The organism is Amycolatopsis sp. (assembly GCF_036008905.1).
In the GTDB taxonomy this organism is placed as follows: domain Bacteria; phylum Actinomycetota; class Actinomycetes; order Mycobacteriales; family Pseudonocardiaceae; genus Amycolatopsis.
In genome coordinates, this window is sequence record NZ_DASYMU010000040.1 from 56,525 (window position 1) to 113,626 (window position 57,102).

The 57,102-nt window shown below is 67.2% G+C and carries 53 protein-coding genes and 2 tRNA genes (2 of these 55 only partly in view); 20 read left to right on the forward strand and 35 right to left on the reverse strand.

Annotated elements, in window-relative coordinates; genetic code table 11:
- The 10 genes from glgX (VGP60_RS07665) to VGP60_RS07710 form a co-directional block, all read right to left on the reverse strand.
- A protein-coding gene (glgX, locus tag VGP60_RS07665; protein WP_327547178.1) for a glycogen debranching protein GlgX crosses the window boundary here: on the reverse strand, nt 1-708 show its beginning. 1,425 nt of this gene lie to the left of the window's left edge; 708 of the gene's 2,133 nt are visible here — the first part of the coding sequence; it begins with the start codon at nt 706-708; its stop codon lies off the left edge, out of view.
- A 220-nt stretch (nt 709-928) separates the two neighbouring features.
- A complete protein-coding gene (gene treZ, locus VGP60_RS07670) occupies nt 929-2,638 on the reverse strand; it encodes a malto-oligosyltrehalose trehalohydrolase (RefSeq protein WP_327547179.1) in 1,710 nt (569 codons plus the stop codon).
- Nucleotides 2,635-4,926 (reverse strand): malto-oligosyltrehalose synthase, encoded by a 2,292-nt coding sequence (gene treY / locus VGP60_RS07675; protein WP_327547180.1) that lies wholly within the window; start codon nt 4,924-4,926, stop codon nt 2,635-2,637. Before treY ends, treZ begins: the two co-directional genes overlap by 4 nt.
- On the reverse strand, nt 4,923-7,052 hold the full coding sequence (glgX, locus tag VGP60_RS07680) for a glycogen debranching protein GlgX (RefSeq protein ID WP_327547181.1): 2,130 nt from the start codon (nt 7,050-7,052) through the stop codon (nt 4,923-4,925). The genes treY and glgX (VGP60_RS07680) overlap by 4 nt, the downstream gene beginning before the upstream one ends.
- Nucleotides 7,053-7,137: 85 nt before the next feature.
- Complete coding sequence (gene malQ / locus VGP60_RS07685) at nt 7,138-9,090, reverse strand: 4-alpha-glucanotransferase (protein WP_327547182.1); 1,953 nt, start codon at nt 9,088-9,090, stop codon at nt 7,138-7,140.
- 171 nt (nt 9,091-9,261) lie between these two features.
- A complete protein-coding gene (locus tag VGP60_RS07690) occupies nt 9,262-10,305 on the reverse strand; it encodes a C40 family peptidase (RefSeq protein ID WP_327547183.1) in 1,044 nt (347 codons plus the stop codon).
- A 413-nt stretch (nt 10,306-10,718) separates the two neighbouring features.
- A complete protein-coding gene (locus VGP60_RS07695; RefSeq protein ID WP_327547184.1) occupies nt 10,719-11,732 on the reverse strand; it encodes a LacI family DNA-binding transcriptional regulator in 1,014 nt (337 codons plus the stop codon).
- Nucleotides 11,733-11,790: 58 nt separating this feature from the next.
- Nucleotides 11,791-12,372 (reverse strand): DUF305 domain-containing protein, encoded by a 582-nt coding sequence (locus VGP60_RS07700; protein WP_327547185.1) that lies wholly within the window; start codon nt 12,370-12,372, stop codon nt 11,791-11,793.
- Entirely contained in the window at nt 12,369-13,226 is an 858-nt protein-coding gene (locus VGP60_RS07705; RefSeq protein WP_327547186.1) for a DUF1996 domain-containing protein, read from the reverse strand. Before VGP60_RS07705 ends, VGP60_RS07700 begins: the two co-directional genes overlap by 4 nt.
- A gap of 479 nt (nt 13,227-13,705) precedes the next feature.
- Nucleotides 13,706-14,611 carry a serine/threonine dehydratase gene (locus tag VGP60_RS07710; protein WP_327547187.1) on the reverse strand — a complete coding sequence of 302 codons (906 nt, stop codon included), beginning with the start codon at nt 14,609-14,611 and terminating at the stop codon, nt 13,706-13,708.
- Nucleotides 14,612-14,691: 80 nt separating this feature from the next.
- On the opposite strand from VGP60_RS07710, the gene VGP60_RS07715 reads away from it, so the two are divergent.
- From VGP60_RS07715 to VGP60_RS07725, 3 genes are read left to right on the forward strand one after another with little or no spacing between them, the layout of a single operon-like run.
- A complete protein-coding gene (locus VGP60_RS07715) occupies nt 14,692-15,603 on the forward strand; it encodes a LysR family transcriptional regulator (RefSeq protein ID WP_327547188.1) in 912 nt (303 codons plus the stop codon).
- 10 nt (nt 15,604-15,613) lie between these two features.
- On the forward strand, nt 15,614-16,411 hold the full coding sequence (locus VGP60_RS07720) for a thymidylate synthase (RefSeq protein ID WP_327547189.1): 798 nt from the start codon (nt 15,614-15,616) through the stop codon (nt 16,409-16,411).
- Entirely contained in the window at nt 16,411-16,896 is a 486-nt protein-coding gene (locus VGP60_RS07725) for a dihydrofolate reductase (protein WP_327547190.1), read from the forward strand. The genes VGP60_RS07720 and VGP60_RS07725 overlap by 1 nt, the downstream gene beginning before the upstream one ends.
- Nucleotides 16,897-16,929: 33 nt before the next feature.
- Here the strand turns inward: VGP60_RS07725 and prcB are convergent, their stop codons facing one another.
- Together prcB and VGP60_RS07735 are read right to left on the reverse strand one after the other, a co-directional pair.
- Nucleotides 16,930-17,781, reverse strand: a complete 852-nt coding sequence (gene prcB, locus VGP60_RS07730; RefSeq protein WP_327547191.1) for a proteasome subunit beta — start codon at nt 17,779-17,781, stop codon at nt 16,930-16,932.
- 183 nt (nt 17,782-17,964) lie between these two features.
- Nucleotides 17,965-18,681 (reverse strand): helix-turn-helix domain-containing protein, encoded by a 717-nt coding sequence (locus VGP60_RS07735; protein WP_327547192.1) that lies wholly within the window; start codon nt 18,679-18,681, stop codon nt 17,965-17,967.
- An 84-nt stretch (nt 18,682-18,765) separates the two neighbouring features.
- Between VGP60_RS07735 and VGP60_RS07740 the strand changes: the two genes are divergently transcribed.
- The 4 genes from VGP60_RS07740 to VGP60_RS07755 all read left to right on the forward strand — a co-directional run bounded on the left by VGP60_RS07740 (nt 18,766) and on the right by VGP60_RS07755 (nt 23,078).
- Complete coding sequence (locus tag VGP60_RS07740) at nt 18,766-19,593, forward strand: NAD(P)H-binding protein (RefSeq protein ID WP_327547193.1); 828 nt, start codon at nt 18,766-18,768, stop codon at nt 19,591-19,593.
- 73 nt (nt 19,594-19,666) lie between these two features.
- On the forward strand, nt 19,667-19,864 hold the full coding sequence (locus tag VGP60_RS07745) for a hypothetical protein (protein WP_327547194.1): 198 nt from the start codon (nt 19,667-19,669) through the stop codon (nt 19,862-19,864).
- 65 nt (nt 19,865-19,929) lie between these two features.
- A complete protein-coding gene (locus VGP60_RS07750) occupies nt 19,930-20,811 on the forward strand; it encodes a helix-turn-helix transcriptional regulator (protein WP_327547195.1) in 882 nt (293 codons plus the stop codon).
- Nucleotides 20,812-20,969: 158 nt separating this feature from the next.
- Nucleotides 20,970-23,078, forward strand: a complete 2,109-nt coding sequence (locus VGP60_RS07755) for an ATP-binding protein (RefSeq protein ID WP_327547196.1) — start codon at nt 20,970-20,972, stop codon at nt 23,076-23,078.
- Here VGP60_RS07755 and VGP60_RS07760 read toward each other — a convergent pair.
- Genes VGP60_RS07760 through VGP60_RS07770 form a run of 3 tightly spaced genes read right to left on the reverse strand, consistent with a single transcriptional unit; the run spans nt 22,994 to nt 25,645 of the window.
- Nucleotides 22,994-23,290: a hypothetical protein gene (locus VGP60_RS07760; RefSeq protein WP_327547197.1), complete on the reverse strand. Its 297-nt coding sequence runs from the start codon at nt 23,288-23,290 to the stop codon at nt 22,994-22,996. The two genes, VGP60_RS07755 and VGP60_RS07760, sit on opposite strands and share 85 nt — an antisense overlap.
- Nucleotides 23,287-24,483, reverse strand: a complete 1,197-nt coding sequence (locus tag VGP60_RS07765) for a hypothetical protein (protein ID WP_327547198.1) — start codon at nt 24,481-24,483, stop codon at nt 23,287-23,289. Before VGP60_RS07765 ends, VGP60_RS07760 begins: the two co-directional genes overlap by 4 nt.
- Nucleotides 24,476-25,645 carry a nucleotide sugar dehydrogenase gene (locus VGP60_RS07770; protein ID WP_327547199.1) on the reverse strand — a complete coding sequence of 390 codons (1,170 nt, stop codon included), beginning with the start codon at nt 25,643-25,645 and terminating at the stop codon, nt 24,476-24,478. Before VGP60_RS07770 ends, VGP60_RS07765 begins: the two co-directional genes overlap by 8 nt.
- A gap of 270 nt (nt 25,646-25,915) precedes the next feature.
- Here VGP60_RS07770 and VGP60_RS07775 point away from each other — a divergent pair, with 270 nt between their 5' ends.
- Nucleotides 25,916-28,939: an AfsR/SARP family transcriptional regulator gene (locus VGP60_RS07775; RefSeq protein ID WP_327547200.1), complete on the forward strand. Its 3,024-nt coding sequence runs from the start codon at nt 25,916-25,918 to the stop codon at nt 28,937-28,939.
- Between the two features lie 497 nt (nt 28,940-29,436).
- Nucleotides 29,437-29,784: a hypothetical protein gene (locus VGP60_RS07780; protein WP_327547201.1), complete on the forward strand. Its 348-nt coding sequence runs from the start codon at nt 29,437-29,439 to the stop codon at nt 29,782-29,784.
- 2 nt (nt 29,785-29,786) lie between these two features.
- Here the strand turns inward: VGP60_RS07780 and VGP60_RS07785 are convergent, their stop codons facing one another.
- Entirely contained in the window at nt 29,787-30,326 is a 540-nt protein-coding gene (locus VGP60_RS07785; protein WP_327547202.1) for a M15 family metallopeptidase, read from the reverse strand.
- Between the two features lie 98 nt (nt 30,327-30,424).
- Nucleotides 30,425-31,528 carry an NAD(P)/FAD-dependent oxidoreductase gene (locus VGP60_RS07790; RefSeq protein WP_327547203.1) on the reverse strand — a complete coding sequence of 368 codons (1,104 nt, stop codon included), beginning with the start codon at nt 31,526-31,528 and terminating at the stop codon, nt 30,425-30,427.
- A gap of 244 nt (nt 31,529-31,772) precedes the next feature.
- Here VGP60_RS07790 and VGP60_RS07795 point away from each other — a divergent pair, with 244 nt between their 5' ends.
- Nucleotides 31,773-32,165, forward strand: a complete 393-nt coding sequence (locus VGP60_RS07795) for a hypothetical protein (protein ID WP_327547204.1) — start codon at nt 31,773-31,775, stop codon at nt 32,163-32,165.
- Nucleotides 32,166-32,282: 117 nt separating this feature from the next.
- On the opposite strand, the gene VGP60_RS07800 is transcribed toward VGP60_RS07795, so the two are convergent.
- From VGP60_RS07800 to VGP60_RS07820, 5 genes are all read right to left on the reverse strand, one after another.
- Entirely contained in the window at nt 32,283-33,149 is an 867-nt protein-coding gene (locus tag VGP60_RS07800; RefSeq protein WP_327547205.1) for a nucleotidyl transferase AbiEii/AbiGii toxin family protein, read from the reverse strand.
- Between the two features lie 41 nt (nt 33,150-33,190).
- Nucleotides 33,191-33,787, reverse strand: a complete 597-nt coding sequence (locus tag VGP60_RS07805; protein WP_327547206.1) for a type IV toxin-antitoxin system AbiEi family antitoxin domain-containing protein — start codon at nt 33,785-33,787, stop codon at nt 33,191-33,193.
- Between the two features lie 119 nt (nt 33,788-33,906).
- Nucleotides 33,907-35,031 carry a DEAD/DEAH box helicase gene (locus tag VGP60_RS07810; protein WP_327547207.1) on the reverse strand — a complete coding sequence of 375 codons (1,125 nt, stop codon included), beginning with the start codon at nt 35,029-35,031 and terminating at the stop codon, nt 33,907-33,909.
- Entirely contained in the window at nt 35,028-36,203 is a 1,176-nt protein-coding gene (locus VGP60_RS07815) for a TOTE conflict system archaeo-eukaryotic primase domain-containing protein (RefSeq protein ID WP_414640303.1), read from the reverse strand. Before VGP60_RS07815 ends, VGP60_RS07810 begins: the two co-directional genes overlap by 4 nt.
- Nucleotides 36,204-36,534: 331 nt before the next feature.
- Nucleotides 36,535-36,607: transfer RNA gene (locus VGP60_RS07820), tRNA-Lys, on the reverse strand.
- A gap of 197 nt (nt 36,608-36,804) precedes the next feature.
- Here VGP60_RS07820 and VGP60_RS07825 point away from each other — a divergent pair.
- Complete coding sequence (locus VGP60_RS07825) at nt 36,805-38,022, forward strand: L,D-transpeptidase (protein ID WP_327547209.1); 1,218 nt, start codon at nt 36,805-36,807, stop codon at nt 38,020-38,022.
- Between the two features lie 201 nt (nt 38,023-38,223).
- On the opposite strand, the gene VGP60_RS07830 is transcribed toward VGP60_RS07825, so the two are convergent.
- Nucleotides 38,224-38,299: transfer RNA gene (locus tag VGP60_RS07830), tRNA-His, on the reverse strand.
- Nucleotides 38,300-38,372: 73 nt separating this feature from the next.
- The gene (gene orn / locus VGP60_RS07835) at nt 38,373-38,981 is read right to left on the reverse strand and encodes an oligoribonuclease (protein WP_327547210.1); all 609 of its coding nucleotides are present in this window, start codon (nt 38,979-38,981) and stop codon (nt 38,373-38,375) included.
- A 157-nt stretch (nt 38,982-39,138) separates the two neighbouring features.
- On the opposite strand from orn, the gene VGP60_RS07840 reads away from it, so the two are divergent.
- Nucleotides 39,139-39,516, forward strand: a complete 378-nt coding sequence (locus VGP60_RS07840) for a DUF3224 domain-containing protein (protein WP_327547211.1) — start codon at nt 39,139-39,141, stop codon at nt 39,514-39,516.
- A 41-nt stretch (nt 39,517-39,557) separates the two neighbouring features.
- On the opposite strand, the gene VGP60_RS07845 is transcribed toward VGP60_RS07840, so the two are convergent.
- The 3 genes from VGP60_RS07845 to VGP60_RS07855 form a co-directional block, all read right to left on the reverse strand.
- Nucleotides 39,558-40,538 (reverse strand): S1C family serine protease, encoded by a 981-nt coding sequence (locus VGP60_RS07845; protein ID WP_327547212.1) that lies wholly within the window; start codon nt 40,536-40,538, stop codon nt 39,558-39,560.
- A gap of 77 nt (nt 40,539-40,615) precedes the next feature.
- Nucleotides 40,616-41,938, reverse strand: coding sequence for a M20 family metallopeptidase (locus VGP60_RS07850; protein WP_327547213.1), 1,323 nt, complete (start codon nt 41,936-41,938; stop codon nt 40,616-40,618).
- A complete protein-coding gene (locus tag VGP60_RS07855; protein ID WP_327547214.1) occupies nt 41,935-42,729 on the reverse strand; it encodes a class I SAM-dependent methyltransferase in 795 nt (264 codons plus the stop codon). Before VGP60_RS07855 ends, VGP60_RS07850 begins: the two co-directional genes overlap by 4 nt.
- A 116-nt stretch (nt 42,730-42,845) precedes the next feature.
- Between VGP60_RS07855 and VGP60_RS07860 the strand changes: the two genes are divergently transcribed.
- From VGP60_RS07860 to VGP60_RS07870, 3 genes are all read left to right on the forward strand, one after another.
- Nucleotides 42,846-43,784, forward strand: coding sequence for a DNA-3-methyladenine glycosylase 2 family protein (locus VGP60_RS07860; protein ID WP_327547215.1), 939 nt, complete (start codon nt 42,846-42,848; stop codon nt 43,782-43,784).
- Nucleotides 43,785-43,848: 64 nt separating this feature from the next.
- The gene (locus VGP60_RS07865) at nt 43,849-44,544 is read left to right on the forward strand and encodes a M50 family metallopeptidase (protein ID WP_327547232.1); all 696 of its coding nucleotides are present in this window, start codon (nt 43,849-43,851) and stop codon (nt 44,542-44,544) included.
- Between the two features lie 55 nt (nt 44,545-44,599).
- On the forward strand, nt 44,600-45,832 hold the full coding sequence (locus VGP60_RS07870; RefSeq protein WP_327547216.1) for an aldehyde dehydrogenase family protein: 1,233 nt from the start codon (nt 44,600-44,602) through the stop codon (nt 45,830-45,832).
- A 79-nt stretch (nt 45,833-45,911) separates the two neighbouring features.
- On the opposite strand, the gene VGP60_RS07875 is transcribed toward VGP60_RS07870, so the two are convergent.
- Nucleotides 45,912-46,520, reverse strand: a complete 609-nt coding sequence (locus VGP60_RS07875) for a hypothetical protein (RefSeq protein WP_327547217.1) — start codon at nt 46,518-46,520, stop codon at nt 45,912-45,914.
- Between the two features lie 313 nt (nt 46,521-46,833).
- Between VGP60_RS07875 and VGP60_RS07880 the strand changes: the two genes are divergently transcribed.
- Nucleotides 46,834-47,595 (forward strand): M15 family metallopeptidase, encoded by a 762-nt coding sequence (locus VGP60_RS07880; RefSeq protein WP_327547218.1) that lies wholly within the window; start codon nt 46,834-46,836, stop codon nt 47,593-47,595.
- Nucleotides 47,596-47,633: 38 nt separating this feature from the next.
- Here VGP60_RS07880 and VGP60_RS07885 read toward each other — a convergent pair whose 3' ends face one another.
- The 4 genes from VGP60_RS07885 to ccrA form a co-directional block, all read right to left on the reverse strand.
- Nucleotides 47,634-48,710, reverse strand: coding sequence for an adenylate/guanylate cyclase domain-containing protein (locus VGP60_RS07885; protein WP_327547219.1), 1,077 nt, complete (start codon nt 48,708-48,710; stop codon nt 47,634-47,636).
- Nucleotides 48,711-48,714: 4 nt separating this feature from the next.
- Nucleotides 48,715-49,164, reverse strand: coding sequence for a universal stress protein (locus VGP60_RS07890; protein ID WP_327547220.1), 450 nt, complete (start codon nt 49,162-49,164; stop codon nt 48,715-48,717).
- Nucleotides 49,165-49,241: 77 nt separating this feature from the next.
- Nucleotides 49,242-50,444: a chromosome segregation protein gene (locus tag VGP60_RS07895; RefSeq protein ID WP_414640307.1), complete on the reverse strand. Its 1,203-nt coding sequence runs from the start codon at nt 50,442-50,444 to the stop codon at nt 49,242-49,244.
- Nucleotides 50,445-50,572: 128 nt separating this feature from the next.
- The gene (gene ccrA, locus VGP60_RS07900) at nt 50,573-51,919 is read right to left on the reverse strand and encodes a crotonyl-CoA carboxylase/reductase (protein WP_327547222.1); all 1,347 of its coding nucleotides are present in this window, start codon (nt 51,917-51,919) and stop codon (nt 50,573-50,575) included.
- A 221-nt stretch (nt 51,920-52,140) separates the two neighbouring features.
- On the opposite strand from ccrA, the gene VGP60_RS07905 reads away from it, so the two are divergent.
- Both VGP60_RS07905 and VGP60_RS07910 read left to right on the forward strand, forming a co-directional pair.
- Nucleotides 52,141-52,509, forward strand: coding sequence for an SPW repeat protein (locus tag VGP60_RS07905; protein WP_327547223.1), 369 nt, complete (start codon nt 52,141-52,143; stop codon nt 52,507-52,509).
- On the forward strand, nt 52,478-53,092 hold the full coding sequence (locus VGP60_RS07910) for a helix-turn-helix domain-containing protein (protein WP_327547224.1): 615 nt from the start codon (nt 52,478-52,480) through the stop codon (nt 53,090-53,092). The genes VGP60_RS07905 and VGP60_RS07910 overlap by 32 nt, the downstream gene beginning before the upstream one ends.
- Before the next feature lie 3 nt (nt 53,093-53,095).
- On the opposite strand, the gene VGP60_RS07915 is transcribed toward VGP60_RS07910, so the two are convergent.
- Both VGP60_RS07915 and mce read right to left on the reverse strand, forming a co-directional pair.
- The gene (locus VGP60_RS07915; RefSeq protein ID WP_327547225.1) at nt 53,096-53,863 is read right to left on the reverse strand and encodes a maleylpyruvate isomerase family mycothiol-dependent enzyme; all 768 of its coding nucleotides are present in this window, start codon (nt 53,861-53,863) and stop codon (nt 53,096-53,098) included.
- A 150-nt stretch (nt 53,864-54,013) separates the two neighbouring features.
- Nucleotides 54,014-54,454 (reverse strand): methylmalonyl-CoA epimerase, encoded by a 441-nt coding sequence (mce, locus tag VGP60_RS07920; protein WP_327547226.1) that lies wholly within the window; start codon nt 54,452-54,454, stop codon nt 54,014-54,016.
- A gap of 129 nt (nt 54,455-54,583) precedes the next feature.
- Between mce and VGP60_RS07925 the strand changes: the two genes are divergently transcribed.
- Entirely contained in the window at nt 54,584-55,771 is a 1,188-nt protein-coding gene (locus tag VGP60_RS07925) for an acetyl-CoA C-acetyltransferase (protein ID WP_327547227.1), read from the forward strand.
- A complete protein-coding gene (meaB, locus tag VGP60_RS07930; protein ID WP_327547228.1) occupies nt 55,772-56,737 on the forward strand; it encodes a methylmalonyl Co-A mutase-associated GTPase MeaB in 966 nt (321 codons plus the stop codon).
- Between the two features lie 80 nt (nt 56,738-56,817).
- Here the strand turns inward: meaB and VGP60_RS07935 are convergent.
- Nucleotides 56,818-57,102, reverse strand: part of the annotated coding region (locus tag VGP60_RS07935) for a sodium:solute symporter family transporter (protein WP_414640304.1) (this coding region is incomplete at its 5' end). The annotated region continues 214 nt past the right edge of the window; 285 of its 499 annotated nt are in view.

The following is a 57,102-nucleotide window of genomic DNA, read 5'->3' on the forward strand; positions in this document are numbered from 1 at the left end:
GTAGCCCAGCGGCGAGTAACCCCAGTAGTTGTGGCGCCCCGCCGCGATCAGCGATGGCTCGTCGGCGTACGACTGCACGGGCAGCAGCTCGACGCCGGTCACGCCGAGCCGTACGAGATGCTCTATCGACGCCGGATGCGCGATGCCGAGGTACGTCCCGCGCAGATGCTCCGGGATATCCTGGTTCCGCTGGGTGAAGCCCTTCACGTGTAGTTCGTAGAAGACCGACTCCTCGAACGGCGTCTCCGGCTTGATCCCGGTGTCCGGCCCGCCGGGAGAACTGACGACCGAGAGCGGGACACTGCCGAGCGAGTCCGTCGGCGACTCCGGCCCGCTCGGATCACCCATATAGCCCACCGCGGCGTCCATGTCGGTGAGCCGCCCGGTGATGCGCCGGGCGTACGGGTCGACGAGGAGCTTCGCCGGGTTACAGCGCAGCCCGCGCTCCGGGTAATACGGTCCGTGCACGCGATAGCCGTAACGCTGACCCGGAGTGACTCCCGGGACCAGGCCGTGCCACACGCCGAACGTCCGCTCGATCAGCTCGATGCGCTGCTCGGAGCCGTCTTCGCTGATCAGGCATACCTCGACACGGTCGGCCACCGCGGAAGTCACGGCGAACCGGACGCCGCCGGCCTCGGAGTGCGCGCCCAGTGGGAACGGTCGGCCGGCGAGTACTCGGGTGTCGGACGCTGGTCGGGTAGCCATGATGTAGATCTTTCCAGGGATCACCGACGATTACCGCCTCCCTTCGGTTCGTCTGGTCCGTTTCATGAACTTTCCGGTGAACCTCGGCCCGCCCGCCCGAGTGCAGTCTGCGCACACCCAAGCGCGATCTGCGCACACCCAAGTGCAAACCACGACAGTGCCGCGTCGCGGATTGCACTTGGGTGTGCGTGGGTTGCACGCGGGTGTGCGCAGAGTGCGCTTAGGCGAGGAGGGTGAAGGACTCGGCGGGGAGGTTGGCCGAGGTGGGGGTGAGGGTGGGGGCGGACGAGGTGAGGAGGACGGTGTGGGGAGCGTCCAGCGGGATGGTGACGGGAGAGGCGCTGAGGTTGCAGAGCAGGCGCAGGGGGCCGCGGTGCAGGGCGAGCCACGAGTCGTCGGGAGCGGAGCGGACGTCGAATCGGTCCAGGGCGGGGGCTGACAGCTCGGGGCGGGTGCGGCGCAGGGCGATCAGCGCGCGGTAGAGGTCGAGCATCGAGCGGTGCGTGGGCTCCAAGAGTTCGGACCAGTCGAGGCGCGAGCGTTCCACCGTCGCCGGGTCCATCGGGTCGGGCACGTCCGCCTCGCCCCAGCCGTGCCGCCCGAACTCGCGACGACGTCCGGTGCGGACGGCGTTGGCCAGTTCCGGATCCGGGAAGGAGGCGAAGAACTGCCACGGCGTGCTCGCCGCCCATTCCTCACCCATGAACACCATCGGGGTGTACGGCGAGCAGAACACGATCGCCGCGCCGCACGCGAGCAGCCCTGGCGACACCGTCGCCGTCAGCCTGTCGCCGGTGGCGCGGTTGCCGACCTGGTCGTGGTTCTGCAGGTACGCCAGGAACCGGTGCCCGGGGACGCGATGCGTGTCGACCGGACGGCCATGGGTACGCCCGCGGAACGAAGACCACGTGCCCGCGTGGAAAAACGCCTCCCGCAGGGTGCGAGCCAACGCGCCCGGAGCGGCGAAATCCTTGTAATAGCCGGTTTTCTCGCCTGTCAGGGCCACATGCAGGACGTGGTGGAGGTCGTCGCACCACTGCGCGCCGAGGCCGTAGCCGCCGCCCTCGCGGGCCGTGATCAGCTTCGGGTCGTTGAGGTCGGACTCCGCGATCAGCGTCAGCGGGCGGCGCACGGCGACCGACAGCGCTTCGACGTCCACCGCCAGTTCCTCCAGCAGGTGCACCGCGCGCCGGTCGACGAGCGCGTGGACGGCGTCGAGCCGCAGCGCGTCGACGTGGAAGTCCCGCAGCCAGCCGAGCGCGTTGTCGATCACGTACCGGCGGACCTCGTCCGAGCCGGAGCCGTCGAGGTTCAGCCCCGGGCCCCAGTCGTTCTGCCCGGCGAAATACGGCCCGAACTTGTCGAGGTACGCGCCGGACGGGCCGAGGTGGTTGTAGACGACGTCGAGCACGACCCCCAGACCCCGCGCGTGGCAGGCGTCGACGAGCCGCTTGAACCCGTCGGGCCCGCCGTACGGCTCGTGGACCGCGCCCCACAGGACCCCGTCGTAGCCCCAGCCGTCGGTGCCGTCGAATGAGTTGACCGGCAGGATCTCCACGAGCGAAATACCCAGATCCACCAGGTGGTCGAGCTTCTCGATCGCCGCGTCGAACGTCCCGCCCGCCGTGAACGTGCCGATGTGCAGCTCGTAGATGACGCTGCCCGGCAACGCCCGCCCGGTCCACGACTGGTCCGTCCACGCAAACGCGGAGTGGTCGTAGCCGCGCGACGCTTCGTGAACGCCGTGGGGCTGCCACGCCGAGCGCGGATCGGGGTACGCCTTCTCGTCGTCACCGAGCAGGAACGCGTAGTCGCTCCCCTCGACGTCGGCGCGCCACCAGCCGCCTTCGCCGCGGGTCATTTCGTGGTCGACGCCGTCGACCCGCACCCGGACACGGTCCTGCTCCGGGGCCCAAACGGTGAAGCTCATCGGTCTCCTCGCACGAGCAGGGCGACGGGGTAGCGGTCCAGAAGTCCTGCCAGCGCGGGCAATCCCGTGTCGACAGCGCGGTCGGTGAGCACGTCGACCCAGGTGCCGGGGCCGGCGGGCAGCGGGAGGACGGTGTCACGCCAGCCGCCCTCCGCCGCGAGTTTCACGGGCAGCCGCGTGGCGACGACGACGAGGTCCGCGCCGCGGGTGAACGCGATCGCGTGGTCGGCCGCGAGCCCTTCGGCGTGCAGCGCGCGATAGCCGTCGAACAGCTCAGGCCGCTCGCGACGCAACTTCAAAGCCTTGTGCACCAACAAAAGCTTCGCCGCGCCGACGTCGTCGACCTCGGGGAGCTCGCCGGAAACGACACGGCCAAGGATCTCCCGGCGCACCGAGTAGTCCACGGCCCGGCGGTTGTCCGGGTCGACCAGCGACAGGTCCCACAGCTCGGTGCCCTGATAGACGTCCGGTACCCCGGGTGAGGTGAGCTGGATCAGCTTCTGCCCCAGCGAGTTGGACCAGCCCGGCCCCTTCACCCGCTCGACGAACTCCGCGATCTCCGCCGAAAGTTCTTCGTCCCCAAGGACTTCACCGGGCCACGCGTCGACAGCGCGCTCGAACTCTTCGTCGTGGTCGACCCAGGTCGTGCGGACCTTGGCTTCCTTGGACGCCTTGCCCAGGTACTCGCTCATCCGCTCGGCCGTGATCGGCCACGCGCCCACCAGCGTCTGCCACGCCAGCAGGTTCAGCGACGGCTCGTCGATCCCGCGCCGCGCCGACCAGCGGCTGAGCGCCTCGGAGAACTCCTCGGGCAGCTCGGAAAGCACGGCCAGCCGGGCGCGGACGTCCTCGGAACGCTTGGTGTCGTGTGTGGTCAACGTCGTCATCGTCGACGGCCAGCCCGCCTCGCGCTTGGCGGCGAGCTCGTGGAATTCGCCGACGCCGATCCCGAACCGGTCCGGCGAGCCGCCGACCTCGTTGAGCCCGGCGAACCGGCTGTACCGGTAGAACGCCGTGTCCTCGGTGCCCTTCGCGACGACCATGCCGGAGGTCTGCTGGATCCGGGTGGCGAGTTCGCTGCTCGGCGCACCGCGGACCTGGCTGTCCAGCGCGTCGAGCGCCGACGCCAGCTCCGGTCGTGACGTGCGCACCCGCGCGATCGCCGCCGCCCAGTTCGCGCTGCCTTCCGGCAGATACGACCGGTAGACGTCGAACGCGATCATGACCTCGGCGACGGTCGCGCGCGCTGCGTCTTCCTCGACGCCGGTGAGCAGCGCGGCGATCCGGCGCACCTCGGCGACCAGGATCGTGTCGGTCACCAGGCGTCGCGTCTCGTCCTCGACGGCGTGGAAATCCGTTGCCACCCCGAGCTTTTCGGACAGCTCGGTGTACGCCTGCTCGGCAGAGGCGTCGACGAACACCCCGCCGATCTCGCGCAGCGCGTCGTAGCCAGTGGTGCCATCGACCGGCCAGCTCACGGGCAGGTCTTCACCCGGGTGCAGGATCTTCTCGACGACCAGCCACGCCTCAGGCGCGGCCTCGCGCAGCCGTCGCATGTACGCCCCGGGATCGGCGAGGCCGTCCGGATGGTCGACGCGCAGGCCGGTGACGTCACCCGCGAGCACCCAGCGCAGCACCTCGCCGTGCGTGGCGTCGAAGACCTCGGGATCCTCGACACACGCGGCGGCGAGCGTGGTGATGTCGAAGAACCGCCGGTAGTTCAGCTCGGCGTTGCCGCGGCGCCAGTCGACCAGCTCGTAATGCTGCCGATCATGCACTTCCCGCGGCGAACCTTCGCCGGTCTTGGGCGCGATCGGGAAGCGGTGGTCGTAGTAGACCAGCTCTTTGCCCTCGACGGTCAGTTCCGCCACGGCGTCGTCGCCGCCGAGCACCGGCAGCAGGATCCGCTCACGTGACCAGTCGATGTCGAAGTACTTGGCGTACCTCGATTTCCGGCCGTGCTTGAGCAGATGCCACCACCACGGGTTGGCCTTCGGGACCTCCACCGAAAGGTGGTTGGGCACGATGTCGACGACCAGCCCGAGACCGGCTTCGCGCAGCGTCTCGGACAACGCCTGGCGCGCTTCCTCCCCGCCCAGCGCCGGGCGGGCCCGGCTCGGGTCGACGACGTCGTAGCCGTGCGTGGAGCCCGGCGCCGCGTCGAGCACGGGCGAGGTGTACATCGCGCCGACACCGAGCTTTTGCAGGTAGTCGACGAGCTCAGCGGCGTCGGCGAAGGTGAATTCAGGGCGCAGCTGTAGCCGATAGGTGGAGCTGGGGACGGTCATTCCTCACCGTTCCCGACGCGCTGGAGCACGACCAATGAGCGTGCGACGACGTTCAGCTTCGATCCTCCCGCGATGCTTTCCTCACCTGGCTCCGCGGCCACTTCGGCCGTCGCGGTGTCGACCACGACCGCCCACTCGGAGCCGTAACCGTTGGCGGGCAGGGTCATTTCGATGTCTTCGTAGTGCGCGTTGAAGGCCATCAGGAACGAGTCGTCGACCACGGGCATGCCGCGCGGGTCGAGGTCGGGGATGCCCTCGCCGTTGAGGAAGACGATGACGGCCTTGCCGAAGGCGTCGTCCCAGTTCTGCTCGGTCATCTCCTCGCCGGAGGTGGTGAACCACGCGATGTCGCGCAGTTCTTCACCCTTGCCGATCGGCTTCCCGGCGAAGAACCGGCGGCGCCGGAAGACCGGGTGCCGCTTGCGCAGGTCGGTCAGCGCGGCGGTGAAGGCGATGAGGCCCTTGTTCTCCTCGGCGAGTTTCCAGTCGATCCAGGACAGTTCGTTGTCCTGGCAGTAGGCGTTGTTGTTGCCGTTCTGGGTGCGGCCGAGTTCGTCGCCGTGCAGGATCATCGGCACGCCTTGGGACAGCAGGAGTGACGCCATCAGGTTGCGGCGCTGGCGTTTGCGCAGCGCGGTGACCTCGATCGCGTCGCTCGGGCCTTCGACGCCGCAGTTCCACGACCGGTTGTCGTCGGCACCGTCGCGGCCGTCTTCGCCGTTCGCCTCATTGTGCTTTTCGTTGTACGACACCAGATCGTTGAGCGTGAAGCCGTCGTGCGCGGTGACGAAGTTGATCGACGCGTACGGGCGGCGGCCGTCGTCCTGGTAAAGGTCCGACGAGCCGGTGATCCTCGACGCGAACTCGCCGAGCGTCGCCGGCTTACCGCGCCAGAAGTCGCGCACGGTGTCGCGGTACTGCCCGTTCCACTCGGTCCACAGCGGCGGGAAGTTGCCGACCTGGTACCCACCGGGGCCGACGTCCCACGGCTCCGCGATCAGCTTCACCTGGCTCACCACCGGGTCCTGCTGCACGAGCTCGAAGAACGTCGACAGCCTGTCGACGTCGTAGAACTCACGGGCCAGTGCGGCGGCGAGGTCGAAGCGGAAACCGTCGACGCGCATCTCGGTGACCCAGTAGCGCAGGGAATCCATGATCAGCTGCAGCGTGTGCGGGCCGCGCACGTTCATCGAGTTGCCGGTGCCGGTGTAGTCCATGTAGTACTTCGGCTCGTCCTCGACCAGCCGGTAGTACGCCTCGTTGTCGATGCCGCGCATGGACAGCGTCGGGCCGAGGTGGTTGCCCTCGGCGGTGTGGTTGTAGACCACGTCGAGGATGACCTCGATGTTCGCCTCGTGGAAGGCGCGCACCATGCCCTTGAACTCCTGGACCTGGCCGCCCTTCTCCGGCATCGCCGAATATTCGTTGTGGGGCGCGAAGAACCCGATCGTGTTGTAGCCCCAGTAGTTCCGGAGGCCCTTCTCGGTCAGGCCGTGGTCGGTGACGAACTGGTGCACCGGCATCAGCTCGATCGCGGTCACACCGAGGTTCGTCAGGTGGTCGATGATCACCGGATGCGCGAGGCCGGCGTAGGTGCCGCGAAGCCGCTCAGGGATCTCGGGGTGGTTCATCGTCATGCCCTTGACGTGGGCTTCGTAGATGACGGTCTCGTTGTACGGCGTCTTAGGGTGCCGGTCGTTGGCCCAGTCGAAGAACGGGCTCACCACGAGCGAGTGGGGCACGTGCGCGGCGGAGTCGGCGTCATTGCGCTCGTCCGGCTTGTCGAACTTGTAGCCGAACAACGACTCGTCCCAGTCCACGCCGTGCGAGACGGCCTTGGCGTACGGGTCGATCAGCAGCTTGTTCGGGTTGCACCGCTGGCCCTTCTCGGGGTCGTACGGGCCGTGCACGCGGAAGCCGTAGCGCTGGCCGGCACCGCTGCCGAGCAGGTAGCCGTGGTGCACGAAACCGTCGACCTCGGGCAGCCGGGCCCTGGTCTCCTTGCCGTCTTCGTCGAACAGGCACAGCTCGACGTAGTCGGCTACCTCCGAGAACAGCGTGAAATTCGTTCCGACACCGTCATAGGTGGCGCCGAGCGGGTAGGGCGTTCCTGGCCAGAGCCGCACGTGTTCTCCTCAGGCGTCACTCGACCGCGACAGCGGCCGGGGGCGATGAAGTACCCAAAGGTAGTGCCGGGCAAATCAGTCCGCGCTATGACCTAGGTCGCTCGGCGCGGCGAGCCGCTTTCAGTGGAGCCACCACGGTTCGAACGTGCTGGTCGGCGAACAGTTCGTCGATGGTGGCAGGCAACGGGATTCGCCAGTTCGGGTACTGGTCGATCGTGCCCGGCAGGTTGGGTTGACGGCGTTCGCCGAGCACGTCGGCCGGTGAGGTCAGGACGAGCCGGGACGACGCCGACGCGAGCAGCGTGTGGAGTGCCACGACGAGGTCGTCGGCCGGGATGCCTTCCCGCATCAGGAAGTCGATCAGCGCCTCACGTTCGGCCTTCGCCGACGCGTACTCCTTGTCCGCCGGGCCGTCGAGAAGTCCCAGCTCGGCGCGGACGCGCACATGTTCACCCTGGAGCCAGCCGGTCACCGTCGGCAGGTCGTGGGTGGAGATACTCGCCATCGACCGCGGCTCCCACTCCTGCGGCGGGACGAACGGCTGACCGGGCGCGTCCCAATCGCGCTGGAACCACAGCACCGCCGAGCTGAGCAGGCCGCGCTCGTGCATGGTCTTGGTGACCTCGTCCTCGACCGTGCCGAGGTCCTCGCCGACGACGACCGCGCCGGCCCGGTGCGCTTCCAGCGTCAGGACGCCGAGCATCGCTTCGGCGTCGTAGTGGACGTAGGTGCCGCGGTGCGCGGGTTCGCCTGGTGGGATCCACCAGAGGCGCCACATCCCGGCCACGTGGTCGACGCGGATGCCATCGGCGTGGGCGAGCACACCGCGCACGACGTCACGGAAGGGCGCGTAGCCCAGCTCGGCGAGCCGGTCGGGGCGCCACGGCGGCAGGTTCCAGTCCTGGCCTTGCTGGTTGAAGGCGTCCGGGGGAGCGCCGACGGTGACGCGCGGGGCGAAGGCGTCGCGCAGCGCCCAGGTGTCGGCGCCGCCGGGATGGACGCCGACAGGCAGGTCGTGCACGACACCGACGGCCATGCCCGCTTCGCGCGCGGTGTCCCGGACGTCGTCGAGCTGGGCACGGCAGAGCAGCTGGAGCCAGCCGTGGAACGCGACGCGGCCGGCCAGTTCGGTACGGGCTTTGGCGACTTCTTCGCTGCCGGAGTCGCGCAAGGCGTCCGGCCATTCGCGCCAGTCGGCGCCGTGGACCTCGGCGAGCGCGCAGTAGGTGGCGAAGCCGCGTAGCGCCGCGTCGAGCTCGACGGGCTCCCGGTGGTGCGGCCAGAGGAGTTCGAGTGCGGCGAGCTTGGCGTCCCAGACGGCGTCGTAGTCGATCAGCTCGGTGTCTTGGGCGGGCTGGAGGGCCCGGACTTGTTCGCGGGTCTGCTCGTCGGCGTTCTCGAAGGCTTTCGTCGCGGAAACGCGCAGGTAGAGCGGGTTCGCGAAGCGACGGCTCGACGGTGAGTACGGCGACCGCTCGACCGGGTGGGTCGGGCTGATCGCCTGCACCGGGTTGACCAGCAGCACGCCGACGTCGAGCTCGGACGCGGAGCGGCGGGCCATGGTGGCGAGGTCGCCGAAGTCGCCCATGCCCCAGGACTCGGCGGAGCGCAGGGCGTAGAGCTGGAGCATCCAGCCCCAGGCCGGCGGCACCTCGGGCAGCCGGTGCGGCACGACGGCGAGCGTGACGTCCTGGTCGGCGGTGACCACGCGGTGCCAGCCGAGCGGCAGGTCCGCCGGGAGCGTGCTGCCGACGTCGAGACGCGTTCCGTCCTCGAGGTGGACGACGGCCGCAGTGCCGACGTCGTGCGCGGTGCCTTCGCGCAGCACCAGCGTCGGCGGGAGCACCGCGTTCGCCCGCCGTTCGCGGATGGCGGCGAGTTCCCGCCGGATCGCTTCAGGACTGGAGGCGTCGACCTCGAACTGGGCAAGGATCGCGATGACGACGTCGTCATCGACAACGACCTCGCGCTGATCCGAGTTCTCGTAGCGGGTCGCGACACCGTAGGCGCCGGCAAGGTCGATGAGCTCCTGATCCACGCGCACAGCATCGCCGCCACCGCCCGCCCGCGCCACACCGGCCCGCCCCCGCCACCCGAAGGACGCAGTCGCCGAAGGGTGCGACAGATCGCCATCTGTCGACAGATGGCGAAATAAAAAGCCGGGGCGGCATCGCGTAGCGACACCGCCCCGGCCGGGGTCATGCGTGACTCAAGAAGGGCGACGTGCCCCGCTGTAGTCGTTCTGCAACGGCGAGATCTTGACGACGTCACCCGAGGTGGGTGCGTGCACCATCTTGCCGTCGCCGAGATAGATGCCCACGTGATGCACCGGCGAGCCGTAGAACACCAGGTCGCCCGGCTGCAGTGCGGACCTGGACACCGCAGCGCCGAAACCGGCCTGCGCGCCACTCGTCCGCGGGAGCGTGACGCCGCCTCGGGCATACGCCCAGAGCGTCAGTCCGGAGCAGTCGAAGCTGTTCGGCCCTTCGTTGCCGTAGACGTACGGCTTGCCGAGCTTGCTCAGTGCCGCGTCGATCGCGGTCTGGGCTGCCGCGCCGGGGGCCCTGAGGCCCGGGGCGCTGCCACCCTTGTCGGACTGGAGAGCCTTGTCCGCGGCGCTCAGCCTGCCCGCCTGGGCTTCGAGTTCCTTGATCTGCTTGTCGAGTGCGCTCTTCTGCGCCTCGACGTCGCTCTTCAGCTTCGCCGCCGCATCGCGCGCTTCCGTCGAGCGCGTCTGCGCGTCGGCCGCCGTCTTGGCGGCCTGCGCCGCCTGGTCGACGGCACCGGTGAAGTTGCTGAGCGCCCGGTTGCGGTCGGTCGCCAGTACGTCCAGCGCGGTCGCCCGCTCGAGGAAGTCCTGGCTGGAGCTACCGGCCAGCAACGCGGAAAGCTTGTTCATCTGGACACCACTGGTGAACGTCGCGCTGGCGAACTTGTCGACGTCGACCCGGAAGTTGCCTTCGTCGACCGACGCCTTGGCGCCGGCGTCCTTGGCCGCGTTCAGGTCCTGGGTGGCCTTGTCCAGGTCTGCCTGCTTGGCGGTGAGCCCGTCTTTGGCGCTGAGGAACTGCTCGTTGATCTTCTCGGCCTGAGTCGAGAGTTCGCGGTACTTCGCCAGTGCGTCGGACGAAGTCGGGGGGACTTGGAGGACTGGGGCTGCGGTGGCTGGGGACTGGGCAACGCTCATCACCGCGATCACGGCTGAAGCTGCCAATACACCTGACACCACGCGCTTGAGTGAATGCGACCGCACGTCGCGCGTGTCTCCTTTACGCTTCGGCCGCCGACCGGCCGCGCGTCGAGCACAGCTTTACCGCATCAGCATTGACACGCGGTGGGTTCCGGTGCAGCTCCCCGACAAAGCTGTCACGGCGGCGATCTCGCGTAGCCGACGTTTGATACGTCTGCTTCCGCCGCGAGATCTCGGCTAGGTTACGAAAGCCTGGCCGCCGCGTCCAGTGTCTCGGACGCTAAAAGTTGTTAAAACTCTCCGTAGTACCCAAAAACTCCGTTGGACCAGCAGTGCAGCAGAATTTGTGACCGGTGTCACATTTTCCCTGTGTGTCGACTACTGCGTGTGGGAAGCACGCCTTTGTTCACTGACTTGGGTGTCATGCTTTGGAACCCGCCCGATCTGCCGCGATGGAGGTCCACAGTGGACCCCGGCTACGCGGACCGGCGGACGACGAGGGTCGGTTCGAAAACCACCGTGGTCACCGGCGTGTCCGGTTCCGCGATCTGCCGGAGCAGCTGCCTGGCCATTTCCGCGCCCATGTCCTCGACCGGCTGGCGGACCGTGGTGAGCGGCGGATCACAGGACAGCGCCGCGCTGCTGTCGTCGAAACCGACCACGGCGATGTCGTCGGGCACCCGGCGGCCGTGCTGGCGCAGCACCGGGAACGCGCCGTGGGCCATCAGGTCCGAAGCGATGAACAAACCGTCGATGTCGGGATGTTCGCCGAGCAACCGCTCGGCGGCGGCCATTCCGCTTTCGCGGGTGAAATCGCCCTCGACGCAGATCTTCTCCGGATGCCCGAGTTCGGCGGCCCGTTCGTGGAACCCGGCGAGCCTGTCCTGCCCGGCCGAGGTGTCGAGCGGCCCGGAGATCGTCGCGAGTTTCCGGCGCCCGAGCCCGGCGAGGTGCTCGGCGGCCAGCGCCGCCCCGGCGGACTGGTTGACGTCGACGTAGGTGATCGGCAGCGGCCGAGGCGGGCGCGAAGACAACACGACCGGCAGGTGCGAGCCGACGAGCTGTTCCGGCAGCGAGTGGTCGCCATCGGTGTGGAGGAGGATGACGCCGTCCAGCCGCCCGCGGCGCAGGTCGGTGATCACCTGGTCCCGCGTGCCGGTCTTGGTCGTCATGAGCACGAGATGGATCCCGAGCGGGTCCAGCACGTTCGTCACCCCGGTGACCACCTGGCCGAAGAACGGGTCGCCGAGGATACGGCTCTCGCCCGGCAGCACCAGCGCGATCGCGTCCGCGCGGCGCGTCACCAGGGAGCGCGCGGCGAGGTTGGGCTGGTAGCCGGTGGCCGCGATCGCCTGTTCGACGACCTCTCGGATGGCTTCGTCGACGCTGGCGACGCCGTTCACCACCCGGGACACGGTCGCCCTGGAGACACCCGCCACCCGGCCGACTTCTTCGAGGGTGACGCGTTTCGACGGGGGATCGCGGGGCACGGACACCGCCCCTTTATACCGTCCGGCCAGGGGATTCCCCGTTTCCCGTGCACCCGCGTCAGGGTGAACCGGTGGTCCGGTCGAGTCGTGGCAGGTCGGCCGCCCGCTCCTGGGCCATTTTCGCCGCGACGGCTTTCGTGCCGACATGGGATGTCGCACCCAAAACGGACTTCACCACGACGGTCGACTCGTCGAGGTGTGCCCGGAGCAGTCCGGCGAACACCTTGTCGAAATCGCCGCCCGACGCCGAAAGCGCGCCGAGTTCTTCGGCGGTCGGCATCCCCGGCATGTCGTGGCCGGCGTGGTTGTTCACGAACGGGATCCCGGCCGCGTCGAGCAATCCGTGTAGTTCGGCGAGTTCGGCCCGGCGGGTGACGCCGATTTCCGTAGCGAGGTCGCGCAACGCGGGCGAGGTGACTTTGCCGCCTTGGTCGAGCAGTTTGACGGCCTGCTCGTCGGTGGCGATCGCGAGTTCGGTGAAAGCCTGTTCCGTCGGCCCGAACTGACCGGGCGCGGCGGTCGGCGGCTCGCGCACCTGGTGTTCCTGGTGCGTCGGGCTTGGCGGCGTGGCCGCCTGCCCGCCACAGGCCGCGAGGCCCATGGCGAGCAGGACAGCCGCCGCGATGCGGGCGAACGTCATCCGGGGATGCCGTTCGGGCCGCACTTGATCACGGCGTTGATGCAGTCGCGCACGCGCCGGTCCATCTCGCCGGCGGGCCACACGTTGAAGAAGTCGCCATGCATCGTGTAGCCCGGCCCGGAGGCCAGCTTCATCTGCGACGGGTCGCCGTTGGTCGAGTACCGGAGTACGAACCGCAGCTTCGGCAGTGCGATCGGATGTGTGGAGGTGCAGTTGCCGCCGACCGGGTAAGCCAGGTGGCTCTTGTGGTCCGCGGAGTCGAGATCGCGGCCGTTCCAGCACTGCGGGAAGTCCAGGTAGGTCTCCAGTTTGGAGCCCGCCGGGCAGTTCACGAAGTTCTTCGACGGGTTGACCTCGCCGTGGTGCAGGCACGACCAGCGGGCGATGCTGTCGGCGTCACCGGTCGCCTTCGCGTTGCCCGCGACGATCTTCAATCCCACCGGGATCGACCTGATCGCGGCGGGGTTGTTGATCTCGGCCAGGTAGTAGAACGTCATGCTGGACGGCGGAATCGCCACGCCCCGGTTGGTCAGCGTCGGCACCCAGTACGAGGACAGGTCGATGAGCGGGTCGCAGTTGCCTGTGGCGCCGAGCAGGCTCTGGTAGTTCGAGCGCGCGTCGGTGGAGCGGTTGCCGAAGAAGTCGTGGGAATGCGACGCGCCGGGCAGGTTGGGGAGCACGATCGGATCGTCGGGCAGCCGGTGGCTGAACTGGCATTCGGCGGCGAACTCGGCAACGCGCACCGGCTCGGCGCCCGCTGTCGTGGCCATGCCGGCGGTGAGCAGGCCGCCGAGGACCGCGGCGACCATCCCAATCAGGACGCCGGTTCGGCGCCGGGTCAGTTTCTTCGTCATTGAAGCAACTCCCTTGGCTGTTGCGAATTTACTAACAGCAGGCTGAGAGAGCGCTCTCGCAGATCTGAGGATGACCCAGGTCACATCGTTCGTCAAGCAAAGTGCTGTGACGCTGGCGAAGTGGCCCTGTTCGGCCCTGACGTTTACCTCATTCGGCCCAGTGAAGCAGTCGAGCTCGAACGCGGTTGAGAGAGCGCTCTCTTGACATCGGGCACCCTCGGTAGGACGCTTTATGTCGGGAAAGCGCTCTCGCACCCGCTATCTCCCTATTGCGCCGCCGGTAGTGGTTCGGTCAACCACTCCGCAAGATGGCGATATCACGTGATCTCTCACGAACTAAGACATCGCCATCTGTCGACAGATGGCGAACAGATGCTCGGGGTCGGCATGGCCGTCGCGATTCTCATCGACGCCACCCTCGTCCGCGGCGTCCTGCTCCCTGCCGCGTTGTCGCTCCTCGGCGACCGCGCCTGGCGTACCTAGGCGGCGTGCCAGTCGGTGTTGGCGCCGCAGATCACCAGGCAGGCCAGTTCGCCGGGGACGACACCGGCGAGCCAGGCGGCGAACGTCGTCGCGGCGGCGGGTTCGGCGGCGATGCGGAACTCCTCCCACAACCGGTCGCGCGCCGAGAGGATCTGCTCGTCGCTGACGAGGACGGAATGCACGTTGCCCGTCGACAGCACGGAGAACGGCAAGTCGCCCATCCGCGTAGCGCCCAGCGCGGAAGAAGCGACGGAGTCCACCGGCGAGTCGACGGGCTTTCCCGCCGCCAGCGCGTTGTGCGCGGAGCAGCAGAACCGCGGCTCGACGACGACAGTCCGCCGGTCGCCGATCGCGAGCGCTGTCCCGGCGGCCAGCCCGCCGCCACCGGCCGCGACGACCACCGCGTCGACGTCCGGCGCGTCGGCGATCACTTCGGCGCCGAGGGTTCCTTGTCCCGCAACGACAATCGGGTCGTTGTAGGCGTGCAGGTACCGATGCCCGGGCTGGGCCGCGAAGTCGGCAGCGGCCTCCGCGGCCTCCGCGTAGTGCGCGCCGTGCCGGATGAGCTTCGCGCCGGCCGCTTCGATGCGCCGCGCCTTGGCGTCGGGCACGGTCTCCGGCACGTAGACCGTCGCCGCCATGCCGAGCAGCGCTGCCGCCGTCGCGACACCGAGCCCGTGGTTGCCGCCCGACGCGGTGACGATGTGATCGTCCGGCGAGCCCGAAAGCATGCCGTTGAGCGCTCCGCGCACCTTGAATGACCCGCTGAGCTGCAGCTGCTCCAGTTTCAGCAGCACCGGCCTGCCGTCGACGTCGGCGCGCAGGAGCGGCGTGCGCCGGGCGTAGGGCCGGATCCGGCCGGCGGCGGCGTGGACGTCGGTGACAGACAGCAGGGTGCTCATGCGGTCCATGGTCGACATCGAACGCCGTAAGCGCCAGCTGGCATTCCTCACCTCCGGTTAGCTCTGCTTACGATGGTGGGATGGAACTCGATGCCGGTCGCCTGCGGATCCTGGTCGAGGTCGCGCACGCCGGGTCGATCGCCGAAGCCGCGCGCAAGCTGTCCTTCACGCCGTCGGCGTTGTCGCAGCAGCTGTCCAAGCTGGAGAAGGAGCTCGGCACCAGGCTGCTGGACCGCACCGCCGCCGGGGTCGTCCCGACGACGGTCGGCGCGATCCTCGTCGAGCACGGCGAACGCGTCCTCGGCGAGCTGCGCGAGGCCCGTGCCGCGGTGAAGGCGGCGATGGAGGAGCAACCCCAGCGCCTCGCCTTGGGTACTTTCGCGACCGCGGGCGAGGTGCTGGTCCCCGGCGCGCTCGCGGCGTTGGAACGGCAGTATCCGCAGGCGGAGCTGTCGCTGGTCGACGTCGAGCCGCCCGGCGGGTACGGCCTGGTGACTTCGGGCGACCTGGATCTGCTGATCACCCACCGGTATCCCGGTGTGCCGTCGGTGCCATGTCCCGGGCTCGACCGGCGGCAGCTGCTCGTCGACCCGCTTCGCGTCGCGCTGCCCGTCGGGCATCGGCTCACGACGCAAGAAGTCGCGCTGGCTGACCTGGCGGACGACAGGTGGATCTCGGGCGCGCCCGGTATGCCGAACCGGACCTGCTTGTCGACGCTCGCCGTCCGGGCGAATTTGGAGCTGCGGGTCGCTTACGAGACCGCCGATTACCACCTCATCCTGGAGCTGGTCGGCGCCGGACTCGGCATCGCGCTGGTTCCGCAGAGCCTGCTGGCCGGAGTCGACCGCGCCCGTGTGCGCATCCACCAGCTCGGTGACGCGGCTCCGGCACGGGAGATCTGCCTGGTCCATCGGCGGCGTCCACCCGCGCTGGTACGGGATCTCATCGCCCTGCTGCGCGTGTCTGCGGATCGACTGAACGACGCCACGTAAGCTCGCGACCATGGTGGATAGGCAGTACGAGGACCTTCTTCGGCATGTCCTCGAGAACGGCACCCCCAAATCGGATCGCACCGGCACCGGTACGCGCAGTGTCTTCGGGCACCAGCTGCGGTTCCCGTTGGACCAGGCGTTTCCGCTGGTCACGACCAAGCGGGTGCACTTCCGTTCGGTCGCGCTCGAACTGCTGTGGTTCCTGCGAGGCGACGGCAACGCGCGCTGGCTGCAGGAGCGCGGCGTGAAGATCTGGGACGAATGGGCCGACGAATCCGGCGATCTCGGCCCGGTCTACGGCGTCCAGTGGCGTTCGTGGCCGACCCCGGACGGGCAGCACATCGACCAGATCGAGCAGGTGCTCGAGACACTGAGCGCCGACCCGGATTCCCGCCGCATGATCGTCTCGGCGTGGAACGTGGCCGAGCTCGACAAGATGGCGCTGGCGCCCTGCCACGCGATGTTCCAGTTCTACGTCGCCGACGGCCGGTTGTCCTGCCAGCTGTACCAGCGCAGCGCGGACCTGTTCCTAGGCGTCCCGTTCAACATCGCCAGCTACGCGCTGCTCACGCATATGGTGGCGCAGCAGGTGGGCCTCAAGGTCGGCGACTTCATCTGGACCGGCGGCGACTGCCACATCTACGACAACCACGTCGAGCAGGTCACCGAACAGCTGAGCCGCGAAGTACTGCCGTTCCCGCAGATCAAACTCGACGCGGCGAAGTCGCTCTACGACTACGAGTTCGAGCAGTTCGAGCTCGTCGACTACCGGCACCACCCGGCCATCAAGGCGCCGGTGGCCGTCTGATGATCGGGCTGGTCTGGGCCCAGGCCGCCAACGGCGTCATCGGCCGCGACGGCACGCTGCCCTGGCGGCTTCCCGAGGATTTGGCGCATTTCAAGGCATTGACCCTCGGCACGACGGTGATCATGGGCCGGCTGACGTGGGAATCGCTGCCGCCGAAGATGCGCCCGCTGCCGGGACGCCGCAACATAGTGCTCACGCGGCACACCGATGCCGATTTCGAAGGCGCGGAAGTCGCGCACACACTCGAAGAAGCGTTGGCCATGAGCGAGACCGACGTCTGGGTCATGGGCGGGGCGCAGGTTTACGCCGCCGCACTCCCACTCGCGGAACGACTGGTCGTCACCGAACTCGCCAAGCCCGTGGACGGCGACGCGTACGCGCCGGTGATCGACGACGCTTGGCAGCGCACGGAATTCGATGAAACTTGGCGGCAGTCCGGCAACGGCTTGGATTTCCGGATCACGACCTACGAACGTGCCCGCTGACCGGCGAAAACACGCCGGTCAGCGGGATCGCGCTTACGACTCGATGATCGCCCGGGGCCCGTCCGGGGCGCTCTGACGGCGTTCGACGATGCCCCGCGCGAAGGTCTCGGTTTCCGCGTCGGTCAGCGCGCGGCCACCATCGGCCGTCACGACGTGCACGATGGGATAGATCCCGCGCGCGAGATCGGGGCCCATGGTCGCCGTGTCGCCTTCGGCCGCGTCATAAAGGGCTTCCAGCGCGACGGTGACCGCGGCCTGCTCGTCGAGACCGACGTCGTGCAGTTTCTTCAGGCTGCCCAGCGCGAAGATCGAACCGGAACCGATGGAGTGATAGCCCTTGAACTCTTCGGTCAGGCCACCCGCGGGGTCGTAGCTGTAGATGCGGCCGATGCCGGAATCGGCGTCGTAACCGGCGTACAGCGGGACCACGGTCAGGCCCTGCATGGCCATCTCGAGGTTGCCGCGCACCATTCCGGCGAGCTTGTTCGCCTTACCCTGCAAAGAGAGTTCGACGCCCTCGATCTTTTCGTAATGCAGGAGTTCGACCTGGAAAAGCTTGGCCATTTCGAATGCCAAAGCGGCTGTTCCGGCCACTCCGACTACCGAAGAATTGTCGGCGGCATAAACTTTCTCGCCATACCGGTAAGCGATTGTCGTACCGCTTGTCACCTGCCGGTCACCGGCCATGACAATACCGTCGGCGAATCGCAGGGTGATAATGGTCGTGCCGTGCGGCATCGCGCTTCCCGGCTGGCTGCCCGAGGCGTGTGACCAGGGCAGGGCCCCCGGGTGGTGCTCGGCCAGCAGCTCGGTGAACGAGGAGGTCGGCGTAGACATGTATTTCGCGAGCTGATGCCGCTCGTCGTTACCGTAAAGCATGGTCATGGAGTTGGGCCTCCCTGAAGATCTGCTGCGCCGAGCTGCCGATACTAGCGGACCGTCCACCGAGTGGCACCGCCGTCCACAGCCTACTTGACCACGTGCTCGGTGCGCGAAAAGTAACAATGCGTGCCCATTACGGAATGCGGTTCTATACCATATTTCGGGCAGGTTGTACTCCCGAAGTTGTCACCGGCCACACGCCGTGGCGGCGGGCAGTTCGCCCGCCGCGAACGCGCTGGGCGAGACGCCCATGAGGTGGCGGAACTCCGCGGTCATGTGCGAGTGGTCGTAGTAGCCGGCCTCGGCCGCGAGCCGGGCCCAGTCGCGGGTGCGAGCCCGCGCGAGCACGGTGCGCACGCGGTCTATCCGGGCGAAGTGCTTGGGGGAGACGCCGACGCCGTCGGTGAACAAGGTGCGCAGGTGCCGCTCGCTGACGTGCAGTTTCAGCGCGGTGTCCCGCACGCCGACGGCGGTCAGCAAGGTGGCCGCGTCGCGAACCAGGTCCCGCGGTGGACGGCGTTCAGCCAGCTGGCCCAGCAGGAGGTCTTCGAACGACGCCGGAGAAGCGGTCTCGGGCAGCTCGCCCCAGAAGTCGCTCAGCGGGACAACCTTGTCGACGAGGTCCCGCACCGAGCGGCCGAGAAGCGCACCGGCGCGGCCGGGCTGGATCCGGGCCTTGACACAGGACGGACCCGGCTCACCGAAGTGGTAGCCGGCGCGGGTGCGCGGGCCCATGACCACGAGGTCGCCGCGGTGCCCGGGCGCCGTGCGCAAAACCAGCGTGGTGGCGTGGTCCGGCTCGTCGGACACGGTCCGTTCCCGGTCGAGGCCGCCGACGCTGAGCCCGGACAGCCACGGCCTCAATGCCGCCGGGACCGGCAACGCGCGTTCGTCGTCGTTCACCCTTCCAGCGTAGAGGCGCGATGGGCGTCATAGAGTGCCGAAACTTCCTATCGGCCGGGACGTCCGCGCGGCAACGTCTTCCGCATGATCCTGATCACCGGTGCGACCGGCACCATCGGCAGTCACCTCGTCCGGCTCCTGGCTGACCGGGGCGAACCGTTCCGGGCCATGAGCCGGACCGGCGGTGACGTCCAGGCGGACTTCGACGACCCGGCGTCGCTCGAGCGCGCTGTCACCGGCGTCAACGCCGTCTTCCTGCTCACCGCGCCCGGGTCACCCAGCGCGCGGCACGACTTGGCCCTGCTCGACGCGGCGAAGTCGGCAGGGGTGGAACGGATCGTGAAACTGTCGGCGATCGGGAGCGGGGAGAAGTTCGGCGACGAGGTCGTCGGGGCTTGGCATCTTGAGGCGGAGGAAGCCGTGCGGGACAGCGGTATGGCATGGACGGTGCTGCGGCCGTCGAGTTTCGCGTCCAACTTCCTCCGGTTCGCGGGCGCGATCACCGCCGGGAAACCGATTCCCAACCTCACGGGCCCCGGCTGTCAAGGGATCGTCGACCCGCGTGACGTCGCCGCTGTCGCCGCCGAAGCACTGACCAATCCGATCCATAGTGGACAGACATACACGTTGACCGGACCGGAACTGTTGAGTGTCCCCCAGCAAGCCGACGTCCTGTCGCGGGTGCTGGACCGTCCTATCCGGACTATCGACCTACCCCGTGACTCCGCCCGTGCGCAGCTGCTTCAGTCCGGTATGGACAGTGTGGCCGTCGAAGTCGTCATCACCGGCAGCACTTGGGCTCGCGAAGGTCACAACGCCGTCCTGACCGACGACGGTCCCCGTGTTCTTGGCCGTCCCGCGGGGAGTTTCGCGAGCTGGGCCCACGACCACCGTGCCGCGTTCAGGTCGTGACCCTAAATGGAGATCAATCTTTCCGCCGATTTGAGCCCCAGGTCACACCGGGGGCGGTGGAAAGGCGGTCGACATGGGGTGGATTGTTCTCGGGTCGGTTCTGGCGGTCATGCTGGGCGTCGCGGTCATCATCGACCTGCGTGACCGGCGGCGCGGCGGTACCAAACTCGCCCGCGGTGGCGGCCTGCGTGAAGCCCGTCACGACGACGTCAAGATGGATTCCCCAACCGGGGATCAGGGCGCTTACCAGTTCATTCCGCCCAGCCTCTGAAACAGGGTCCAGCAGACACCCCCGGGAACGGTGCCGCGGCGTCTTTCCCGATCTACGCTGAAGTCATGGACAACCGCTCCGCCGACGGGGGCAACACCGAACTCCGCGACTTCCTGCGCTCACGCCGCGCCAGGATCGTTCCCGAGGACGTCGGCCTGCCGCGTACCGCCGGCGCGCGCCGGGTGCCCGGCCTGCGCCGGGAGGAGGTCGCCATGCTCGCCGGAGTGAGCGTGGACTACTACGTCCGGCTGGAGCGCGGGCGCAACCTCAACGTGTCCGAATCCGTGCTGGACGCCGTCGCCCGGGCGCTGCTGCTCGACGAAACCGAGCGCGGTCACCTGTTCACCCTCGCGCGGCCCACCCGCGGCCGCCGCCGCCCGATGCCGCCGCAGCGGGTGCGCCTGGGGTTGGAGCGGGTGCTGGACAACTGGACCGACGTCCCGGCGCTGCTGCTGGGCAGGCGCATGGACGTACTGGCCGGCAACCGCATGGCCCGTGCGCTGTACACCGACTTCGACCGGTTGCCGAGGCGCGAGCGCAACATGGTGCATTTCCTGTTCCTCGACGAGTCCGCCCGGGAGCTCTACGCCGACTGGGAGTCCGCCGCGCGGGGTACCGTCGCCGGCCTGCATCTGTACGCGGGGCGTCATCCCGAGGACCCGCAGCTTGCCGATCTGGTCGGCGAGCTTTCGGTGCGGGACAAGGACTTCCGGCAGTGGTGGGCGGAGCACGACGTCCTGCGCCGCGACTACGGCAGCAAGAGCTACCACCACCCGATCGCCGGCGACTTCACCCTGGAGTACGAGGCGCTCAGTCCCACCGGTGACCCCGACCTGGTGCTCGGCCTCTACACCGTCGAGCCCGGCTCGCCCTCGGAGCAGGCGATGAAACTGCTGGCCAGCTGGATCGCCGAACCCGTCCACGATGAAGCGCCTCACACCCTCTGACCTCGGACGTCCGGAGAAATTCCCGCGAGAATCACACTTCCGCCTTGGCCCCGGCATGGCATGGTGTTAATGATCGGCCTTCACCTTGATGCGCTGAGCGTTGCGAATCGGTACCACGAAAGGTGAAGGGGGAGCAGCGGTCGGAGGGGCACAAATTCATGGGGACGGGCGAAAGACCGGTACGGAACGATCTGTCGGGGATCGTCCGGGGCGCGGTGGTCCAATCGGGGTCCATCGGCCAGGTGACGATCAACAGTCCTGGCCCCGATGTCCCCATCCCGTCGCAGTTGCCACCACCGCCGCGTTCTTTCACCAGCAGGGACCGGGAACTGTCCCTGCTGCGCCAATGGAGTGACGACGAAGGTCCGCTGGTCGCGGTGATCAGCGGCCCGGGCGGTGTTGGCAAGACCACCATCGCGTTGCGCTGGCTGCACGACGCCCGCGACAGCTTCTTCGACGGCCAGCTCTACGTCGATCTCGGGGCGTTCGCGCCGAGCGGGCCGATCGAGCCGGAACAGGTGCTGGAGTGGTTCCTGCTGGCGCTCGGTGTCCGTCCTGGGAACGTCCCGTTCGGCCTGGCACCACGGCAAGCGCTCTACCGGACCATGACGGCGGGCCGCGCGATGGCCGTCCTGCTCGACAACGCGTTCTCCGCGGCCCAGGTCCGGCCGCTGCTGCCCGCGTCCGGTGACAGCACGGTGGTGGTCACCAGCCGCTGGCGGCTGGCCGGGCTGAGCCTCGACGGCGGCCGGTTCATCGAGGTGGATCCGCTTTCGGTCGACGACTCGGTGGAGCTGCTCGGCAACATCGTCGGCCGCGGCAGGCTGGCGGGCGAGGACGACCAAGCGGCGGAGCTGGCCCGGCTCTGCGGCGGGATGCCGATCGCGTTGTCCGTGGTCGGGGCGCGGCTTTCGGCGCATCCCCGGCGATCGGTGTCGAGGGAGATCGGGAACCTGCGCAATGACGACAGGCTCGCCACGCTGACTCTTGACGAGTCGTCCGTGGAGGCGATTTTCGACGTGTCGTACACCGACCTGCCGATTCCCGAGCAGCGGGCGTATCGGATGTGCTCACTGCATCCCGGCACGGTTTTCGGCGTGGAGGTCGCCGCGGCCGCGGTCGGCGGACTCGCCGACGACGTCGGGGATTCGCTTGACGCGCTGGTGGATCGCAACCTGATCAAGGAGATCAGCGACCAGCGGTTCCGCTATCACGACCTGCTGCTCCTGCATGCCCGGCGGCAGGCGGAGTGGGCCGACTCGGAGCCCGACCGGCAGGCAGTGGTCCGGCGGGTGGTCGAGTGGTATCTGAACCGGGCGGTGGACGCCGATCTCGTGCTCCGGGCCACCAGGCGCCGGGTCGGGCAACGGTTCCACGAGGACCGCGAGCCCGGGTTCGCCTCCCACCGGGAAGCACTGGAGTGGCTGACGGATGAGCGGCACAACATCCTCCTCGCGGTCCGTTCGGCGGATGAACACGGCTGGGACGGGCTCACCTGGGAATTCTGCGAGGCGATGTGGGGATTCTTCTTACACGCCAGGAACTACGGCGACTGGCTGGAGATGCACGCGATGGGCATCCCCGCCGCCCACCGTGAAAGAGACGTCGTCGCGGAAGCGTGTCTGCGTGCTCAGCTGTGCTTCGCGTTGACGGGTCTTCGTCGTTATGACGACGCGATTCACGAGGGGCACGCGGCACTTCGCCTGATCGAGCGGACGGATGACGAGTCCACCAGGGCCATGGTGCTGGGCGAGCTGGCGGGAGCTGTTCAGGGCAACGGAGACCTGGCGGGCGCGCTCGCGTATCTGAAGCAGGTCAAGGAGATCCGTGCGGTGATCGGCACCGAGCGCGCGGTCGCGTTGGCCCAGCGCAGGATCGGCGAAGTACTCGCCGAACTCGGACGCCACGACGAGGCCATCAAGGCATTGCGCGAGGCCGCGGAGACGATGTCGAGCCTGGATCGGGCACTGCGCGCACGCACCCTCACCAGCCTCGCCTCCGTTTACCTCCGTGCCGGTCGCGGGTCCGACGCACTGCCGCCGTTGACCGAAGCACTGGGTGTCGCCCGCGAGCTTGGCTCGACCCGTTACGAGGCGGAAGCGCTCCTGGTGCTCGGGGACTTCGCCTGGCAACGTGGTGACGTCGACGAAGCACGTGAGCACTGGGCCGTCGCGCACCAGGCCTATTCCGCCAGCGGAGACCCGAAGGCGGCTGAGCTCGCGGATCGGCTCACGAGAACACCGCCGTCGCGAAGCAGCGATTCGTAGGCCTCGGCGGCGACTTGCCCGAGGTCGCCGGGCGGTACCAGCATCTGTTGGCCAGGGCGGGCCGCCAGCAGGATGCCCTGGTTGGTCACCCCGACCGCGACCAGGGCGCAGCCGGTCAGTTCGGCGAGAGTGGCGGCCGCGCGCTCGGCCGCCACCCCCACGGTCGGTTCGTCGCCGAGAATGATGACGTCGGCGAGCTGGAGGCGGTTCACAACGTGACCGGCTCGGGCGGCGGGACCGCGTGAAGCCGCGCTTTTCCTTCGGGCTCGGCCATCTCGAGCAGGCCGTACATGGTGCGCCGCAGGATCGCGGCCGTCTGTCCTGGCCGGGAGGTCAGGAGTTCGGCGATCCGGCCGTCGGGTTCGGCGTGCCGCAGTTGCGGAAGCAGCGGACGCGCGAGATCCAGCCGTGGCGCGGCTTTCGCGACGCGGTCCGCGATGCTGCCGGTTCGAATGGCCCGATCCGGGTAGGCCGCGAGGGTCACAGGTTTGCCGATCGCGGCAGCGTACTGGGTAGTGGATCCGTAGTCACCCAGCACGTGGTCACTGGCCACCGCCGTGGCGCGCCAGCCTTCCTCCGGCGGGATGACACGCAGTCCGTCGTTGATGCAGTCGGCCAACCAAGCTGTCACCTGTCCTCGGCCGTGCACGGCCCACACGTTGGGATGCAGGATCAGCGCGATCCGGTACGGCGTCCCGGCAGCCTCGGTCAGCAGCCGTCGGCACAGCCCGGGATGACGGCCGAACACCGATTCGGTCGACCACGTCGAACTGACGACGACGAGCCGTTCGTGGTCGGCGACACCGAGCGCACGGCGGTAGTCGTCGCGGAAGGAAGCGCTGGCGACCATCCGGTCGTAGCAGATGTCCCCGGCGACCACGGCCACGGGAAGGGCTTCGGGGCATGAGCCCCGGAGCGCGGCGAGGTCGTCGTCGTGAGTCAACCCCAGCGCCGACGGGAGTAGCTTTCCCCGGCGCGTCAACGTTTCCCTCGCCAACCCGATGTGCGGCCGTCCGCCTGGACCGGCGTCGCGGCTGTACTTGAGGGACATCAGGTTCCCGGCGCCGTGCGGGATGACGAGGATCCGGCCGCGGACCTGGTCGAGTCCGGTAGGGCTGGCGCCCAGCACCAGGTCGAATCCGTGGTTGACGGCCTGCTGCCACGGGATCACCAAACCGCCGCCCGCGGCCGCGAATTCGGCCGTGCCGTGCAGGGACTGGTACGAATCCGGGACGGTGTAGAGGGTTTGGATCCGGTGGTCGCCCTGCACCAAGGACACCAGGTCCCGCAGCCGGGTGCCCGCGGTCATCGTCGGGATCACCACCAGCACGGTGCGGCAGTCCGCCCGGGTGACGAGTTTTTCCGAGTCCAGGCCGATGGGGCCGCGTATCCACCGCTCAAGCATCACGAACCTCCACAAAGGACGGAATTCCGGTGGAGCAGTCCACGACCGCCGCTTCGAAACCGCCGACGTCCATCCCGGGATGTTTGGTGACCACCAGGACGAGGTCCGCGACTCCGGGTTCGATCGGCCTGCTCCGCAACTCCGTGCCATCGCTCAGCCGCAGGTTCGGCACGTGGGGATCGTGATAGCCGGCCTCGGTCTCCGCCCGGAGTTCTTCCAGGATGCGCACGCCCGCCGATCGCCGTACGTCGGCGACGCCGGGCTTGTAGGCCACCCCGGCGACGATCACCCGTTGGCCGCGAAGGGAAAGATGCCGCACCACGTTCGTCGGCATGGTGTCGTTGACGGCGATCGCGGCTTCCACGGTCCTCGCCGGGATCCCGCGCCGGCGAGCGGCACTCGCGAAGAACTCGGCACACACCGGTACGCAGTCGCCCCCGGCACCCGGACCGGGGTCGTGCCGGACGAAGCCGTACGGTTTCGTGCTCACGGCGTCGAGCAGCTCCGCGATGTCCACATCGGACTCCCGGCACAACGCCGCGAGCTCGTTCGCCAGCGAGATGTTCACCAGCCGGAAAGTGTTCTCGAAGACTTTTGCCAGCTCCGCGGTGCGGATCGATCCGACGGGGACCGGTTGTTCCCCGAGTTCGCGGAGAAAACGCATTCCCGCCGACAGGCAGTCAGGGGTCGCACCGGCGATCACCCGTGGCACGACGGCGTCCTGTTTCCGGCCCGGATCGACTCGGACCGGCGAATACACGAGGTGAATTCGAGCGTCGGTGCGCCGGGTGAACCGGGGAATGACGACGTCGTCCATCATTCCCGGCGGACAGGTGCTCTGCACGATCACGAGATCACCGTCCCGCAGGGAATCGGTGACCATATCCACCGCGTTCGGCAGATCCCGGCTCGGTACACACAGCAAATGCACGTGCGACTGCGGAACCGGTCCGGTCCGCAGTCGCAGCGGTCCGGCCAGCAGCGCGGAGAACTCGTGCTCGGACACGGTCGCCCGGCCAAAACCTGTTTCACCTGCGAGAATCTCGGCGACGCGCGCCTCCGAGCCGTCCACGCCGACCACCTTGAGCCCGGCGCGTGCCGCCGCGACGACCATCGGCAAACCAGTACAACCCAGTCCCACGACCACGACATCGATATCCATTTCGAACCTCCCCGTCACGCCGGGATTTCCCAGCCGGACCAGGCTGCGAGGCGGAGTGGGACGTTTCGCTGACACGGCTGAGTCATTCCCCTGAATCCGCAGGCCAGCCGGGTTGCGGGGCGTATCCGTGCGGTGTCCGGATTTCGATCCGGGACGAAAGGGGGACAAATAACTGTCACCGATCGGGTCATCGGCCCGGCAGGTAACGACAAGATTTCGGAACCCCCGTTACGCTGGTGAATTCCCGCGAATTGCGGGCAGACTGGTCAATTGTCCGGAGTCACCGGCCAGCGAGGGGAAGCGCTGGTGGAGATCAATTTCAGAATATTGGGCCAGACGGCCGTCCGTGTTGGTGATCGTTTCGTCTCGACGCAGTCCAAGCCGTTGGGGCTGCTTTCCGTCCTGTTGCTGCGCACTTGTCAGCCAGTACCGGTGAGCGAGCTGATCGACTGGATCTGGCCGGACGACAAGGTCCCCGGTGATCCCGCGGGGACGCTGTACACCTATCGCAAGCGGATCTCGGCCGTGCTCGAAAAGATGGACAACCCGCCGAAGATCAACGTCCGAGGCGGTACCTACCGGCTCGACGTCGACCGTGAAGAGATCGATTTCCACGAGTTCCGCGACCGGGTCCGCCGGGCTCGGATAGTCGCGAGGCTGGGTGACCACGCCAGTGCGGCCCTGACCCTGGCCTCCGCCGTCGACGAGCTGTGGACCGGTTTTCCCTTACCCGACCTGGGCGGCGCGCGGGCGGAGAACTGGCGCCGGATGGCGGTCGCCGATCATCTGTTGCCCGCCCACGGTGCGTTGCTGCAAAGCCTGTCGGGTCTAGGTGAGCACGACGAGGTCCTGCGCAGGCTCTCCGATCTTCCCTTGGATCTCCAGGCCGATCTGACTTTGGTCAAGCAGCGGATCATCGCGCTGCGCGGCCTGCAGCGATTCGAAGACGCGACGAGTTGCTTCGTGGGCAATGCCCAACGCCTGATCGACGAAGGCAACGACGACGGCGCGGACGAGCTCAAGCGGTTCCACGAAGAAGTCGCACGGCACGGCCACGATCAGCAGCCGGTGGCCCTGAGTTCACCATCGGCCGCCGAAGTGCTCAACCTGCTGCCGCACGACGTCCCGGACTTCACCGGACGAGAGGTCCTTCTGCGGAAGCTCGACGCCTTCACGACAGCCGCCGAAAGTGAGCCTCCCGCCACCATCACCGTGCTGTCCGGGGAACCGGGGGTCGGCAAGACCGCGTTCGCCTTGCGCTGGGCCCACCAAGCCGGATCGCGCTTCCCGGGTGGCCGGTTCTACAAGAACCTCAACGGATTCGCCGGCGGGCCGAAGGTCGAGCAATCGGAAGTCGTCGCCGAACTGCTGGGAGCACTGGGTTTCCCGGCGGACGGGATACCTTCCGAGGCGGGGCGGATGGTGAAGCTCCGCAGCCTGCTCAGCGGTCCTCGGACCCTGGTGGTGCTGGACAACGTGCGCGACTCGGAGCACGTCCTCCCGTTGCTCGACTGCCTGTCGAACTGCACGGTGGTGCTGACCAGCAGGCAACGGCTGAGCCGCCTGACCCGTGTCGGCGCGTTCAGCCTGCCGGTGCCGCCGCTGAACTACGCGGAAAGCAAGACCTGGCTGGTGAAATGGCTGGGTGAACGGGCCGAGCCGGAATCTGTCGCGATCGGCGACCTGGCCGCCCTCTGCAATGGCGTACCGCTCGCGCTGCGGATCGTCGCCGACCACGTGACCAGCAGACCGAAAGTGCCGCTGGGAGAGTTCGTCGACGAGCTCTGGGACGAGCAGACCCTGCTGGCACTGGGCGACCACGGCGACGGTCCCGACGGCAGCGTGCGAGCCGCCCTCAGCTGGTCCTATCGCGCCCTCGATCCCCGCGAGCAACGGCTTTTCCGGTTGCTGGGCATCAACCCCGGCCCCGACATCAGTCTCGCCGCGGCTGCCGCGCTGCTCGGACAAGACAGCAGGACGACCAAGAAGGGCTTGGACATCCTCGTCGACGCCCATCTCCTGGGACAGCCCGAGTCGCGCGATCGCTACCGATTCCACGACCTGCTCCGCGGCTATGCGCGAGAACTCGCCGTCGAGTCCGATGAGTTCGCCGCGGCGGAGGAGCGACTGCTCGGCTTTTTCCTTGCCTCAGCCCAAAACGCGGACCAAGTCGTGGTCCCCAATGGGGCACGCGTCACCATTCCACCTGTTCCGGCAGGTGTGGTGCCAATAGAGTTCAATGGCGAGAAAAGTGCGATGAAATGGGCATACCGCGAGCGGGTCAATATCATGTCTCTCATTCGATATGCGGTTGATCGTAACAGTGGACTAGAAGTCTATGTTTCCAAGTATCCGAGTGTTATCGGAGAGATATGGACTCGACAAGGCCATGGGGTGGAGGTTGCCGCGGCGTTGCGATTGGCCATTGTTTCCGCACAGAAAATGGGAAATGATCTCGATGCCGCCAGTTGGATGGGAAATTTGGGTTACATCCTGATCGGGCTTCGCGATTTCGAGTCCTCCTGGGAAAGTGTTATGTCGGCAAAGGTTATGTTCGAGCAGATCGGCTACCCGCTGGGTATTGCCATCATGCGGCATCTTCTCGGTAGGATTCAGCTGGAACGTGATGTGCGAAAGGGTATCGAAACCCAGTTGTCCGCACTGGCTGAACTGCGCCGAATCGACGCTCGAGGACAGGAAGTTATTGCACTTTACCGACTGGGTGAGGCTTATCGAAGGGCGGGCAATCTTGACGCTGCGGCATCATTCTGTCGTGATGCGCTGTGGAGTGCTGATCGACTTGGGGATATTCACATCAAGGGCTGCGTGTTTGCCGAGTTGGCGAGTATCCATCTCGAACGCGGTAATCTGGCCGAGAGTCGGGGCTACTGTGAACGTGCCCTGGAGATACACGAGCCGGACGACCCTGCGGAGTCTGGGAAGGTGTACTCCACGCTGGCGTCTATTCATCTTGACCAGCGTGAATACCGTGATGCCGAGCTGTGTGCGCGCCGCGCGCTGACTTTTTGCCGTAGTGCCAGGGACGGTCGTGGGCAGGCAGGGGCGCTGCGGACCATTGCCGAACTGTTGTATCGCCAAGCTCGACACGAGGAAGCCGTGAAGTCCTGGCGAGTGGCCCTCTCGCTCTTGGAGGCGGCGGACGACCGTTATGCGGCTGCCGCGGTACGCAACCGGCTCGCCGAGGTCGCTTCCATACCGCCAGAAATCCCACTTGAGCGCACTGAGGCTATGGAAAATGCATCGCAGAAGCGACGTAGCCCGTTAGTGCCATGACCCTTCGCGATGAAATATTTTCATCTTCTAATCGTCTCCCTGTTAGTGTCTAGATCTCCTCTGCGATGTTTTTCGTACCGGCCTGGGTGGCGGGTCACTCTCTAGAGTTACCGCCCCCCTAGCGCTCTGTGATCAGCCATGTGTCTATATGCTTCGTGGCATTGGATCATCGGCTTGTGAGGAGACTGCAATTAGCACCGCGTTTAAGGCTCTGGCTGGAGTAGCAGCTGCCGGATTTCTTGTGATCGTGCTGTCCACCGCCTCTCAGCACTTCATGTCCTCGCCGCAACCCGGCATCCAAGTTCAGGCAAGCGCCACGTTCGCCAAAAACGGCTCACAGCACTTCATGTAAGACGAGCGGGTGGGCGGGTCACCCCCGCCCACCCTGCTGTTAAATACCGTCAGGTCTGCAGGTTTCTGAAAAGATTCTCCTGCGCCGAGGCCTCTTCGGCTGCTAGCTTGGCAGGGTTGTGCCCGGCGAGTAGAGGAAGTCCGCGATGCCAGAACCGATCCTGATCTCGATTTCGGCTGCGCTCGCGGCCAAGACCATTGTCGGTCTCGTCGACCTGGTCAGGCGGAAGTTCGCCAAGGACCCGGCCGCGACAGCCGCGCTGGAAGCCGCCCAGGCGGCACCCGAAGACCCGAAAGCGGTGCAGGCACTCGCCGAGCACCTGGACACCACCGAGAAGTCGGACGAAAACTTCGCCACCGCCTTGCGTTCGGAGTGGGAAAAGGCCTCGGTGAGCCAGCAGGCGAAGAGCGGCAAGGTGGTCAACCAGATCTCCGGTGATGTCAGCGGAAAGGTCGTGCAGGCCGGAGACATCCACGGTGACATCAGCTTCTGACGTTATCCCGCGGAGTTCGGCAGCGGCGCCGGGCACTCGCCGCCGGGGCTGGTCAGGAGCTCGAAGTGCCACATCTCGTTGGCGTACGCCTGGCACAGGCCGTAGTCCGAACCGTGCTGGATGAGCCAGTCGTCGGCCCTGGTCGGGCCGATGTCGATCGCCTTGCCGGACACGTGCGCCGATTTTTCCGGCGTATTGACGAACTCCCTCGCCTTTTCGAGGCTTCCGTACTTCTCGACACCCTCGTCGAGCAGTCGCTGCTGGTACGCCTTGCTTCGCCAGCCCGAGGTGACGATGAACTCGACGCGGTCCCGCGCGTCCCTGGCCGCCCGCTGGACGGCTGCCAGCAGCCCGGCGTCCAGCTTCTGGATCGCGGGATAGCCGGTGTCGAAGGGGGTGAGGCCCTCGGTGATCTCTCCGTCGTCGGTGGCCGGGGCCGAACTGGTTAGTGACAGCGAGGCTGAGGGGCTCGCGCAACCTGTCAGTGCGATGGCCGGTGCGGTGAGCGCGAGACCGGCTACGACGCAGGTGCGGATACGCACGAGGGGAACTCCGTTCGAAAGGCTGGATCAGGACGTCCCCAAGCCTTGGCGAACCATGTGCGCGGACTGCGATGGCTGTGTAGCAAAACTGCAACGCCTCAGTTCGTCCCGGGTATCAGCTTCGCCACCGCCGGGAAGCGCGCAGCGAGGCTTATCGTCCTGACTGTCGTGCGCACTACTTGCTCCTTTACCACCGCCGCCGGTTTCCCGGTGAGGATGCGGTCGCGAGGCGAATCGTCCGCCCGGACGAGCTGGAACAAACCGTCATGCCTGCCCAAGCTGACGCACTGTGCCGCGTAGGCGAATTTCAGCGGTTGCGGCTCCTCGCCGCGTAGGTCGCGGAGTACGGAGGTGGCGGCATGCGCCCCGAGAGGCAGCGCCGTGGCGCAGGCCATCCGCAGCGGACCGGACTTCGGGGTGCTCGCGGCCGCCGCGTCGCCCGCGACGTAGATGCCGTGGTGCGAAACGGAACGCAGCGACGAGTCCACCTTGATCCGGCCGTTCGTCTCGGCGGTGAGTCCGGCGTCGATCGCGAGCTCGGTGTTGGGGACCATCGACGCGGACCACACGACGACGTCCGTTTCGATGTCGCCGGGATCGGTGACATGGCGGTTCTCCTCGATGCGGACGCCCCTGGCGAGGAGCACGGACCGGATGTGGGCACGGCCCGCCTGCGAGACGCTCGGCGCGATTTCGCCGCCGGTCACCAGCCGGACTTCCCAGCGCGGGTCGAACTCGGCCAGCTCCGTCGCCAGTTCGATCCCGGTGAGGCCACCGCCGACCACCGTGAGTGAGCCCGGGCCGTCGAGCAGTCGCTTGTGGAGCTCCGCCGCGGACTCGGTGGTATAGACGCGCTCTGTTTCCGGTCCGCCGATGGCGGCGGTCCGGCTGCCCAGGGCGTACACCAGCCGGTCGTAGTGGAGTACCTGCCCGTCGTCGGTATGCGCCTGGGCGGACGCTGTGTCGATCCGGGTGATCTTCGCCGGGATATGTGTGACGCCGGCCGGGTCCAGGAATCGGCGCAGGGAATGCGTGACATCGGCACGGCCCGCGGCCTTTTCGTGGAGCCGGACCCGTTCGGTGAAGCGATCGCCCGGATCGACCACGGTGACGTTGACCTGCGGCGCGAGGTTCAAAGCCGCCCGCAGTCCAGCGTATCCGGCACCCACGACAACAACGTCTTCCTTCTTGTTCTTCGTCATGCCCCTTGGACGACGTAGCCCCGATCGATGTGACGTCACGTTGCCGCGCTACGTCGTCCAAAGGGGAGAAAGCGAGTTGACCACCGTGCTCGCCTTCACCGTCCACAACGGACTGATCACCGAGATCGACGCCGTGGTCAACCCCGCGAAACTCCGCCACCTGAAACGCTGAAGGGCCGGGTCATCACATTTTCGGGGGCTGTCTCGTCGTAGGGATATGATTCTCACTGTTCGCAGATTCGTATTGGTCAGTCTCGCCCTCGTCGGTGCGTACACCGGATTCTGGGCCTACTTCGCGCCGCGCCATTGGCACGACCGATTCCCCGGCTTCGGCCGGAGCTGGCTACCGCAGCTGGGCCCGTTCAACGAGCACCTCGCCAAGGACACCGGAGCCATGTTCCTGGCACTGACAGTGTTGAGCCTGATCGCGCTCCGCTATGTCCGCAACGACGTGCTCGTGCGGACAGCGGGGCTGGCCTGGCTCACCTTCAACGTGCTGCACCTGACCTACCATCTGCAGCACCTGCACATGTACGGCACCTTCGACAAGATCCTGAACGTGGTCGGCCTGTCGGCCATCGTGCTGCTGTCGATCGCGCTTCTACCCACGGCCACCAGGCAACGCGCGAACAGCTGAGCGCATAACAACAAAGCCCACCAGTACGATCCCGAAACCGGGAAACTACTGGTGGGCTTTGAGGGCTTTAGCAGGGCTGGAAGGTGGTGCGCCTCAGCGTTTGGATGCCGGGCGCGCTCATAGCCATTCCCATCGGTCGCGGTCCCAGGTCGTTGGGGAAGTAGCGGCGGTTGCTGTCAAGATTGGTTCCCAGAACTGTCGCAACGCGAGAAATGCGCTGTCCAGATCGTGCCACGGAAGCGGGTAGTCCGCGGTGAATCCGGCCCATGGTCCGGCCCAGTGTGCTGGTGGTGCGGCAAGTTTGGGCGGCCAGTCTGTGGCGCGAATCTGGAAAGTCTGCTGTACCGCGGGGGTGAGTATCGAGCAGATGGGCAACCGCACTTGGTCGGCTATTACCAGCATGTCGAACAGGTCCTTGGCGCGGCTACTGGGTTCGTCGGAGTACCGGCGGGTGTAGGCGTGGAGTTTCTCCGCCAGCTGTTGAGCGGGTGTCACCATGGGGATTTCGAGTAGTGGCTCGTCGATGAAGTCGAATGGATTGCGCTGGGCTTTGACCAGTTCGATGGGGCGCGGGTCGTCGGGGTTGATGACGTTGATGTCGAGGCTGAGTTGCTCGAAGACGCGTCCGGCCAAGTTCACGGTCACGGAGTAGCGCAGCGCGCCGGCCTCGCCTTCGCCCTGCAGGGGGCGTGCATCGCCGATGGTGAACCGGAACCAGTCTTGGAGGTCGAGGTCTTCGATCTCGAACAGCACGTCTTCGAGGTCCTGGCGGGTTGCTCGCCAGTTGGTGTCCGCGTCTTTTGTCCCGCGGACCTGAGCTCCTACTCTTGCGATCAGCGCAAGTCCGCCTTTCAGTGCCCAGACGTCCGGTGCTGTGTGGCCAAGTCTGGCCAGCAGCCGGTTGAATGCGGATTCCTTGCGTAAGCGGTTCAGCGGAATCCCGGACGTCTGCGCCTCTGCGCGTAGACGCTGTTCGAGTGCCACCCGAACGCGTCTGCATTGTGGTAGCGGTCTTGTGCGTTCATCTACTCGTCCGCCAATGCGTCGACCACCATGGGTGCGAGCGTTGGAGTGTCGCGGACGAGTCGGCGTAGTTGGCGGCGACTCATGGCGCCTCGTGCGACTGCTTGGTCCACCGCCTGCTGGACCAGTGACGGGTCACTGGACGCGGCCACGTCTTGTAACGTGCGGGCGATTGTCGTTACCTGGACACTGTCCCGTATTTCGCGGTCTGTCTCGGGCAGTGGTGCGTGATGGATCACTACGCCGGGCTGGCGCCCACGGAACTCGCGGCCGACGGTGAGATGGATGCTCGCCGGCATCGCATCGGAGATGCCATGGACGACCAACGCGGTCTCGTGGCTTGCCGCGCTGTCTGGTCCTGCCCACATGCAGGCAGCGACGATGTCTTCGAACGGGTGGGCGGGGAAGTCCCGCAGCCGGTACAAGCCGTAGCGCACGCGCTCGATGTCCCCGCCTTGAGCGCGGCCCGATAGCGCACGGCGTGACACGCCGGCCGCCACGGCTTGCGCCGCGGTGAAGTAGCCTGCATGCGCTTCGGCCAGGTCGTATAGGGTTCGCATCGTGTGGGACACAAATGTCACCCATTCGGTAATCTTCATGTGGAGATCAAGGGTTAACTTACTTCAATGTTACCATATAGGTAACATTGAAGCAGGTTACGGTAAGTGAGACGGTGACTCCGCCGGGCATCTCCGCCGGGCTCGGTTGAGCGACGTGGTCAACGTCGTGGTGGTGGTTTGCGGGGGTCGGGGAAGCCGAGGCTTGTGTAGCCCGGTGCGCGTTTGGCGAGGGATGATGCCAGGACTCCGGTGTCGACGTCGAGGTAGTCGTGGACCTCTGCGGTGCTCTTTCCCGGGTGCCCGCAGAGGATTCGTCCGACGTATTGCACGAGACGTCCCTTGAAGGCGATCGGTGCGGCGAGGAACAGGGCATCCAGGATTGGGCAGTCGAATCCTTCGCCGACGAACGGGCCAGTGGCCACGACCAGCAGTGACGAGCCGTCAGCTGGCGGTTGCAGACGGGCCAAGGCAGCACGTCTGGCTTTGACGCTCATGCCCCCGCGAAGCACGATCGGATCGAGTCCACGTTGCCGGAGTTCCTCGGCGAATCGGTCGACGGGCGCTGTCCATTGGGTGAGCACGAGGCAATGCCTGTCGCGGCCCAGCGCTGAGGTGACGTCGTTGATTACTTGGGTGGTGCGGGCATCGTCGGCGACGAGGTCTCGGTAGATGGCGGCCATTCCGCCGGGTGCGGAGGGCTCGGCGTCGCCGGTGTAGCGGAATTCGGTCTCGTGGACGTGGAGTACCGGTTGTGGTCGTGACGGCGCTCCTGGTTGCGGAAGGTCCAGTCGCGGTGTCCGGTCGTCGTGAGTGTCCTGTGTGGAGTGTGTGATGGTGTGCCGGATCGGGCCGAGTTGGAGGGCGATCAGATCGTCGAGCTTGTCGCGGCGGTACGGCGTCGCGGTCAGCCCTATCCACCGGCGTGCCGCTATCTGCTTGACGGCGTTGTCGAACGCCGCGGCGGGGATATGGTGGCATTCATCCGCGACCACCAGCCCGTAGCCGCTGGTGAGTGACGCGATGTCGTCTTTGCGGGCCAGGGTTTGCAACATGGCGACATCGATGACGCCCCGGACCTTTGTGCGGCCGCCACCGAGTTGCCCTGCCTTGATCCCTAATAGTTCGCCGATTTGTTCCCGCCACTGGTCGGCGAGGGTCTTACGGTCGACCAGTACGAGTGCCGACGTCGCGTGCGCGGCGATCAAGGCGCAGGCGATCACGGTTTTGCCCGCGCCAGGCGGTGCGACCAGTACGCCCAGGTCCTCATTGCGGAGGGCATTCACGGCGGCAGGATGAGCCCGCCGTCGACGGTTTCGTCGTAGTTACGCAGAAACCGCGGAGTGTCCCAGGTGGACATACGCAGCCGTTGACGTTCGTAGAAGATCGGGTTCGGCATGGAAGCCGCGTGTTTCAGGGTCGCGTGCAATGCCGGGGTCAGCTCACCCGACTCCACCCGGATACCGGCTGCCAGACGTGCGTGCAGGATCGGGGGCGACGTGGCGCGGATCCGGGTCGAGACCGGTGCGTCAAGCCGGTCTACGCCCGCACCCACGACGACTCGTCCGGCTCGGCGCGAGATCCGGTTGACCTCCCCAGGAGTCATCCTGCCCAGTGAGGACAAGAATGCCCATTGATCGTCGTGCGGTTCCATGGTGGACAGATCGAGGAATACCGTCACCCCGTCTCGGCGCGCTTTGCCGTGCAGTGGGGCGGCGATCAGATTCCCCACTCCGCCGGTCGGCAGCACGTCTTGCGATGGGAACAGCCGGTCGTAGCTGGCCAGGTCCATGTGCCCGCGTACGGCCATCGCCTCTCGCAGTAGTGCGGTGCCGAGGCGCCGGGCGGTTTCCGCTGGTACGGGTGCGGCGAAGAAGACCCACGCGTGGGCCCCGACCCCCGACCGTGACACTTCCAGCGCTGCCGGGACCGACCACGTCCGGGCGGCTTTCAGGTACGCCAAGGCGTCCAGTAATGCTGCCTGCCCGTCGAAGTCGGCCGCCAGCCAGTTGCACAGATCACCGTCGAGCAGTGGATACAGTCCGATATGCGTCTCACCGGATAGGTGGGAGCGAAGGACTTCTCTGGTGAGCGGCAAATAATTCCGGTCCTCGTGCCGCATTCCCTTGCGCCATCCACCACGGACAGCCGGTAGCCAACCGGCCTTACCGGTACGTGCGTTTTCCCACCGGACGGCGTAGAGGTCGGTGCGGGCCGCGAAGAGTGCTCCGAAGAAGTCGACCTTCGCCTCAGGTGATGATTGCCGACCGACCGGGCCTGGCGGGGCTTCAAAGAAGCCCGTTTGCACGGGGCCAGGAGGGGCGGCTTGCTTCGGCGTCAACTCCAGCAGGCGCAACAACCGCGCGTTCTCCGCCTGCAGGCGCGTAGTCAGTCCACGAAGATCCGCAATCTCCTCCGCAAGCCCCGCCGCATCCTCCGACCGAAGCTCGTCATTCACATCACCACCGTAGAACGCGGAGTGCGATGCACGCCCTCAGCAAGCTCATCAACACCCCATTTGACCTCGCCCGCAGACCACTCATGGCGCGATTGGCACGCTGACCGGCGTGCCGGCTATGACCATGGCCAACGAATATTCAGGTCCAATACGACATTCGGTCGCAGCCCGAAGGTGTCCCCGTTCGCCGGGCAGGGCTGCGGTCCAGCAGAACCGGCGCGATCCTCAGCCGGCCACACAGCGGCCCTACTTCGGGCTTACGCATCAACAAAGCCCACCAATGAAATCCCCGATGTAGGGAATTATCGTTGGTGGGCTTTGATTCTTACGGTGCGCCATCAGGGACTCGAACCCCGAACCCGCTGGTTAAGAGCCAGCTGCTCTGCCAATTGAGCTAATGGCGCGTGCTTGTCACTTAAGGTTTCCCTCGGCGACGTGGAAAAGATTAACACGGGGCTTCCGGGGCTCGCGCGAGGGGGTCCCAAGTAACGGCGAGGACACTCTGGGCCGTACTTGCACACGCAGATGGGCCGGTCGGGCACACTGTGTTCAGGTTTGTCAGGACACATGGGGTTATCTCGACACGAAACGGGCGGTGTTCATGAGGGTGCGGGGTGGCGTTAGGCGGGTGCGGGTTCCGATCCTGCTACTCGTGGCCGGGCTCATGGTCGCCGGCTGCAGCGGATCGGATGACAAGCCCGGTCCGGCCGCAGGGCCGGGCAACCCGGCGCCGACGTCCGCTGCGCCGCCGGCCAAGCCCGCGGTGCTCGCGCTGGTGCCTGCTTCCGGTGCCGCCGACGTCTCGCCCGGTGAGCCGGTGTCCATCACGGTCACCGACGGCAAGGTCGGCGAGGTCAAGCTGACCAACTCCGACGGCAAGCCGGTCGCGGGCAAGGCCAAGGAAGACGGCACGGGCTGGGAGTCGGCCGAACCGCTCGGTTACAACAAGAGTTACACCGTCAACGCGACGGCCACCGGCACCGATGGCAAGCCCGTGACGGCCACCTCGACGTTCACCACGGTCAAGCCGCCGGCGCGGCAGGTCTCGGTGTCGGTCAACCTGGTCGACGGCGAGACGGTCGGCGTGGGCATGCCGCTGATCTTCACCTTCTCCGGCAAGGTCCCGGACAAGGCCGCGGCGGAGAAGGCGATCAAGATCGTCACCGAGCCGCAGACCGAGGGTGCTTTCCACTGGTTCGGCGACAAGTCGGTGACCTGGCGGCCCAAGGAGTACTGGAAGTCCGGGACCAAGATCAGCGTCAACGCGGCGATCTACGGCAAGAACCTCGGCGGCGGCACGTTCGGGCGTGAGGACAAGGCCGTCACGGGTGCTATCGGCGACAAGGTCGAGGCGCTCGCCGACGGCGGCAGCCACCAGATGTCGATCAAGGTCAACGACCAGGAGGTCAAGACCGTCCCGATCTCCATGGGCAAGCCGGGGCACAACACGCCCGCCGGCACGTACACGCTGATGAACGAGCACCCCGACGGCTACACGATGGACTCCAGCACCTACGGCGTCGCCGCGGACAGTGCCGCCGGCTACCGCACCTTCGTGCGCTACGCCGTGCGCATGTCCAACAGCGGGATCTTCTACCATTCGGCGCCGTGGTCGGTCGGCTCGCAGGGCAAGCGCAACGTGAGCCACGGCTGCATCAACCTCTCGACCGAGAACGCCAAGTGGCTGATGGACACCTCCAAGAAGGGCGACATCGTCACCGTGCAGAACAGTGGCGGCCCGAAACTGGAGTCGACCGACGGCTGGAGCGTCTGGCAGATGTCGTGGGAAGAGTGGAAGTCCACCGGAGCCAGCAACTAACCCCAGACCTCCCCTCGTGAGTGGCTACAAGTGCTAGAACACTCGTAGCCACTCACGAGCCAACGTCACCACGCCGCCGACAGTGAACGTCACCACGCCGCCAACAGCGACGTACCGCACCCCGGGGGTCTGGGGGGGGCCCCAGAAAACAACAATGACCCCACCCCGGAAGCCGATTAACGGCGACCAGGGTGGGGCCAGTGGGGTGAGCGACGGGGCTTGAACCCGCGACCTCCGGGACCACAACCAGGTGCTCTACCAGCTGAGCTACGCCCACCATGCGAGGAAACCGTTTCCGATTGCCTCGGCTTGCATACTCTAGCGTGCCTCCTGAGGCGTTCGCACTGGGGTTACCCGCTGTGGCGTTCCAGCACTTCAGCCGCCGCTGCCTTGGCTTGTTCGGTGGTCGGGCCGGGCTGCGGGACGAACGCTATCCGCCGGTAGTAGTCGAGTTCGCCGATGGATTCCTTGATGTCGGCGAGCGCGCGGTGGGCGAGGCCCTTCTCCGGCTTCGCGTAGTAGATCCGCGGGTACCAGCGGCGCACGAGTTCCTTGATGGACGAGACGTCGACCATCCGGTAGTGCAGGTGGCTGTCGAGGTCGGGCATGTCGCGCGTGATGAAACCGCGGTCGGTGCCGATCGAGTTGCCGGCGAGCGGAGCCTGGTTGGGGTCGGGCACGTGGGCCTTCACGTACTCGAGCACTCTGCGCTCGGCTTCCTCGAGGGTCACGGTGGATCTGCGCACTTCCTCGGTGAGCCCGGAGTGCGCATGCATCTTCTGGACCACTTCGGGCATGTTCGCCAGCGCTTCTTCGTCGGCGTGGATGACGATGTCCACGCCTTCCCCGAGCACGTTCAGCTCGGAGTCGGTCACCAGCGCGGCTATTTCGATCAGGGCGTCCTTGCCGAGGTCGAGCCCCGTCATCTCGCAGTCGATCCAGACTAGGTGGTCGGTCACCGGGAAACCCTAACCCCATCCGGTGATTTCACCGCGCTCCACCTGCGTATTCGCCCGTGTCGCGTTCTGACGTGGTGATCGACTTAATACCTGATAGTAGATGGCAGGTATGCCCGGCAGACTGATTGCATCAGCCCGTTCGATCTCAGGAGCTCCCATGGTCAGCATCGCCACCGCCGCGTTCACCCTCGACAAGTGGGAGCCGCAGTCGACCGACGAGACGGCCGGTGTCGAGTTCTCCCGGGTACTCATCGCGAAGACGTTCATCGGGGAGATCGAGGGCACGAGCACGGTTGAGATGCTCGCCGCGGGCAACGAGATTTCCCGCGCCTACGTCGCTTTCGAGCGGTTCGACGTCGCCGTGCAGGGCCGTAAAGGCACGTTCGTCCTGCACCACTCCGCGTCCGACGCCGGTGCGAGCTGGACGATCCTGACCGGCTCGGGCACCGGCGAACTCACCGGCATCAGCGGTGTGGCCGAGATCGTCAACGACGATGGCGGCCACACCTTCACGCTCACTTATGAAGGGCTGTGACGCGGAGGGTCTCCGTGTGAGGGGGCGGGAGACGGGTGGGCCTAACCGGTGATCTGGTTGATGATCGTCTTCGCGTCGTTGATGGGGATCGCGAAACCGATGCCGACGCTGCCTGCCGAGCCGCTCGCGGACGCCGACGGGTTGTAGAGCGCCGAGTTGATCCCGATGACCTCACCGGCGGCGTTGACCAGCGGGCCACCGGAGTTGCCCTGGTTGATCGACGCGTCGGTCTGGATGGCGGTGTAACTGGGGCTGTCGCTCTGCTGGTTCGTGGTGCGGTTGTACGGCGACTGCTGCTGTTGCCCGCCGCCGATATCCGACAGGTTCCGGTTCAGCGCGCTCACGATGCCCGAGGTCACGGTGTTCTGCAGGCCACCGGGGGAGCCGATGGCGACGACTTCGGAGCCGACGGCGAGCTTGCTGGAGTCGCCGAGTGTCGCCGGCGTCAGACCGCTGGCGTTCTTCGCCTGCAGTACCGCGATGTCGGCCTTCGTGTCCGCGCCGACCACGCTCGCCTGGTACTTCGTGCCGTCCGAGAGCACGATGGTGACGTCACCCTGTGCGCCGCCGACGACGTGCGCGTTGGTCAGGATCCGGCCGTCGGCGGTCAGGATGACCCCGGAGCCGATGGCCTCGCCCTGGCTGGTGGTCACGTTGACCTGGACGACACTGGGCAGGACCTTCGCCGCGATGTTCGAGACGTCGGTGATCCCGGTGTTCGAGACCTGCTGGCCCGTCGCGGCCGCGGACAGGCTCGTGCCGCCGGACGCGCTGGTGCTCCCGTCCAGTCCCACGATCGCGGCTCCGCTGATGCCGCCGACCAGTGCCGCCGCGAGCGCTGTCGCGCTGACCATCACGGCGACCCTGCCACTTTTCTTCCGCTTCGGGGGCGGCGCTTGCTGGAAGAGTGGGTTGACGGGCGGCTGCTGCTGCGGGTAGCCGTAGTAAGGCGCGTAGCTGGGGTGTGGCGGCTGGTGCCCACCAGTAGAGGCGGGGCCGGGCCGACTCTCGTTCTCGGTCATGGGACAAGTTTCGCGCCGCTACTTGTGAGCCACCTGTGGGTTTCCCTTGGTGTTTCCTGATAAGAATCAGCTGAGACTCAGTCGAAGAAAGCCGGGACGTCGAGGGCACCTCCGGACGCCTCGAACTCCGCGTGCGTGGCTTCCCGCAATTCCTTGTCCCCCAAGTAGTCGACGGCCGTCAGTGCCAGTCCCAGCGCCCCGTCCACGACCGCGCGGTCGCCGTCGCCCGACCCGGCCGCGGCGGCGAACTCCTTGGTGTGCAAGGCGACCGTCGGCCCGGACACGGCGATCATCGGGTGGATCGCGGGCATGCGATAAGAGAGGTTTCCCAAGTCGGTCGACCCGGTCAGGAAGTCCGGCACGATCCCCGGCGGCAACGGCTTGCGTCCGGTGGGCTCCTGGTTGACCGCCCAGCGGCCCGCGAGCGCGGTGTTGAAGCGGATCGGAAGGTACGGCGGCAAGGTGTCCCAGAGGAGTTCGACGGCGCAGCCTGTCATCTCGGCGGCGCCGTGCGCGATCCGGGAAAGCCGGTCCGCGAGGTCGCGCAGCGTCTCGGGATCGGTGGAGCGCAGGTAGAACAGCAGTGCCGCGCGTTCGGGGATCACGTTCGGCCGGGCGCCGCCGTCGGAGAAGATGCCGTGCACGCGGTCGCTCGACGGCAGCTGCTGCCGCAGCATCGAAACCCCCTGGTACGCCGCGACTGCGGCGTCGAGGGCGTTGCGGCCCATGAACGGCTGCGCCGACGCGTGCGCGGTGACGCCGTGGAAGACCATCTCCAGCTGACGCCGCCCGAGGAACGGGTGCATCGCGATGTCGTGGCTGAACGGGTGCAGCATCACCACCGCGTCGACGTCGTCGAAGATCCCGGCGCGGGCGAGGGTTTCCTTGCCACCGCCGCCTTCTTCGGCCGGGGTGCCGATCAGCGATACCCGCCCGCCGAGCTCCTCGGCGACAGCCGCGGCGCCGAGGAAACCGCCGGCGGCCGTGGAACAGATGATGTTGTGCCCGCAGCCGTGGCCGATGCCGGGCAGCGCGTCGTACTCGGCGAGCACGGCGATATGCGGCCCGCCGGTGTGCGGGGTGCTCGCGATCAACGCGGTGTCGAGGCCGCCGATGCCGATCTGTGAGGTGTGTCCGTTTTCTTCAAGGAACGACGCGAGCGCGCGGACCGACCGGTGCTCGGCGAAGCCTTCCTCGGGATGGGCGTGCAGGTCCTGGCTGAGCGAGACCAGGCCGCCGGCCCGTTCGCGCACCGCCGAGCCGGCCTTCTGCCGGGTCGTTCCGGACGCGCCCGCGTACGCCGACCCGATGGGCTCGGCGGCCGCGACGGCTTCGGAGGTCGCGCTGGTGAGGACGTTGAGGTAGCTGTGGTCGGGCGGGACCGGCGTGGTGTGGATCACCCCGCGATGGTAACCCGGCGCGACCCCGCCACGATCTGCGTTATCCCGGCGTAGCGCACGCTGATTTCGGTGAAGCCGCGAGTTCGCAGCTTCTCGCCGATCTCGCCGCGCTCGAACATCCGCTGTCCGCTGGCGATGCCGCCGAGGGTGTCGACGAGCCGCATCGGCTGCCAGGCGCGTCGCGCGCTGGTCAGGAGCACGACACGGCCGCCCGGCTTGAGCACGGAGGTGAACGAATCGAGGGCGGCGTCCGGATCGGCGAACATGTGCAACGCCGCGAAGCAGCAGATCGCGTCCATTGTGGACGGACGAAACGGCAGCGCGACCGCGTCGGCTCGCAGGTACGTGACCGGTCCGTTCGTGTCGCCGGAGCCCAGCGCCCGCGCCAGCATGGTGCGCGAGCCGTCCAGCCCGACGGAAAGCCCGTCCGGTCCCACGGCGGCGCCGAACGCGCGGGTGAACCGGCCGGTGCCGCAGGCGACGTCGAGGACCGAAGAGCCGGGCTCCAGGCCCAGCAGATTCGTCGCGATGGCGACCTCGCCTGCCATGCTCGGTCCGCTCAGTCCCTTGGCGACACGGCCCAGCGCCGGGCGCCAATAGTGCTCGTAGATGGTTGGCACCAGCGACGTTCGCATCAACCGCTGGGCCAGCCCGGTGGGCGGTCCCGCCTGCTCCGACGCGCCCAGCAGATCGAGGTAGTGCTGATCGAAAAGCGCGGGCCCGGCTTCTTCGGGCTTTTCCTTCAGCAATCCCAGCAGGCGTTCTTGGGCGGTTGGGCGGCTTGTCGGCACTGACAGCTCCCTCGGCACGCGGGTTCAGATACCGGCAGTATGCCACCGGCGCCCCGAGAATGTCGGTGCCCCCGCCTAGCGTCGAAGTCATCACATCCGCTGAGGGGAGAACTTCCATGATCAACATCCTGTCGAGACAGCCGGCCCTGGTCGCCGAGATCCAGGCGCTGGGGCCGTTCGAGCTGGGTGAGTCGATCCGCTTCCTCAAGGGCTTCACGCCCGCCGCCCGCGAGGACGCCGAGGAGGAGGCCGGCGTCCTTCGCATGGCGTTTCCGGTGGAGGGCGGCTGGGAGTACGCGGGCGCCGTCGTGCGCGGCAAGGGGACGCGCTCGGTCGAGGTGGAGGTCCACGCGACGGCCCAGGTCGCGCCCGCCGCACTCGTGCAGGTACGCCGCATTCTTTCGCTCGACGTCGACGGGTCGGGGTTTTCTCGGCTGGGTGAAGCCGATCCGGTGGTGAGGCGGTTGCGGTCGCGCTACCCCGGATTGCGGCCGGTCCTGTTCCATTCGCCGTATGAGGCGGCCTGCTGGGCGATCATCGGGAACCGTATCCGGATCGCGCAGGCGGCCAGGGTCAAACAGCAGATCGCCGAGCGGGCGGGCGAAGTCGTCGAGGTGGACCACCGGCGGCTCATCGCGTTTCCCGCGCCGGAGGATCTGCTCGCCACGGAACCGCATCGCGATTTGCTCCCGGCGAAGGTGGCGCAGCTGAACTCCATCGCCGAGGCCGCCAGGGACGGCAGGCTCGACGCGAACCTTTTGCGCTCCATGACGGCCGAACAAGCGTTGGCGCAGCTGCAGAAACTGCCGGGGATCGGACCTTTTTCCGCGCAGCTGATCCTGATCAGGGGAGCGGGACATCCCGATTTCTTCCCGCGTGACGAACCGCGGCTACACGCGGAGATGCGGCTTGCCTATGACGTCGAAGGGGCCGGCGTCGCGGAACTGGAGGAGATCTCCGAAGGGTGGCGGCCGTACCGGAGCTGGGTGGCCTTGCTGTTGCGGAGTGACCGCGAGCGGAGGATCGGCGAAATCCGAAAGGCAGGCGCCCGATGATGCCCTCCTAACCGGCACCCGACCGGCACTGTGGTGAGCTTCCCGGGTGAATTCGCCGTCCGGCCTGACCGACCTCTTCAACACCCAACCCGACCCCGCGGGCCTGCTTCCCCTGGTGACGGGCGGTGTGGCGCTGATCCTTGTGCTGTCCGGATCGCCGTGGCGGCTCGCCCGCAACGTGATCACGATCGTCCATGAAGCCGGGCACGCGCTGGTAGCCGTGCTCGTCGGCCGCCGTCTGCAGGGTATTCAGCTGCACTCGGACACCTCGGGCGTGACGGTTTCGCGCGGCCGGCCCGCGGGGCCGGGCATGGTGCTCACAGCGCTCGCCGGGTACACGGCGCCGTCGCTGCTCGGGCTCGCCTTCGCGGCGCTGCTCGCGGCGAACCTGGTCTCGGCGTTGCTCATCCTGGCCGCATTGCTCCTCGTGGCGGTGCTGATCATGGTGCGCAACGCCTACGGGGTGTTCGCCGTGCTGGTGACGGCCGGGGTGCTGGCCGTGGTCGCCCTGCTCGCGCCGGTCGGGGTGCAGGCCTCGTTCGTCTATGCGATGACGTGGTTCCTGCTCTTCGGCGGGGTGCGCCCGGTGCTCGAGCTGCAGCTGAAACGCCGCCGTGGGTCGGCGCGTGATTCCGACGCGGATCAGCTCGCGCGGCTCACCGGGGTGCCCGCCGTGCTCTGGGTGCTGATCCTCGGCGTGGTCGCGGTCAGCTGCCTGATCATGGGCGGACTCTGGCTGATGGAGCCCACGGTCAAGTAAGCCCCGCGTGGTGCGGCACACTGGTGGGCACGTGTTTCGGGCGTAGGGAGTCAAAATGGACGTCGTGGCGAAGGCTGTCGAAGAGTGCGCCCGTGCGGCGAAGCGTGCCGCGCCGTCGCTGGCCACGGCGTCCGAGCAGGCTATCGACGCAGCGCTCGGTGCGATGGCCGAGCGGCTCGTCTCCCAGCGTGAAGTCGTGCTCGAAGCCAACCGCGCCGATGTCGCCAAGGCTCGTGAGGAGGGGATGAGTGCCGGCCTGCTGGACAGGCTCACCATCACCGAGGAGCGGCTGGCCGGCATGGCCGAGCAGCTGCGCATCCTCGCCGGGGCGCCGCACCAGGAGCGGTCCCTTGATGTGTCCACATTGGACGGTGGCCTGAAGCTCGTCGAGCGGCGGCGTCCGGTCGGGGTGATCGGCGCGAACTACGAGGCCAGGCCGAACGTCACCGTGGACATCGCGTCCCAGCTGGTGAAGTCGCGCAACGGCGGCGTGCTGCGCACCGGCTCCGCCGCGCTGGGTTCCGCGCAGCGCCTGCTCGAGGCTGTCGTCTCGCCCGCGCTGACCGAGGCCGGGATCGACGCCGACGTCATCCAGCTCGTGCCGCGGGTCGAGCGCGAAGCGGCGGCGGCGCTGGTGTCGCTGCCCGATCTCGTGCCGCTGGTGATCCTGCGCGGCAGTGGCGACAGCACGCGCGCCCTCGCCCGTGAAGCCGCGCTGCACGGGGTCGGCACCCTCGCGCACGCCGACGGCGGCGGTGTCCTCTACGTAGACGCCGGGGCCAACGCCGAAAAGGTGCGCACGCTCGTCTCGGACAGCCTCGACCGCCTCGGCGTCTGCAACCGCCTGAACCTGCTGCTCATCCACGCCGACGTGCACGACGCCGTCTGGCCGCTGGTCACTTCCGCGCTCGACGAGCGCGGCGTGAAGCCGTCGCTCGCCCCGCACGACCACGCGATCGGCTACGAGTGGGCGCTCGACTCGGACCGTGAAGCCACCGTCACCGTCGCGAAGGTCGAAAACCTCGCCGAAGCCGTCGCGATCGCCAACGACCAGACCTCCGGCCTCGCCGCCGGTATCGCCACCGAAGACGCCTCCGCCGCCGAAGCCTTCTTCGACGGCTACACCGGCACTGGCGTCTTCTGGAACGCCCCCACCCGCCTCCTCGACGGCTTCAAGCTCCTCGCCGTCCCCGAGACCGGCATCAACCTCGACCGCACCCCCGGCCCCCGAGGCCCCGTCACCTACACCGACCTCTACCTACGCCAGTACGCCGTCCTCCCCGCCTGAGTGCAGCCTGCGTACACCCAAGTGCACTCCATGCACGCCCGAGTGCATTCTGTGCGCGGAAACACCTGACCGGAATTGATCAACTCCGGTTCAGCACGTTCGTTACCTCGACCTTGAGGGTGGCTTTGCTCGACGAGGTCTGGATACTTTCTTCCTTGTCGTATCTGATTTGTTCGCCGACGCCGGTGAAAGAGTTGATCTGCGGGCCGTCCTTGCCGCCGGTCACCTGGTAGGTCACGGTGTACTCCTGGGAAGTCAACGGAGTGCTTCCGGCGTAAACGGGATCGATGGCGTAGGTCAGCAGGCACCCGGCAGAGCCGAAGCACTTCTTGCTAAGCACGTTCAGTGTCAGTGTGAAGTCCTCGGTTTTCACCTGTCTTGCCGCCGCGACGTCCAGCGCCGGAAGAGTCGGCTGCGTTGTGGACGTCGACGGCGTGTACGTGGATTTCGGCGTGGGGCAGCCGACCGAGTACGGGTACTTCTCGCAATCCGGGCCGATAGCGGATCCGGTAGTGGGACTGGAACATCCGCCGAGAAGTGCACCGCAAGCGGCGAGCAGGGCTGCAGCGGCGACAGTGAAACGGTTCACAATGGGACTCCCGGTGCTGACGTCGATCTTGGCGCGATGGTGCTGGAGAGTCGCCAAGGGGCTGGGTGTCGTTACCAGGATTGGGTTGTGTGCCGCCATCGGGTGAACGGGTGAGCGTGGACCGCGTTCGGGTGTCCACAGTCTGCGTTCGGGTGTGCACAGAACGCGTTTGAGTGTGCGTGGATTGCACTTGGGCGGGGCTGAGCCGTTTGTCTGCCCGTTTGTCCGCCCTTTCGGTCACTGAAAGTACCCCGTTTGGTACGAAAGCATTATTTCGTTGCGCTAAACGCGCGGCTTCGAAATAGTGACATGAAGGGGGTGAGTGCGGAATGTTCGAGGGGAACCGTGCTCTGAAAAGGAAAGCGCGCGGCGGAATCGTCCCGGGTGGACGCGCTGTTTCGGGAGGCTGACCATGGGGAAGTCACAGAATGGCTGGATCGCGGGGGATACCGGAGCGCTCGACCGGGGGTTCAGCGTCGCCGGCGTCACCTTTCCCGGTGGCGTACGGCGCGGTGAGGTGTCGGACGTGCTCAGGTATGTCGCCGAGCAGATCCACGCGCGGGTGGAGCCGCTCGTACCCGGGTGGTGCTGGGGATACAACCATCGCCCGGTGACTGGCGGCGGGTCGTTGTCGAACCACGCCAGTGGCACGGCGATCGACATCAACGCGCCGAGGCATCCGTACGGCAAACGGGACACGTTCACGCCCGCGCAGCGTGGTGTCATCCGCGAGATTCTCGCCGAAGTCGGCGGGGCGGTGCGTTGGGGTGGCGACTACACCGGCAACCGCGACGACATGCATTTCGAGATCAACGTTTCCGCGGCGAAGGTGGCCGAAGTCGCCGTCCGCCTGCCCGCGGTGCCACTGGCGCCCGAACCCGAGGAGGAAGAACCGATGATCGTGCCCGCGTCCAAGGACGACTACATTTCCGTGCCCTGCAATGGGAAGACGCTGTTGTTCGTTTCCGCCGGATTCGGCCGCACGGTCCAGATCCTGAACATCGCGGCGGTGAAGGACAACAACGGCCAGAACACCCCGGAGTACACCAGCGTGCAGAAAGGGTTGAAGGACATCAACCCGGATCAGCCGGGACCCATCTCGATCGGCGGGGGATGTCGCGTCGTGCAGTTGCGCTATTCGGCTGATCACGACTTCACCGTGTGGTGCGCGTAGGGCTGTCGGTCCAGATCGAACCCGTCGTCGTCGCGCTTCTAGCGGCGGCGACGGGGTTCGGGTTCCAGGCCCATCATCTCGGCGGCGAGCTGCTGGGACGTCGCGAAGAGGCCGGTGGGCTGGTCTCGCGCGCGGCGCAGGGCGGACGGGCGCAGGCGGTTGTAGCCGCGGACGGCGACAGGGCGGCGTGCGCGGAGTTCGTACGCGGGGTTGTCGGCCAACTCGGCGGCGAGCGCCTTGTCCACCAGGATGGTGCCCGGCCGGGCGACCGAGGTCAGGCGGCTGGCGAGGTTGACCACCGAGCCGTAGACGTCGCCGAAGCGGCTGAGGATCCGGCCGGACGCCATCCCGGCACGGACGTCGGGCAGCGTGTCGTCGGCACTGGTCCGCTCGGTCAGCGTCAGTGCGATTTCGGCGGCGTCGGTCGCCGAGTCGGCCACGAACAGGACTTCGTCGCCGATCATCTTGACGACCCGGCCGTGGTGGTCGGCGATCACCTCGGTGGCGAGCGTTTCGAACCCGTCGAGGATCGCGCTGAGTTCGGCTTCGTCGATGCGCCTGGTCAGCCGGGTGTAACCGACCATGTCGACGAAGCCGACCACCTCGGTGCGCGCTTCGAGGTCTTCCTCGGGAGCCGCCAGCGCGCGACCGGCGTAGGCGGCGAGGTGGCGTCGCCAGACGAAGTTCTGGACGCGTTCGAGCTCGGGGAGCAGCCTGTCGACGAGCCGGGCGATCTGCCGTTCGTTCTTCCCGAGTTCCTGGTTCTCGGTGATGAGCGTGAACAGCATGTGGACCTGCCATTCGGCGAGCCTCGACAGATGCTGGCCCAGCGTGCGCGTCACCGAGACCTCGATGTCCGCCTCGATCAGTCCCGCCTGCACGAGCTGGTCGGAGATGCGGATCGCTTCGAGGTCGGCGTCGGTGAACACGACTTCGTCGTCCTCGACGGTGGCGAACCCGAGGGCGCGCCACAGCCTGCGGGCGCGCTCCTCGGGGACGCCGGTCTTCGCGACGACGTCGAGCCGGGTGTACTTCCGCTTACCGCCGAGCAGGATGCGTTCGAGCCGCTGCTGCAGGTCATCGGACGACGACGCTTCGTCCCCGGCGTCGGACACGGCGCTAGGTGGTGTGCACGATCAGGACGTCGACCCCGGACTTGCGGGCGACCTCCGACGGCACCGAGCCCAGGATGCGCCCGGCCAGGGTGTTGAGGCCGCGGTTCCCGACGACCAGCAGGTCGGCGGAGTGGTCCGAGACCACCTTGCGCAGCGATTCGACGGGATCGCCGACCACCGGGACGGTCTCGATCTTCGTCGCGCCGCGCTTGATGGCCCTGTCCCGCGCGTCCTGCAGGGTGTCTTCGGCCGGGGCCGAGCCGACCACCTGGTAAGCCTCGTCGCGCAGCACGTCCTGTGCCTTGTCGACGTCGTTCTTGCTCGCCGGGTAGTAGGCGCAGGCGATCACCAGCGTGGCGCCGGAATCGGCCGCCACCCCGGCCGCCCGGTCCACGGCGGCGAACGACGAATCCGATCCATCGGTACCAACGACGACGGTCTGATAGGCGGCCATCCACATCCTCCAGCGCAGGCGAGTATCACGGTCAACCAGGGCAACGAGGGCGGCAGACCCTCAGCTGGTTGATGAGGCTACTCGCCAGTCGGTTTCTTCGCCCCCGCTGGTGCACTGGTCGGTTTGGGTGATGGTTTCGGCTTCGGGATCGACGAGGTCCGCAGCTGCACGGTGGCCTCGACGTCGCCGCCGGTCTTCTTGGGAGCTGGGTTCTGCGCGGGCTTCGGAGCCTGGTTCTGCTGCTGGTTCGAAGCCGGCTTCGGGGCCGGTGCGGCCTTGGGCGCGGCCTTCGTCGCCGCGGCGTCCGCCTGGTCGGCGGCGTCGCCGAGGACCGTGCTGGCCTCGCTGAGCACCGCCCTGGCGGAGCGGACCTGCTCGGCGAGCCGGCCACGCATCGTGCGCAGCTCCTCGACGCGCTCGGTCGCCTGCTTGATCCGGCGGTTCGACTCCTCGGTCGCGTCCCGGACCCGGCGCTTGGCCTCGTCCGACGCCTCGGCGAGCCGCGCGTTGGCCTCGGTCACCGACGCCTGCTTGCGCTTGTTCGCGTCCTCGACCGAGTCACGCTGGCGCTTCGCGATGTCGGCCTTCGCGGCCGTCTCCTCTTCGAGGACCTTCGCGCGGATGGCGGCGGCGTCCTCGGTGGCCTCGCGCACCCGGCGGCCGGCTTCGGCCTTGCTCGCGGCTTCCTGCTCGGCGAGGACACGCATCGCCTCGCTGCGGCGGGTCGCCATCGCGATCTCGAAGTCCTCTTCGATTTGCGTGCGGCGTGCCTCGGACTCGCCGTCGAGCTTGTCGCGCTCGGCCTTGGCCTTGTCCGTAATGGCCTTCGCGTCCGCGTGCGCCTTTTCGAGCACGCCGCGGTGCTCGGCTTCCATCGCCTTGCGACGGTCGTCGAGCTCGGTCAGGAGCTGCTCGTAGCGCGCCCGCATCGCGCTCGCGTCGGTCTCCGCCTTGGCCCGAATGTGCCCGGCTTCGGCTTCCGCGCGCGCCAGCGTGTCGGCGGACTCGTCCTGCGCGAGCCGCAACATTCGTTGCAGCCGCTCGGAAAGTCCCTCGATGCTCGTCGGGGGCTGCGCCAGCCGCTCGACCTGCCCACGCAGATCGCGGATGTCGTTGCGCGCGCCCTCGAGCTGCCGTGCCAGGTCGCCCGCCTGAGAAATCGCGGCATCCCGGTCCGACGTAAGCATCTTGAGGTCGGCGTCCAGCCGTTCCAGGTGTTCGTCGACCTGTCCCCGGCTGTAGCCGCGCTTCGCCACATCGAAGCCGGCTCCCAGCGGCACAAGCTCCCGTTCTTCGCCAAGACTCATGGCACTACCGTAGCCGCAACGTCGTCAGGACACCGTGTCGCCCACACCGTCACCCATCACCACCCTCAACTGAGCTACGCACTGTTATTTTCTTGTGAGTTTTATGCCCCTCTGAATGCATTGATGGCGTCGAGGTGCTTCGCGCGCAATTCCGCGTCGCGCACGCCGAGGCCTTCTTCCGGTGCCAGCACAAGGACTCCGACCTTTCCCTGGTGCGAGTTGCGGTGCACGTCGAGCGCCGCCTGGCCGGTTTCCTCCAACGAGTACGTCTTGGACAGTGTGGGATGGATCAAGCCCTTGGCGATCAACCTGTTCGCCTCCCACGATTCCCGGTAGTTCGCGAAGTGCGAGCCGATGATCCGCTTGAGGTTCATCCAGAGGTACCGGTTGTCGAACTCGTGCATGTAACCGGATGTTGACGCGCAAGTCACGATAGTGCCGCCCTTGCGCGCGGCATAAACGCTCGCGCCGAAAGTTTCGCGGCCGGGATGTTCGAACACGATGTCAGGATCTTCACCACCGGTGAGTTCGCGGATCTTCGCGCCGAGCCGCTGCCATTCCTTCGGGTCCTGGGTGTTTTCGTCCTGCCAGAACCGGTAGCCCTCGGCGCTGCGGTCGATGACGAGGTCCGCGCCGAGCTTCCGGCAGATCGCCGCCTTCTCCGGGCTGGAGACCACGCACACCGGGATCGCGCCGCCGTTGAGCGCGTATTGCGTCGCGTAGGAGCCGAGGCCACCGGACGCGCCCCAGATCAGCACGACGTCGCCCTGTTTCATGTCGGCGCCGTTGCGGGAGACGAGCTGGCGGTACGCGGTGGAGTTCACCAGGCCGGGTGCCGCGGCTTCCTCCCAGGTGAGGTGCGCGGGCTTCGGCATCAGCTGATTGGCCTTGACGAGCGCGATGTCGGCGAGCCCGCCGAAGTTCGTCTCGAAGCCCCAGATGCGCTGCTCGGTGTCGAGCATCGTGTCGTTGTGCCCGTCCGGGCCTTCGAGCTCGACGTTCAGGCAGTGCGCCACGACCTCCTGGCCGGGCTTCCACTTGTGCACGCCGGGCCCGGTGCGCAGCACGACGCCGGACAGGTCCGAGCCGACCACGTGATAGGGCAGGTCGTGGCGCTTGGTCAACGGCGAAAGCTTGCCGTAGCGCTGCAGGAACTTGAAGGTCGGGATCGGCTCGAAGATCGAGGTCCAGACAGTGTTGTAGTTGATCGCGCTCGCCATGACCGCGATCAGCGCCTCGCCGGGGCCGAGCTCGGGTGTCGGCACTTCGTCGAGGTGGAGCGACTTGCGCGGGTCCTTGTCGCGGCTGTCGAGCCCCTCGAACATGTCGACCTCGTCGGCGCGGACCGTCACCCCGCGATAGCTCTCCGGTACCGGGAGCGAGCCCACGGCGTCGAGGTCGCCGGACAGGATGGCTTGCTTGATCTCAGCGATCGCGTCTTGCGTCATCGGGACCTTCCTCGGATCGGGGCGAAACCGTGGGCTGAAATTACTGGCGAGTAACCAGAGGTGCAACTCTACGAGAGGAAGCGCACGTTCACATCCCCGAATGTGACCAACCAATCTTGACCGGGCGGCCAATCAAGGCGGATCATCGATGGTGGGACCGGTTGATCGCTGTGTCCCCGAAAGACAACTGAAGAAGGACCGATAACGGAGGTGGAAGAGCAATGGCTGATTCTTCGACACGTTCCTGGACGCGTCCGCACGACTGGGCAGAGGTGCTGCTCGGCGTGGTGGCGGTGCTGTCGCCGTTGTGGATGGACACCGACAACCTCGCCATGTGGACCTTGATCATCGGCGGGGCACTGGTCGCGCTGGATGGTTTGGTGTCGCTCGCGGCGCCGGGGTTCGCCATCGGTGAGGGGATCCAGATCGTCCTCGGCGCGTTGCTGTTCCTGTCGCCCTGGGTCCTGGGCTTCACCGAATTCAACGGCGCCGCGTGGACGGCGTGGATCATCGGCGGGCTGACGCTGATCGTCGGCGCGGTGGCGCTGCCGGTCGCGAATGAAGCGCACAAGATGGCAGGCTCACACTAAGCAACGACAGGAGCAGGGCTTGACCAAGGACGACTCGGCGAAGGAACGCATTCTGCTCGCCGCGGAAGAACTCTTCGCCGAGTCGGGCTTTGACGCCACCCCGACGTCGCGCATCGCGGAGCGCGCCGGGGTGCCGAAGGGTCTCGTGCACTATTACTTCCGCCGCAAGCCGGATCTCTTGTCCGCGCTGGTCGTCCGGCTGCCGGAGGCGCAGATCGAGCCGTCGGAGGTGGTCGTCCCCGGCGACATCGCGGGCAGCCTGCGCAAGCTGGTCGCCGAGCTGGACAGGCGCCTCGACGCGTCGAGGATGCTCTCGCACCTGCTGTGGCGGGAGGCCGACACCCATCGCGACGTCCGCGACGCCCTGCATCAACGGTTCGACTCGCTTGTCCGGCAGGTCCGCTCGGTGATCGTCGCGGCGACCGGCGGACGGCTCGAGCGGGCGGACGTCGACAGTGCGTCGGGGCTGCTCGCGCGTGCCGTCAGCTACCGGCACTCGGTCGCCCGGCACTCCGACGACGACCCGCCGGGTGAGCTGGAGCGTGAGCTCGACTTCATCGCCGCCGCGCTGACTCGGCCTTGACACTCAGCCGAAGCCGATGTAGCCGAGCCAGAACTCCAGCAGGTCCTTGTCCCCGCTGATCTCGATCCCGTCGCTGTGCACGGACTTCCGCAGGTAGATCGCGAGAAGCAGATCCGTCAGCGAAGCCCGGACGGTGACCGCGGCCTTCTCGTGCGCGCGGCTCGAAACGATGACGTCCCCGGTGAGGTCGACGAACCACGCCGCGTCGGCGTCCGTCGCCTCGAACGACAGTGACCGGCCGGGGCCGAGCAGATCCCGCTTCTTTGGGTTGTACTCGAAGTGCTGTGGCAGCGCGTCGAGCTCCATCCACTCGTCGACGGCGTCAAGCGCGACCTCCTCGGCGACCGCGAACTCCGTGCCGGCGGCCAGCGTGGCGTCGGCACGGTGGATCAGCGTCTCGTTGGCGAAGCGCCGGGCCCAGAACGACGTCGTGCCGTGCAGTTCGAGCGGTGTCCAGACCTTCCTGTCCGGACCGGCCGCGAGCAGCGTATCCGCGAACCGGTGGGCGCCCTCCAGCAGCCAGTCGACGGGAACCTCGCCCGAGTCGTCTCCGTCGAGCTTGCGGAGCTGGTCGTCCGGCAGGAAGCCCGTCGCGCGCGTCCGGACGGTTTCCCCGGCCCAGCGATGGCCGCCGCCGATATGCCGCAGCAGCATCCCGAGCGTCCAGTCCGGACACGACGGCACACGCCCGCGCAGGTCGGCGCCCTTGACGCCGGTCGTGAGCAGCTCGGTCTGGGTGACGATCCCGGTGCAGCGACTGGTGAAGTCCATGACGTCCCTTCCTCGTGCTCGGCGGCCCGATCGGGCTCCCGTACGAGGTGGTCGGAGCCGGGGCCACGATCTCTACATCCGGCGCCGGTCAGGTGGGTGGGTGGGTCGTGAGTGGCAACAAGTGTTCTAACACTCGTAAACACTCACGAGTCAGGCGGCAGGCTCGACGAGCTCGATCAGCACGCCACCGGTGTCCTTCGGGTGCACGAAGTTCACCCGGCTGTTCGACGTCCCGCGCTTGGCCTGCTCGTACAGCAGCCGCAGCCCCTTGGCCCGTAGTGTCTCGGCGGCGGCGTCCACGTCGGACACGCGGTAGGCCAGCTGCTGCAGGCCGGGGCCGCTCTTGCCGATGAACTTGCCGATGGCCGAGTCCTCCCGCAGCGGGGCGAGCAGCTGGATCGCGGTGCCGGTGCCGCCGTCGCCTTGCGCGTGCAACATGGCTTCGCGCACGCCCTGCTCTTCGTTGACCTCGGTGTGCGTCACCTGGAGGCCGAAGTGCTCGACGTAGAACTCGATGGCCACGTCGAGATCGGGCACGGCGATGCCGACGTGGTCGATGGCCGTCACGAACGGCTTCAGGGAGTCATCCATACGCCGAACAATAGGTCCAGAAGCGGGCCGGACGGGGTGCGACGGCTCACACTGGCTCAATCAAGATGCAAGGTCTACGGGTATCGTCAGAAGTTAACGATTGCTCACATTCGATGCTGGGAGGACGCCTTGTCCGGTTCTGTGATCCTGGGCGCTGCCCGTACGCCGATCGGGCGCCTGCTCGGGTCCCTCAAGGACTTCACCGGTGCGCAGCTGGGCGGGGTCGCCATCAAGGCGGCGCTGGAGCGAGCCGGCGTGAAACCGGAGGACGTGCAGTACACGATCATGGGCCAGGTGCTCACGGCCGGCGCCGGCCAGATCCCGGCCCGCCAGGCCGCCGTCGCCGCCGGAATCCCGATGAGCGTTCCCGCGCTGACCATCAACAAGGTCTGCCTGTCCGGGCTCGACGCCATCGCGCTGGCCGACCAGCTGATCCGCGCCGGTGAGTTCGACATCGTGGTCGCCGGTGGCCAGGAGTCGATGACCCAGGCGCCGCACTTGCTGCCGAAGTCGCGCTCCGGGTTCAAATACGGCGACACCACGCTCGTCGACCACATGGCCTACGACGGCCTGTTCTGCGCGTTCGACCAGGTAGCCATGGGCGCGTCGACCGAAAAGCACAACGTCCGCTACGGCGTCACGCGTGAGCAGCAGGACGAGTTCTCCGCGCGTTCGCACCAGCGCGCCGCCGCGGCGATCGCGGCCGGCAAGTTCGCCGACGAGATCGCGCCGGTCAGCATCCCGCAGCGCAAGGGCGACCTCGTCATCTTCGACACCGACGAAGGCGTCCGCGCCGACACGACCGCCGCGGGGCTGAGCAAGCTTCGTCCGGCGTTCGCCTCGGACGGCACGATCACCGCCGGTTCGTCGTCGCAGATCTCCGACGGCGCGGCCGCGGTCGTCGTCATGAGCAAGGCCAAGGCCGAAGAGCTCGGGCTCAGCTGGATCGCCGAGATCGGCGCGCACGGTGTCGTCGCCGGGTCGGACGCGAGCCTGCACGAGCAGCCGTCGAACGCGATCCTGGCCGCGCTGGCCAAGGAAAAGCTTGAGGTCGGCGACCTCGACCTGGTCGAGATCAACGAGGCCTTCGCCGCTGTCGGTGTCGTTGCCTCGGAGAAGCTCGGGCTCGACCCGGAGAAGGTCAACGTCAACGGCGGCGCCATCGCGCTCGGTCACCCGATCGGCGCTTCCGGTGCCCGGCTGGCCATCCACCTTATTTATGAACTCACCCGCCGCGGCGGCGGTGTCGGTGCCGCCGCGCTGTGTGGCGGCGGTGGCCAGGGCGACGCGCTCGTGATCAAGGTGCCGAAGAAGTAGGTGCCGGTCCATATCGATATCGATGAGCTGGTCGATCGCGCGCGGGATGGGCAGCAGCGCGCGATCGCCCGGCTCATTTCTCTCGTCGAGGACGCGCACCCGCAGCTGCGCGAAGTCGCGAAGGCGCTGACGCCGTATACGGGCAACGCGCAGATCGTCGGGCTCACCGGGCCTCCGGGTGTGGGAAAGTCGACCTCGACGTCCGTGCTGCTTTCCGCGCTGCGCAAGGAAGGCAAACGTGTCGGCGTGCTGGCCATCGACCCGTCGTCGCCGTTCTCCGGCGGTGCGCTGCTCGGTGACCGCATCCGGATGACCGAGCACGCCACCGACAGTGGCGTCTTCATCCGCTCGATGGCGACGCGCGGGCATCTCGGCGGGCTGGCCTGGGCGACGCCGCAGGCCGTGCGGGTGCTCGACGCCGCGGGCTTCGACGTCGTGCTCATCGAGACCGTGGGCGTCGGGCAGTCCGAAGTGGACGTCGTGAAACTGGCCGACACCACCGTGGTCCTGCTCGCGCCGGGCATGGGCGACGGCATCCAGGCGGCGAAGGCCGGGGTGCTGGAGATCGCCGATGTGTTCGTCGTCAACAAGGCCGATCGCCATGGTGCCGACACGACCGTGCACGACCTCAAGCAGATGATTTCGTTCGGGCGCAAGGAGATCCGCGGGAAGAGCTGGCGCCAGCCGATCGTGCGGACCGTCGCGTCACGAGGCGAAGGCGTCGTCGACGTCGTGCGGGCGCTGGACGAGCACCGCGCTTGGCTCGACGAGAACGGCGAGCTGGCCCGGCGCCGCGTCAAGCGCGCGGTGAGCGAGGTCGAGGCGATCGCGCTGCACCGCTTGCGGTCCGAGCTGGGACATCTGCGCGGCGGCGAGGAGCTGACGGCGTTGGCCCAACGGGTCGTCGACCGCGACTTGGACCCCTACTCCGCCGCCGACACCCTCGTCACCGACCTCACCCGTTGACCCAAACGCCACCATGGCCACCTTGGTCGCGTTCAACGCGACCAAGGTGGCCATGGTGTTTTTTCGAGGGGGGAGAGTGGCTAGTGCGGCGTGGCTTTTTCCGAGCCGACGCCGGTGAGGGAACGGACTTCCATCTCCGCGTACTTGTCCTGGTTGTGCTCCTTCGAGAGCACGGTGCCCAGCCAGCCGAGGAAGAACGACAGCGGGATCGACACCAGGCCCGGGTTCTGCAGCGGGAACCAGTGGAAGTCGACGCTCTTGAACATCGACTTCGCCGTCCCCGAAACCGCGGGGGAGAACACGATCAGGATGACGGTGGCCGTCAGGCCGCCGTAGATGCTCCATAGCGCGCCTTGGGTGTTGAA

Coding starts and splice junctions, on each gene's coding strand:
- treZ (WP_327547179.1), bottom strand. CDS start 2,638: ATGAGCTTCACCGTTTGGGCCCCGGAGCAGGACCGTGTCCGGGTGCGG.
- treY (WP_327547180.1), bottom strand. CDS start 4,926: ATGACCGTCCCCAGCTCCACCTATCGGCTACAGCTGCGCCCTGAATTC.
- VGP60_RS07700 (WP_327547185.1), bottom strand. CDS start 12,372: ATGACGTTCGCCCGCATCGCGGCGGCTGTCCTGCTCGCCATGGGCCTC.
- VGP60_RS07705 (WP_327547186.1), bottom strand. CDS start 13,226: ATGACGAAGAAACTGACCCGGCGCCGAACCGGCGTCCTGATTGGGATG.
- VGP60_RS07710 (WP_327547187.1), bottom strand. CDS start 14,611: ATGAGCACCCTGCTGTCTGTCACCGACGTCCACGCCGCCGCCGGCCGG.
- VGP60_RS07715 (WP_327547188.1), top strand. CDS start 14,692: ATGGAACTCGATGCCGGTCGCCTGCGGATCCTGGTCGAGGTCGCGCAC.
- VGP60_RS07720 (WP_327547189.1), top strand. CDS start 15,614: ATGGTGGATAGGCAGTACGAGGACCTTCTTCGGCATGTCCTCGAGAAC.
- VGP60_RS07725 (WP_327547190.1), top strand. CDS start 16,411: ATGATCGGGCTGGTCTGGGCCCAGGCCGCCAACGGCGTCATCGGCCGC.
- prcB (WP_327547191.1), bottom strand. CDS start 17,781: ATGACCATGCTTTACGGTAACGACGAGCGGCATCAGCTCGCGAAATAC.
- VGP60_RS07740 (WP_327547193.1), top strand. CDS start 18,766: ATGATCCTGATCACCGGTGCGACCGGCACCATCGGCAGTCACCTCGTC.
- VGP60_RS07745 (WP_327547194.1), top strand. CDS start 19,667: ATGGGGTGGATTGTTCTCGGGTCGGTTCTGGCGGTCATGCTGGGCGTC.
- VGP60_RS07750 (WP_327547195.1), top strand. CDS start 19,930: ATGGACAACCGCTCCGCCGACGGGGGCAACACCGAACTCCGCGACTTC.
- VGP60_RS07755 (WP_327547196.1), top strand. CDS start 20,970: ATGGGGACGGGCGAAAGACCGGTACGGAACGATCTGTCGGGGATCGTC.
- VGP60_RS07765 (WP_327547198.1), bottom strand. CDS start 24,483: ATGCTTGAGCGGTGGATACGCGGCCCCATCGGCCTGGACTCGGAAAAA.
- VGP60_RS07770 (WP_327547199.1), bottom strand. CDS start 25,645: ATGGATATCGATGTCGTGGTCGTGGGACTGGGTTGTACTGGTTTGCCG.
- VGP60_RS07780 (WP_327547201.1), top strand. CDS start 29,437: ATGCCAGAACCGATCCTGATCTCGATTTCGGCTGCGCTCGCGGCCAAG.
- VGP60_RS07790 (WP_327547203.1), bottom strand. CDS start 31,528: ATGACGAAGAACAAGAAGGAAGACGTTGTTGTCGTGGGTGCCGGATAC.
- VGP60_RS07805 (WP_327547206.1), bottom strand. CDS start 33,787: ATGAAGATTACCGAATGGGTGACATTTGTGTCCCACACGATGCGAACC.
- VGP60_RS07825 (WP_327547209.1), top strand. CDS start 36,805: ATGAGGGTGCGGGGTGGCGTTAGGCGGGTGCGGGTTCCGATCCTGCTA.
- VGP60_RS07840 (WP_327547211.1), top strand. CDS start 39,139: ATGGTCAGCATCGCCACCGCCGCGTTCACCCTCGACAAGTGGGAGCCG.
- VGP60_RS07845 (WP_327547212.1), bottom strand. CDS start 40,538: ATGACCGAGAACGAGAGTCGGCCCGGCCCCGCCTCTACTGGTGGGCAC.
- VGP60_RS07860 (WP_327547215.1), top strand. CDS start 42,846: ATGATCAACATCCTGTCGAGACAGCCGGCCCTGGTCGCCGAGATCCAG.
- VGP60_RS07870 (WP_327547216.1), top strand. CDS start 44,600: ATGGACGTCGTGGCGAAGGCTGTCGAAGAGTGCGCCCGTGCGGCGAAG.
- VGP60_RS07875 (WP_327547217.1), bottom strand. CDS start 46,520: ATGGCGGCACACAACCCAATCCTGGTAACGACACCCAGCCCCTTGGCG.
- VGP60_RS07880 (WP_327547218.1), top strand. CDS start 46,834: ATGGGGAAGTCACAGAATGGCTGGATCGCGGGGGATACCGGAGCGCTC.
- VGP60_RS07890 (WP_327547220.1), bottom strand. CDS start 49,164: ATGGCCGCCTATCAGACCGTCGTCGTTGGTACCGATGGATCGGATTCG.
- ccrA (WP_327547222.1), bottom strand. CDS start 51,919: ATGACGCAAGACGCGATCGCTGAGATCAAGCAAGCCATCCTGTCCGGC.
- VGP60_RS07905 (WP_327547223.1), top strand. CDS start 52,141: ATGGCTGATTCTTCGACACGTTCCTGGACGCGTCCGCACGACTGGGCA.
- VGP60_RS07910 (WP_327547224.1), top strand. CDS start 52,478: ATGAAGCGCACAAGATGGCAGGCTCACACTAAGCAACGACAGGAGCAG.
- VGP60_RS07915 (WP_327547225.1), bottom strand. CDS start 53,863: ATGGACTTCACCAGTCGCTGCACCGGGATCGTCACCCAGACCGAGCTG.
- mce (WP_327547226.1), bottom strand. CDS start 54,454: ATGGATGACTCCCTGAAGCCGTTCGTGACGGCCATCGACCACGTCGGC.